Below are 57,309 nucleotides of genomic sequence, written 5' to 3'. Positions count from 1 at the left end.
GATGCGATCCGCCATGGCCAGAGCCTCTTCCTGATCGTGCGTCACCATCACAGTGGTTACGCCAAGCTTTCTTTGCAGCTCCTTGATTTCATGCCGCAAATGAACTCTCACTTTCGCATCCAACGCAGACAAGGGCTCGTCCAGCAGCAAAAGACCAGGGTTGGTCGCGATGGCCCGCGCCAGAGCAATGCGCTGCTGCTGGCCGCCTGAAAGCTGCGCAGGGTATTTCTTGCCCTGATCCGGCAGTCCGACAAGCGACAACAACTCTTCGACCCTGCTAACGATCTCGGGCTTGCTGCGCCCCGTGTTCTCCAAACCAAATGCGATGTTCTTTTCGATCGTCAGGTTTGGAAACAGCGCATAGGACTGGAAAACAATGCCGAAGTCCCGTTCGGACGGCGGCAGTTGGGATATGTCTTTCCCTGCCTGCTCAACAGTCCCTTTTGTCTGCAAGTCCAACCCGGCGATTGCCCGCAACAGCGTAGTTTTTCCGCATCCCGATGGGCCAAGAAAACAGATGAATTCACCTTCGAAGATTTCCAGAGAAATATCCTTGAGCGCCAAAAACTCACCGAAGGCTTTCCACAAATTCCGGATGCTTAGATACACCTGTCCTGACGGGGCGGAAGATTGGTCTTTGGGCACGAATTTGGTCCTTACAGCATTGAACCGAGTGCCGCAGTCCCCGAACAGCGGGTGGCACCGGTCATCATTATCACGTTTTGGCGGATGTAGCTGAGTGGAGGGGCGGCATCGCCCCTCCTTGTAAGCGCCTTATTTCGGCTCGGACTTACCGTCATAGCGGGCTTGCCATTCTTTCAGAATTTCGGCTCTGTTGTTCGCGGCAAACTCGAAATCGTTGTCGATCATCGCATCCAGCAGACCTTCCGGGAAGAACTCGACCGGCTTTGCAATGCCTGGATAGGCAACCACGGCATAGCCGGTGTTGTACATGACGTTGGCTTCTTTTGTGACAGTGAAATCGACAAGTTTTTGTGCGGCTTCCAAATCGTCGGTTCCTGCTACGATTGCAGTTGCTTCCATGTCCCAACCGACACCTTCAGAAGGCACTATGATTTCCAACGGTGCGCCGTCAGCCTTGGACTTGGCGCCACGGAAGGCAAAGGAAATCCCGATCGGCACCTCACCAGCGGCAGCAAGCTTGCACGGTTTCGAACCCGAATGCGTGTAGCGCGCGATGTTTTCGTGCAGCGCGTCCATATATTCCCATCCGCCTTCTTCCCCAAACATCTGCAACCAACTCGAGACGTCAAGGAATCCTGTACCCGATGAATTCGGGTTCGGCATGATCACGTGGCCTTTGTATTGCGGGTCCGTCAGATCCTTCCACGAAGTCGGTGGTGTAAGGCCTGCCTTCTCGGCTTCAACCGTGTTGTAGCAAACAGAAGCGACCCACGCGTCCATACCTACCCACGCCGGAGGATTGTCACCATCAACGAATTTTGGATCCAGGTTTTCGACGCCAACCGGGGAATAGGACTCCAGCATCCCCTCGGATTTCAGCAACAACAAAGAGGTAGCAGCCAGTCCCCAGATCACATCGGCTTGGGGATTGTCCCGTTCGGCGAGAAGCTTCGCGGTAATTATTCCGGTCGAGTCCCGCACCCAATTGACTTTTATGTCTGGGTGAACCTTGTTGAACTCCTCAGCATATCTGGCAAGATCTTCTGCCTCGACTGCCGTATAAACAGTCAATTCCGTCTCTGCCACCGCAGCAGTTGCGGTCACCAGACCAGCCGCCAATGCGGCAAAAGCATGTGATTTCAGCTTCATTAATTCTCTCCTCCGTTGGGCTGTTTTTGAACCGTTTTTTTGTGCCTTCTTCGAGGCCGGCTAATCTTTAGAGCTATCCACAGTTTCCCGAGTTTTCTCTCTAGGAAAAATCGATAATACCTACCATGTCATAAGCTCAACCTATGAAATAGGAATTCCTTTTACGGCCTCAGCATGGAAATGATACCTCGCAAAAATTTGTGACGCTTGGATGAAGCCAGGTGGGTAACGACATTGAACAAAAGCAAACCTTCCGGGCATGTGTTTTTTTCGGGCGCGAAAATCGGCCGGGCAAGGCTCGGTTGAGGGCTGACGGCTCAAGCTTTCGGCAGGTTCGGTTCCAGCTTTGCCGCGATTTCCTTGACCGCTATCTGCATCTTGACGTGAAGATTGTTTTCCTTGTCCATCGGAGAATAAGCCAACATCGACTGATGCAGTGCCTGCGCCAATGGTTCGATCTTGGTTTGATCCTCACCGTCATTGATGGCCTGTTCATACTTCACCAACTTGCTTTCGATGTAATCCGTCTTGCAGGATTTGTCGCTGAGCGCCGGGTCAAGTCCACGAGCGGCGGCTTTGATAATGTACCAGTTTTTTAACTTAGGCTCCGCCTCGCACGTCATCCAGTTGGCGGAGGTGGAGTGATCTCCAATAATCTCGAATTCAGAATCCATGATTCGAGCACGCAGATAGTCAATCGCGGACTGACACACGTCATCGTCGTTTTGCAGAACCTCAGGCGTCAGCCCGCAGGCTTGCATCGCGCTTCGGGCCTGAGGGTCGCCGTCGATGCAGGCGCCGTAAGCCAGCACGCACTTGCCCAGGGTCGTATTGGATCGGATTGCCTGTCGCGCCGCCCTTCGATTTTTCGGGTCTTTTTCAGCTTTCTTGAACGCATGCCACCCGTCGTGAACCACCTTTCTTTTATGGATCATGAACCAGGCATTGTTCAGGGCATGAATGGATTTTTCCACAGTTGCCGCTGAAGCAGTCGTGATCTGAGACTGGTCAACCAACTTGGCAGTCTCTGACACAACACCGGCAACATCGCCTGCGACTTTGGTCCAGTCATACCCCGTCGCTGCGCCCAATTTGTCGACCTCACCCTGCGACGCATATTCGTAGACCGAATAGTTTCCGCTCATCTTCTCGACCTGGCTAAGCCACAACCTCAGATCCTGCGTCCGTTTGGACGCCTTGCAGATATCGGCAATCAGATTGCGAACTTTGACCATCAATCCGCCACCAGGCGCAGCAGCCAAAGCAATTCCAAATACGCCTTTGGTCGATTGGTCAGCAATCTTGAGATACATCTCGGCCTGCCTGAGTTTTTGTGTCAACTCGCCAATGGCCTGAATCGCCTTCTCTCTCTCCTTCGGGCGATCTTGTTCCGGCACTGAATCCAAACGCGACAGGTCTGCTTTTTCCTTCAGCAACTCGATCTCGATGTCTGATTCACGCTGTTCCGCCTGAATGCTGGCAAGCATCCTGGAATCCTTCAGCATCTCGTCGCGGATTTTCTTGAATTCCCGCTGCACTTTCTTCGGATCGGGCGGGTTGTTGTCGTCGGCGTTGTCCAGCAGGGCGTCGAGTTTCGTGACTGACGCCTTCAAGCTGTCCTTGTCGACCACCGGGCTGAGGCGATCAATGATCTCGTTGTCGGTCTTCTTGGCGTTCTGCCGCGCAGTCTCAAGCGCATCCTTGAGCATCTGGTCCAGCTTCTTCAGAGCTTTTTCCAATTGGTCCTTGTCGATCTTTCCCCTGTCATCGACGCTAAGCCACTTCAAGAAATCCGGATCTTTGTCTTTGTTCAGACTCCGCGCGGTTTGGCGCGCTTGGGCGAGTTTCTCTTCCAACTCCTTTCTATGCGCATGCTTGGCGGACAGATCATCAATGCCTTCCACCAGATCCTGAATATCCTCTATCACGCCACGCTGATCGTTGATTGTGGCCCGGTCGCTGTTCATCCCCATATCGGTCTGGCCACCCGCGCCGCGAACTTCTTCATCCGGAGCCACCCATTGTCCGTTCTCGGCACCGTTTTCCCAGCGCTTCTCGAATTCCGAAAGCTCCATTTCAGGCCTGGTCTTGTCGCCGATGTCGCCAATGTAATACCCGAACGGAGCAGCCGAGACGGTCAGGGATATCTCGGCGACCAATGCCTTCATGTCACCTCGCTTGGCCGCGTCCACCATCTTGTCGATATTGCGGGTCGCAACTGCCGAAGATTTGAAGATCGCCCCTAAAGCGGCATAGTCATCTCGTAGGTCGCCATCGTCATCAAAGATTTTCTTGCCGCCCTCCTTGCGGCCATCTCCGTCTAGATCCGTCTGACCACCTTCAATATGGCCCGAGGCTGCGATAGCCTCGCCCGATGCATCGATCATGTCAGCAATGGCATCCAGCAGGTATTCCTTGCGGCTCTTGTTCTCTCCTTGCGGGGGTTTGATCGCCTTTGACAGTTGCACGGCACCACGGGCGAACAACTTGGCCCCCAGCGCACCGAAATGTCCCTCGTGCTGTTGCTGAAGGTTTTTCGATTCCAGCGTCAAATCATCGCCGGTTTTAAGACCTAAGCTGGGACCATCCCCATCGGAAGGGTTGAGCTCGCTGAAATCGGTTACCACCACCATCTTGCTGATCGCATCCGTCAGACCCTCGGACAAATTGACCAGTACGTCCCTTTTGGCAGCGCGTTGGCGACGTTTCTCAACCGCTTCAAGCCCACTTGTGACGAGAGCGGAAGTCGCGTCCACAATCGCGTTTTTCTTGAGGTATTCGCCGTATTCGCTGACCAGAGCCGCGCCTTCATAGCCATTGATTTGCTGGGTGATTTCATCCCGGTCGGCCTGCAACTCAAGAAGCGTGGGATCCTTGGCAATCTCTTCCTCGGACAGCCCCTGTTCTTCAAGCAGTTTTATCTGATCCTCGATCTGGCCATCTATTTCATCCCTGTCTTCGGTCAGTGTCTCGATCTCGCCATCTATCCATTCGGACTTTGAAAGATTCCCACCGTTCTGCTCCCATTCTTCGTGAACAAGTTCGGCAACGCTCGTTTTGCCGACTTCATCGGATTCGGCTTCCAGAATGTCGGCGCCATCGCCGTCTTGATCCAGCGCATTCGCCATGCCTTCAAGTTTGGCAACATCCTTAAGGTAGTTCTCATGGTCGGCCATGAGCGCCTTGGCCTCATCCGGGGATTTGATGCCAAGTTCGTTAAGCTCATCTTTCTTGAGTTCGTAGAACTCTTCGCTGGTCAACTTTCCGTCGCCGTCGGCCTTATCCGCCTCCTTCGCGCTTTCGATGAGTGCGCCCACCTCCGTCATTTTTTCCTGGTTTTCAGTGCTGATATCCACCCCATTGCGAGCTGAGATGAATTTCGCAAAATCCATTCTACTGGGCGTCGACACCTCGATATGCATGTGCCGAAAAACCTCCTTGGTGGCGGTCTTGCCAATATTCACTGCGGTTTTTGCAATAGCCGCCGCCGCACCGAGTTTGTCGGATGCCATCGACGTCCCTTCTTCGCGCTCGGCAAGCTGGCGATAGGCGGCAACGCCATTGTGAAAAATGATTGCAGTTTCAGAGAACTTATCTGGAACTAAGTTGGACGGGATGATCCCCTGCCGAACCAGAGGGGTCCAAAGCTCTTTTTCAATGTCCCGGTCCGTAAACACGCGCCCGGTTCCGTCCGAACGTTGCTCATCCGCCATTTTTTGGGACATTTCGATGATCGGCTTCAGCGCTTCTCCAAGTCCCAGTACCAGATTGCGGCCTTCTTCCGTGTTGAACTTGATCTTTTTCTTTTTCCCGTCTTCGCCCTTGATCACAATCCGTTTTAGCGCCCCGGCGCGATCAGCCTGGGTGTCGTATTCATCGTCCATCGTTCCGAAGTCCACCGGCTTACCTTCGGCGATGGTCGTAAGAATCGTGTTGTTGATCCCTTCCTTTCCCGACAGTTTCAGCCCTTGCAAAGCTTTTTGAACGGCAGTTTTCGCCTTTTCGAAATTCTTGTCAAAATTGGTGTCGAAAAAATCCTTCTTGTCCTGCAATGTCTGAACTTCGCCGGAAAAATCCTGCGCTGATTTCCCTGCGACCTTGACCAGCCAGTCATGGCATTCCTCGATTTGCATCACGCTCTCCTCAACGCCACTTAACCAGTTCCATCAAATCACTTTCGGCCTTGGCCAGCGCCGCGACCATCACCTTGACAGGCGTGCCCTGGTCAAACGGGTTGGCGACATATGTCGCCGTAAGCGGAGACGACTCCAGAAACGTGCGGTATCGTTTCAAAGCTCTGACCGTCTCTTCGCGAATAGCGACTTCGGCCGCGGCACCTTGAGCCGCAATGAGGTCGGCGCGCAGCTTTTCGATTTCCGATTTGTCCAAAGCGCCGCCAATCTGCTCGGCAAAACCCGAGATGTTCTTTCCCTTCTTTTCGATCAGGCTGACAACCTCACGGGCCTTCTTGATCAACTCATCATCTCCGGGAAACTTCTTTTCCTTGTCCTTCCTTCGCTTTGAGATGGAGTCTCTTTGCTGCTTGAACTCGTCGAGGTGTTTCTTGACCCTGTTGTCAAAGAAGTTGGCCATGTCCTGTGTGAAGCCCTCGATGCTCTTGATGCATTGCTTCAACGAAGTGGCCGCACGCAGCACGTCTTTGTTTTTCCCGTCCGGCGCATCAGCCGGAACTTCGAGCTTTTTGTAGGTTTTCACAAAGGCTTCGACAGTTTTTTTCAAATCCTTGGCTTCATCTATCAGGTGTCGCCATTCAGTGGATTTTGCGATGGTTTTGGTGCGTTTTTTCAGCACGTCCCGCATCACTTTGTAGTTGCCCAAGGTCGGTTTGTAGTCCGGATCAATGGTCTTTTTTCCATCATCGATGGACGTAGTGATTTTCTCGATCAAGTCGTCGAATTCGTCATTCAAGGATTTCCGATCATGGATTTCCTTACCCGACGCGTTGTAGTCATCGATGAATGTGTTGACTTTCCTTTTGATCCTTCTTTCAGAAAGCGCGTCCTCGGCTTTTGACGGATCGTCCTTCTTTTTTGCCTTCAGGTGCGCTTTGATGTCGGTTAACAAACCACGGATCGTGGTACTTTTCTTGTCCAGGTCCTTTTCAAGGCGGTCAAGTCGCTTGCCAGTGTCTTTTCGCGACGCCGGATCGCCTGACACCAGTGAGGACCGGATCATGTCCAGATCATCCACATAACGCCCTTCATATGCTCTGAGGCCGCGGATGCGGTCGCGGAACCGTCGTGAGACTTCGGCATTGGGATCGACGGGGCTCTCTGTATCCAGATCGGTGTAGTGTTTGATCAGGTCATGCAACAGCTTGGAATACCCGTTGATCTTTCCCGTGCGCAGACCGTCCATCCGTTTTTCAAGCGCCTTGAACTCATCCTCTGCTGCCTCGAAAGTCTTGGTTTTGGCCTTGAGGTCCTTTTCTATTTCACCCAGATCATTCAGTGCATCATTTAGCTTGTTGGCGCCCGGCTTGCCAGGAGCAGGTAAATCGGAAAGCTTGGTGGACAGCAGACCTTCAGCATCGTCGATCCTCTGAAGAAAGTCGTCAAGCTCGTCATCAAGGTATTGAAATTTCGACTTCGTCAGCGTGTCACGCAAATCACCAACTTTTTCCGAAATCTTCTGGTACGTCTTCAGGTTCGCAGTGACCTTTTTGATTTCTTGCCGTGCTTCGTTGTCGATTTCCGCCATGGCGTCGTAAGTATCACCAAGCAAGCCGCCAATTTCATAGAAAGATTTTAGGGCATCCACTCGCCCGCCAATCTGGTTCAAGATCTCCTTTGGAACTCCGCGCGCCCTGCGTTTGCTCGCCACATCCCCGCCACCATCAAAGTCGCCGCCTTTGTGTTTCAGATCATGTTTGCTGTGTTTGGCCAAATGGCCGAAATCCTCGATACGTTGTGCGTGAACCTTTTCCAGAAAATCCTTCAGTGGTTTTTCCGCCTCATCCACCAACGCCAACAACTTACCGGTGCGGTCTTGAACGCCCCGCAATGCGGCTCTGTTTTCCTTCGTCGGAAGCAGTTCACTGTGATCCTTGGCGTCTTTTTCCGGCATGGTCAGTGAAAACGCAGCCAGCGAGGCCGACTGGTAAAGATCATCGAAGCTTTTCTTTTGGGCATCAGTCATGCCCTTGTTCTGCTTCAAGGAGTTCGCAAACTGATCAAGAGAAGTAACCCGCGCTTTGGCCGCAAGCAAACGGTCGCGCGTATCCTTCCACTCCTGTGATAAATCCTGTTCTGCCGACTTTTGGGAAGTTTTATTGTCTTCAACCGTTCGCTGCCTCGTATCCTCGCGCGCAAGTTTGACATCATCAAGTTTCTGGGCCGCCTTGGCGATCCCTCCCAACGCTTGGGCAGATTCCAGAAACTCAAACCCCAACTGGTGGTTTCCTTCGCCCATAAGCTTGCGAGCCAATTTGGCATATGCCAGCCTTTCGTCGGCAAACTTCTCATTGTCGCCCTGAGCTTTCTTGCAAGCAGTCAGTTCCGTATCAATCTGCTCACTGATGTCATTTACGACCTGATCCTTGAGCGTTTCCCCCGGGCGCAGGATATGTAACGCGCGCCCCAGCCGCTTTAGACGGGAGGACGGCTTTGCCTGGCTTTCATCGATATCTGACAGCAAAATTGTGGCGGTCTCGAACAGCAGACCTCGCAAATCGTCATTAGACGCGTTGTCAAACGCATCCTCGTCTCCAAGCAAGGTCTCGACGGCTTGTCCCCGTTGATTGACAGCGGCAGAGAATTTCGGTGAAACCGCCTTACCCTGAAGCGCAAAGAACAGTTTCTCGCAATAGTCAGGGTGACTTGCATCTTTCTTGGCAGCACCGGGAGGTGCATTTTGCGGAGCCTGATCGTTGTGATCACCGGGCGGGTGGTTCTTTCGGGATTTGTGGCGTTTGCTGGGTGCCTCTTTGCGATTGTCGCGAGACTTCGAGGGCTTCTTTGCTACGTTGACCGGGCCATCGCCCTGCCCGTCGTCCGCAACGTCATCGACGCCATTGACCATCCACTTCACCTTTCACTCTTTTCACGCCTGAAGAACCGTTTTCTCCATCTTCTTCAGAGCCCCAGCCAGAACCGAACTTAGTTCAACAGTTTCGTTCCACGGATTGTTTTCGATTGCTTCGACGGCCGGATGGAACTCCAAGAAATCGGCATAGGCACGAATTGCTTTTGCCGTTTCTTTCCGAATACCATCAGTCAATCCGTCGGGAGGCGTCCTTTCCAAGTTTAGGATCGCTACCATGAGCTTTGTTTTGGCCCCTTTCGACCATGCCGAAAGCCCCAAGCCGGTCACGCGTTGGGCCTGTTCCGAACCGTCTGCCCCGATACGCCGCAACAGGGCGTCCAATTGCCTGTCGGTTCGCTGCGCCGCCTCATCCCAGATGTCTCGCAACGAAACGGCTATTTGTTTGGGGCTTTCGCCTTCCTGATCCATACCGGCCAAGACCGACGCGGCCTTGTCCAAAGCTTCAAGCGCATCGACCGCCTGCTTGGCGCTAAGTGCCGCTTGCGCCTGCTTCAACAAGGGAAGCAGGCTGGATTGCAGTTCCGGTTTCTTCGGCAAAGTCTCTCTGGCGTCCGCTACCATGTCGCTGTAGCGCTGTCTGGCCTGTTCTAACTCGTCTATTTCCGCGCTTGCGGGCGGGGTGCGCAGCGACTCAATCAGCTTCGCTATTTTCGGAATCGGCCCCAAAGCCTCAGCATACCGTCCTGCCTGAGCCATGGTTTCGAGTTTTTCCCAAACAGCACAAATCTTCACTGCATCAGGCCGTGTGTCAGCCCGCAACTCCGCCACCATAGGGGCAATCTTGGCTGCAACCTTTTCCCATTTCGTTTTATCCGGTGAAGCTTCTTTCACTGGCGACGACGGGGGGACGACCGCTGCCGCCTCATTGGCTTTCATCAATCCCAGAAGCGACTTGGCCGCCTGAAAAGCCGACGGATAGTCCTCCGCTTCTGCCTTGTTTTTTGCCAGTTCCCATACGGATCGAACTTTGTGGCCTGCCTCTCCTCTGCCATCCGCGAATTGTAACACAACCGGATCAAGACGCGCACTGAGCGCCTGCCATTTTGCCAGATTAGGATCGTCCGCACTCTGCGGCGGCTCGGTGGGTCGTTGACCTTCGTCCGGCTCTGTCTCGTCTTCCAGTTCACTTTCCAGAATGTTTCCATCGGGATCCAAAATCTGGACACTCAGGCTGACGCTTTCCAATTTCAGGTATCGTCGGACTTTTTTGGCAAGGCCCGGCAACAACTTGTCGCACGTCAGGGACATGAGCCGACCATCAACCTTCGCAGTACCAAAAGCAACCTTTGGTCCGGGGCCTTCCTTCTTGGCAGATTTGCGCAAAACTTCGACCGGGCGCTTGCGGTCCATGGCAAGATAATGGTCGGTGTCTGTATTGCCAGGGTTGAATGCGAAGGCGACAGGCTGATTGCGGGCGACCTTGATCATCATTCTCAGATCCGATCCACCTACCTGATATGTCCCCATGTCGCCCCCTTTGTGTACAACCAGACTGTTTACCTGACGTCACGAAAGCTTAACGACCGGATGGTTAGGCTGTAAAGTTTGAAGGTGCAAAAGGATTTGCCCACACTAGATTTCCGGATTCTTGTAGCCACAGTCCTCAAAGCCTGATTGCGAGGCTTACTCAGAGAAGAATCGAGAAACCGATGCAGTCCCGGATTGCCTCAGACAACCTTCGCAAAGTGACCCCGAAAGTGGGAAATCTTGCCGAGACTTGAGAGGCAGGCTTTCAAAGGCGCAGAGCGCAGGTTAATATCCCGAACATCGAAAAAGGGGCCGTTGGGTAACGACCGGAAAACCGGCAAACAGGGAGCAAAAATGCGACCTGAGATCAGGCAAGGGGCGAGAGAATGAATCGAGCAAACGCGAGACGAAACACCTCAGTTCGACTGGTGGTGCTGGCCTTGGTATTCGGAGCGCTGGCCGGCTGCGAAGAAGGAGCTGAGTTTTCACTTTTCAAACCGAGTGATGGGTCTGCTTCTGAAACAGAAACGACCAGACGCAAAGGCGAAACCGTAGAACGGGATGTCGAAGCACCGGAAGTATTTCAAACAGTCGAAAAAGGGCTTTGGGATGGACGTCCTTCCTTGGGAGGAGCGTGGGTTGCGCATCCAAACGTAGAAAAGGCCCAAAGGGTAAGGATTACAAATACCAAGAACAACAAGACGATCGAAGGCGCGTTATTCCGGCGGGAACGCGACTTGCCGGGGCCGCGTCTGCAAGTATCATCGGACGCGGCGGCAGAGCTTGGTATGTTGGCGGGCTCGCCGGTAGAATTGAATGTGGTAGCTCTCAAACGCGAGGTGATTGAACCTGAGCCCGAGCCGGAAATTGAGGAAGTTGCCAATGCTGAAGAGACCGACGATGCAGGCTCGGAAATTACTGCGACCAAGCTTGATCCGGTCGCCGGAGCAGCGGCGGCTATCGAGGCAGCTGACGTAGCGACGGATACAGCCTCGGCAGAGGCTCCCAAAACCGAACCCGCCTCACCCCCATTGTCGCGCGGATACATTCAAGTCGGAATATTCACTGTCGAGACAAATGCCAATCAGTCCGCGGAAAAGCTGCGCAAAGCAGGGCTGAACGCGGAAATCAAGGAAGGCTCCAAAGACGACAAACCTTTCTGGCGGGTTCTTGCCGGACCGGCGGCGACAAAGGCCGAGCGCAAGGATCTGATGAAACAGGTTCGCGATTTGGGGTATTCCGACGCTTATATCGTGAAGAACTAAGGAGGAACCCGGATGCTGACAGTGCTGCGCTCGACCGTTCTTTCGCTGGGATTTGCTATGCTGGCACTTCCCGCGATGGCATTCGATACATCGGCAAAAGCGGCCTATGTGCTGGACCAGACCACCGGTACGGTCCTTCTGTCAAAAGAGGCGGATCAACCCCTGCCTCCTGCTTCGATGTCTAAACTGATGACACTCTATGTCGCGTTCGAGGCCTTGCGTGACGGTCGTCTGACACTGGATGAAGAATTGCCGGTATCAGAGCACGCCATGAGTTACGGCGGCTCAACCATGTTCCTTAACACGCAGGATCGCGTTCGCGTCGAAGACCTGTTGCGCGGGATCATTGTTTTGTCCGGTAACGACGCCTGCGTCGTAATCGCCGAAGCGCTTAGCCCGGATGGGACCGAAGCAGGATTTGCACGATACATGACCCAGCGCGCCAAACAGATGGGGATGGATAATTCTACTTTCGCAAATTCGAATGGCTGGCCAGCTGCCGGGCACATGATGTCGGTAAAGGATCTTGCTATACTGGCGGATCATCTGATTTCGGATTTCCCGGAGTATTACCCGCTATTTGCCGAGGAAGTGTACGAGTTCGATGGGCGCGCACCGTCCAATACGCGTAACCGCAACCCGTTGCTCAAACTCGATATCGGCGCCGATGGCCTAAAGACCGGCCACACCTCCGAAGCCGGATATGGCCTGGTCGGATCAGCCAAGCAGGGTGATCGTCGCGTGATTTTCGTTCTGACGGGTCTCGACAGCCAAGCCAAACGCGCCGAAGAATCTGAGGCCATCGTGAACTGGTCCTTTCGTCATTTTGTCGAAAAAACCATCGCCAGAGCCGACACTCCGATCGCAGACGCAAAAATCTGGATGGGAGCTAAACAATCGGTAGGTTTGGTTCCGCAGGGCGACCTAAACTTGCTTTTGCCCATTCTCGGGGACAAAAAGGTCGAAGCAGAGGTGGTTTACCAAGGTCCGATCAATGCCCCGGTAGCTCAAGGACAGCAACTAGCTGAACTCGTGATCAACCCCGACGGTTTGCCGGAAATCCGCCGCCCTCTTTTAGCAGCCGAAGCGGTACCGCTGGGTGGTTTCGTTGTCCGGATCAAGACTGTGGCAGGTATCTTGATGAAAGAGTTCATCAGTGGCCCGTTGGAGGTAATGTGACGGGCCGGGGTCTGTTTCTGACCTTCGAAGGAATCGACGGATCAGGCAAGTCAACACAGGCACGAATGCTGGCCGAGTTCTTGCGGTCTCAGGGACACGAAGTCGTCCTGACACGCGAACCGGGAGGTTCGCCCGGGGCCGAGGAAATCCGGCGCCTCGTGCTTGAAGGCGATCCGGATCGCTGGTCGGCGGAAACAGAGATTTTGTTGTTCACAGCGGCCCGCCGGGATCATTTGGAACGTACTATTGCCCCGGCTCTGACTGCGGGAAAGATCGTGATATGCGACCGCTTTGCCGACAGTACCCGTATGTACCAGGGGCTGTCTCGAGGCAAATTGCGCTGTGTGGTCGACACCTTGCACAGCCTGATGATCCGGCAAGAGCCTGACTTGACTGTCTTAATTGACATGGACCCGAACACCGGTCTGTCCCGCGCCAAGGGCAGGCAAGGCACCGAAGAACGGTTCGAGGATTTCGGACTTGAACTACAACAGCGGATGCGAGCTGGGTTTCTGTCTTTGGCCGAGGAGTTTGCCGAACGTTTTCGTGTCGTCGACGGCAATCGGGACATAGACACGGTTGCAAGGGATGTGTCAAACATCGCGATGCAGGCATTGCGATAGGCACGAATGACCGACGAAACTCCCACTCCAGACAAGGCGCCCGGCGCCCCTCATCCGCGTGACACGATGTGTGTGTTCGGGCAATCCGAAGCGGAGCTGACATTTCTGTCCGCGTTCAACTCGGAAAGGCTGCATCATGGATGGCTTCTCACTGGCCCCCGGGGCATTGGCAAAGCCACTTTGGCCTGGCGGATCGCGCTTTTTCTGCTGGTAACTCCTCCAGCAGATGACGGCTTGTTTGGCGGTCCGCCAAAGCCGACGTCATTGGGGATCGATCCGGAACATCCGGTTTCTCGCCGAATGCGAGCCGGGGCTGAGCCGGGATTGGTATCGGTCACCCGTTCGCTCAACGATCAAGGCAAGCTGCGCAACGAAATCGTTGTCGACGATATCCGTAAGCTTGGCCGGTTCTTTGGTTTGACTTCGGCAGATGGCAGGCGAAGGGTTGTGATCGTCGATAGTGCCGATGAATTGAATGTCAGCGCGGCAAATGCCTTGCTGAAAATGCTGGAGGAACCTCCGGCACGCACGACGCTCTTGCTTGTCTCACACCAGCCGTCGCGCTTGTTGCCAACTATCCGGTCGCGCTGCCGTACACTAAGGTTGAGACCACTGAGTTCAGACGACATGCAGGCTGCCCTCGCGCAGTGCGGCGCAAATATTTCATCACTGCCCGACAACCTGATAGCACTTTCTGGCGGTTCGGTTGGTGAAGCGGTTCGGCTTTTGAACCTGGGCGGGCTGGACATATACTCAGATCTGATCGCAATCTTGGGTAGCCTTCCCCGGTTGGACCGCCAGCGCGCCCTGGCTTTGGCCGAAGCCAGCGCGCAACGAGGTGCGTCGGAGCGGTTTGATCTGCTTCTATCCCTGATCGACATTTTACTGGCCCGGCTTTCCCGAACAGGTGCGACCGGCACACCGCCTTTACCCGAAGCCATCCCTGGCGAGGCCGAAATACTGAAACGATTGGCATCTACACCGCAATCGGGACGATCATGGGCCGAGGCCGTCGCCATGATAACCGCCCGAACCCGGCAAGGGCGGGCGGTGAACCTTGACCCTGCTGCTCTGGTCCTAGATACGGTGTTCAAAATACAGGAAACCGCCGGTAAGAGCAGATGAGCGACAGCACGCCCCCCCCTGTCATAACCGACAGCCATTGTCATTTGGATTTTCCCGATTTCGAAGGGCAATTGGCCGAAATCATAAACCGCGCCGTCGAGGCAGGCGTGACGCGCATGGTGTCGATTTGCACCCGATTGTGCAATGAACCGACGGTACGTGCCATTGCCGAGGCACATACGCCGGTTTTCTATGCAGCTGGAACTCATCCTATGAGCGCGGTTCAAGAGCCGATGGCGACGGTGGAAGAACTGGTAGCGCTGTCACAACATCCGAAATTCGTCGGGATCGGTGAGACCGGGCTGGATTATCACTACACCGCTGAAAGTGCCCAGGTTCAAAAAGTCTCGCTGCGTATTCATATCGAAGCTGCGCAACAGACAGGACTGCCCCTGATCATACATGCCCGGGCGGCGGATGAAGACATGGCCCGTATTCTCGCCGCAGAATACCGCAACGCACCTTACAGCTGTGTCATGCACTGTTTTTCGTCGTCGGCCAAGTTGGCCCGTGCTGCACTGGACCTGGGTTTTTATCTGTCCATGTCCGGCATTGCAGCCTTCCCCAAAAACCAGGAATTGCGGGATATCTTCGCCGCAGCACCCTTAGACCGCATCCTTGTTGAAACAGACGCCCCCTATCTCGCGCCGCCTCCCCACCGCGGCAAGCGAAACGAACCGGCTTATACCGCCCATACCGCTCGAAAAGGAGCCGAGATATTCGGCATCCAGTATTCCGAATTCGCGGCGAAAACGCAGGCTAATTTCGACCGGCTTTTCACAAAAGCCGCCACCTACAAGGCAATTGCATGAGGGGCGAGTTGCGCTTTACCATTCTCGGATGCGGCTCATCTGGAGGCGTGCCACGTCTTGGTGGGCACTGGGGTGATTGCGATCCATCCAATCCCAAAAACGTGCGGCGGCGCTGTTCCTTGCTGATAGAACGTGTCGGTTTTGAGGGTACCACGACGGTTTTGATCGACACGTCGCCGGACATGCGCAACCAGTTGCTGGATACCGGCACCGGTCGGCTGGATGGCGTTATCTATACCCATTCTCACGCCGATCACGTGCACGGCATCGACGACCTGCGCATGATCGTATTCAACATGCAGTCGCGTGTACCGGTCTGGGCCGACGGTGACACGCAAAACGCCCTGCTCAGCCGCTTTGGTTACGCCTTCATTCAGCCCGAAGGCTCTCCCTATCCGCCGATTTTGGATCTCAAAACAATCAGCGGCCCATTCGAAGTCGACGGCCCTGGCGGACCGATCCCGTTCCGACCGTTCACCGTTGGACATGGCTCCATCGATTCTCTGGGTTTCCGCATCGAAGGTGTCGCCTATCTGCCGGATGTCGAAAAAATCTATGACGAGGCATGGAACGAGCTAAAAGACCTCGACTGCTGGATTCTGGATGCCCTGCGCCGCAAGCCACACCCTACGCATGCGCATCTGGAGCGTTCACTGGAATGGATTGAATTGGCAAAGCCCAAACGCGCTGTTCTCACCAACATGCATATCGATCTTGATTATGAGACGGTGGATGCAGAAACTCCAGGCTATGTGTCACCCGCCTATGACGGCATGGTGATCCGGTATCCATTTTAGGCGGTATCGCTGACTCTCTGGCACCCAATAGCCATGACAAGGGCAGCCACGGCCAACCAGACAAGAGATTGGCCATGTTTCAAAGCCTGATTGACGTTATCCTGCCTGTTTTTCTGGTAATCGGCGCGGGCTATGTCGCCACTAGATCAGGATATTTCCGACCCGAGCATGTCGATGGTCTGATGCGTTTCACACAGGGTTTTGCAATTCCGTGCCTGCTGTTCAAGGCTGTTGCTACCCTGGACTTGCAGACCAGTTTCGATCCGAGACTGCTGGCCAGTTTCTTCAGTGGGGCCGGTTTGTGCTTTGCCGTTGGAATGGTTGGCGCGCATTACATCTTCAAACGCGATTGGGAAGATAGCGTCGCCATTGGGTTCTGCTGCCTTTTTTCGAACTCGGTATTGTTAGGTCTGCCGATCACTGAACGCGCCTATGGTCCGGAAAACCTGACCGGCAACTACGCGATCATCGCGTTCCATTCACCGTTTTGCTATGGCGTCGGTATCACCGTTATGGAGATCGTTCGAAACCGCGGTGGCGGTGGCCGCCGGATGATCGGTGCCGCCCTGAACGCCATGTTCCGCAACGTTCTGATCCTGGGCATCGCCCTTGGCTTTGTTGTAAACTTGACCGGCGTTCCAATTCCCGCAGTCGCCAACAACGCATTGGACCTTATCACTCTTGCCGCCTTGCCGGGCGGCCTCTTTGCGCTTGGCGGTGTACTGGTTCAATACCGCCCTGAAGGCGACCTGCGCACTATTTTCTTCGTGTGTTGCGTCTCGCTGATGCTGCATCCCTCCCTCGTGTGGCTGTTTGGAAAAACGCTGTCTTTGCCACAAGATTTGTTCCGGTCCGCGGTGCTGAACGCTTCGATGGCCCCGGGCTTCAACGCATATATCTTTGCAAACATGTACGGGCGCGCCAAGCGGGTTGCAGCATCCTCGGTGCTGATAGCGACCGGGGCTTCAATTATGACTGTGTGGGTCTGGCTGACCGTTCTGGGATAGACAGCAATCCGGCACGATTGACATTTTTGGAGCGGACAACACATTTGCCGGAGTGAAAAAGGAGCCAACATTGCAACATGCCCTGATTGTCGCCCACGGCCAGCCATCTGACCCATTCCCAGCGGAAGAGGCCTTGCGCAGCCTTGCCGCGCGTGTTGACGCTACGATTCCGGATATAACTGTCCACTCGGCCACTCTGGCCACGCCTGACCGATTGGAGAAAATGCTTGCTCAGCTTCCGGATAGCACTGCGATCTATCCTCTCTTCATGGCGCGGGGCTGGTTTGTAAACAAAGCCCTGCCCGAAAGACTGGGGAGCAGACCACTGCACATTCTTGAACCGTTGGGTACAGATGCTGACTTACCCGGATTGGTGGCAACGGCCCTGTTACAAGAACTGGAACGTTTGAAATGGGAGCCGGAAGCGACTGATCTGGTTCTGGCAGCGCACGGCTCGGGGCGGAGCCGCAATCCTGCGCGCGTTGCGACAGAATTTGCGGACAAGTTGACAAAGACCATCAGATTCAAGTCCACCCGCATAGGATTTGTGGAAGAAGAGCCAAGTATCGCTCAGGCCGCAGCGGGGATGTCTGCGCAATCGCTATGCCTGCCTTTTTTCGCCTGTGCCGGAGGACATGCCCTAGAAGATGTCCCCCAAGCCCTGAGCGAGGCTGAGTTCAAAGGAAATACCATGCCGGTGATAGGAGAACTTCCTCCAATTCCCGCGCATATCGGGCGTCGGCTGAAGGCGTATTTCTCCGTCTGAAACGGTTTCCAAAAGTGCACCGGGCGGGACCCTCCGACCCCGACCGGTATTCATTGCGCCAGTATCAATCGCTCGACGTCGTCGAGAAGATCGGCAAGGTCGAAGACGCTGCGCCGCCGCCCGTTGCTTCGGAAAGAACCGCCACACGTTGCGGGGTTTGTCCAAGTACCGGAGAACCGGAGTCTGCTGCGCTTAGCGCCATTTGCATCCACTCCTGCGGTTGCGATCCCGCAGCCTTGGCAACTCCGATGCCCTCACGCAGTTGATGGCTGACTATTTCGGCATAGCCCTTTTGCCCCGCCGCCACGAGCAACACCGCCGACGCCAACGCCATTTCAGCATCGTCCGTACGATATCCGACACCCAGACATACCTTTCCGCCGGATGCGAGTTGATCGACCGAGTTTCCCGATTGAGTCAAAACTGCCGAAGCGTCCGCAATGACTTGATCAGGGGATTGCGAATCTATTCCGACAATTTTCGGCGCTATCGCATCGGTTAGCTGCTGGCATTGCGCCTCAATCTGGGGTGCCGTCATATTGGGGATGGCCTCTTCCAGCTTTGACGCATCGGCAATGGCCTGAATCCGCGCTTGGCAAAACTGCTCGTTCAAAGCAAGTTCCGTATTGCTGACCGCTCCGGGCTGCGTTGCACCGCCATTTGACGCTGTCTGAATACTTGTGTCATTGCACAGCTCGTTCGCTGATTTTCCGCCTGGTGCAAAGCCGAAAGTTGGCAGTTGGCCGCCCGTATCGGCGCGTGCGGCCACTGTTTCACCGCCCAGAACAGGTGCTGCGATCGGCTGCGGAGCCTGTGCTTGCGGTACTGCGGCCAATTGCGGTTGGGTGGCTGTCTGTGGCGTTGCTATGCCAAGCTGTTCGTTGCGATAGCTGCGCAACAGACCTGCAGTTCCTTGGCTGGCCACAATCTGGTTGTAGGGTGCGACATGCGCGCTGGAAAGCGCCCTATTGTATGACGACAGCAGAAAATTCTGCTCGTAGTCGTCCAGATAGCCGTCGATATTGTAGCCCATGTCGGCCTGATATTGGGAAATCCCGGCACGGCTGCGTCGGCCAAGTTGGCCGTCAACAACGCCGACATTGTAACCGAAATAGTTCAGCGCGGTCTGAACTTCTCGATTTTGCTGGCGCTGTGCAGAGGAAACGCCCGAAGACGAATAGGTCGAGCGACTTGCCTGCTGTTGTTTTCGTTGCTTGCTCTTGTGCACTTCGTTGACCACCAAGCCACCGAGCAGCGCTCCGCCCAAGAATGCGGCCGCTTCATCAGATTGGGCCTGGCGTGCCGGAACCAAAGCGACACTGGCAACCATCGCCGTGGCGCATAGATACTTTGAAAACATGACTATAACCTCGCTTTTCGCCGGGCCACCAAAGGGGTTTCGCGCCCGGTTTCGCTGAATACGCTTCATTATAGCACAAGCCGAGCATTCCCCATATTATTTGTCAAGAAAGCCTCAACCCATCATATAAAGTTGGGCGAAAAGGCGCACAGTGGTCTGGCCGGTTTATCACCGGAGAACTAGCTCATCAACGCTCCGACAGCCTCGCCAGCGGCTCCGCCAAATCAGCAGAAAAAAACCGATGATGTGCCCGCCCTCCGCGTTTGGCGGCGTATAGCGCCAAATCGGCGGCGTGTAGCAACAGATCGGGGTCAGGCCTTTCGAATTGCAGGGAAATCACCGTACCGATGCTTGCTGATATCCTGCAAATACGCTCGCCGAAAGGTAGCGGTTTTTCCAGTTGTGCAATCAGTCTCTTGGCTATGGCTTCAAGCCGGACCCGATCCACCAGCTCCCTAAAGATCAGAACAAACTCGTCACCTCCAATTCGAGCAACCGTGTCTTCCGCCCGTGTTTCTTCGACCATAATCCTCGCAACATTTTGAAGAACGTGGTCGCCGGCAGCGTGTCCCAATGTGTCGTTGATTGCCTTGAAGAAATCCAGATCAAGATGCATTAGTGAAAACGGTGTCGCCGAACTTTGGTATCGTTTCAGGATATGATCCATCGCTCTTCGGTTCTTCAGACCGGTCAAAGTGTCGGTATACGCCTGTTCCTCTGCCGCGATTCGGGCGCCCTGAAGGCGAAGGTTGAGCGTTCTGGATGCCTCCATCGCTGCCGATTTCGCTTCGACGAGATACAGCAACTCAATAGCCATGTCCGTGCTGGAAAAATCTGAACTGGTAAGATCATAGTCGCGAACGGCATCCGGAATCGAGATTCCAAAGGACAGGTTGACAACTGCCAACCCTGACTCCGGCAAGGGCACGATCAAACCCTTGAATACGGTCCTCGGAGCATCGTCGAACCGGAGATGCAGTTTTCCCCCGGCGACACCCAGCAATCCAGACATTGATTTCACGGATCGTGGCCTGACCAAAACGAACCGTTCAAGAAACGACTTTCCTTCAAATTTCTCGCTTGGCCGCAGCTTTTGCAGTGTCAAACCGGTGCGTAAGATTCGGCTGTCTTGATCCAAAAGAACGTACATCGGGCACAGCTTGTCCAGCAGAGCAATCAGATCTTTTTGACACATCACGACGCCCGCGCTCCCAAGACAAACTGCCGACCTTTGGAAAAAGCGGTTTCGATCAACCTTATGGAGATGATTTCACCTTTTTCGTGCTCGCCCATGTGTTGAAACACCGCCAGGACACCATAGTCATCTGCCATAGCGCGTAGCACACCGATCATTACATAGGCATATCCCGGAAGGCCGCGGTGGCAAGTCAGACGATAATCCGCCGGATCGTTTTCCCACAATTCCAAAGCCGGGAGCTCCAGATCAGAAACGGCCAACCGGACCCGATCCTCCAAATCGTCCAGAGAATGTAGAAACTCGACATAGTTGACTCCGCCAAATCGCAACAGACGCCTTAGCGCTTCGGTATTTGGGTCCGACACCAGAAATGTACCTAAATCCTCGAGGATTTCGTTCTGAGGCCGCCCAAGTTCCCGGCACATCGCCGTCAACACTCGATTTGTTAATTCATCGGGGTACACCAGCATGGCTTCGAATTCGACAAAACCCAGATTTGCCGCTTCGGCCACGTTGATCCAACGCGTTGTCCCGTAGCTATGGGTGACGAACGATTGAATCGCCTTGTTGATTAACCCGTGCATTTGTTACCTCAACTCACTGTCGAGACAACTTGAGTTGGAAAAGGTTAAGGAATCGCCAAGAACCCTACCAACCCAACGCATTGGCACTTGATCTATTGTAGGCAACCCTGCGGCAGATCAGAAATCGGTCGGGGCGCCCCCTTCAGCCTTCCTGCGGGCGACGAACTCTGCCAGTTCCTCGCGAATCGAGGCATCCATAGGCGGTGCTTCGAAACTGCCAATGATTTCCTTGAACAGGTGATGGGCACGCTCGGGCGTCCACAAACCACCCGCAGCTTCCCAGCCTTCGAAATTCTTCCAGTCGCTCAGGAACGGCTGGTAGAAAGCGGTCGCATACCGATCCTGAGTGTGCTGGATGCCAAAGAAATGCCCGTCATTTCCAACAGCTTTGATTGCATCCAAGGCAATTTCATCTGGCCCCGTCGCCATGATTTCGGGCTGCATGTAACGTTGGATTTGCTGCAGTATCTCGCAATCCATAATGAATTTTTCTGGCGATGCGATAAGGCCGCCTTCTAGCCAGCCTGCCGCATGGTAGACCATGTTCGTACCGGATTGCACCGCCGCCCATAGCGAGTTTGAGGTTTCCCACATCGCCTGTCCGTCCGGCACGTTGGCCGCACAAACGCCCGAAGACCGCATTGGTAGCTTGTAGAAGCGGGCCATTTGGCCGGTCATCTGGGTTGATCGCATGTATTCCGGCGTGCCAAAGGCAGGTGCGCCCGACTTCATGTCGACATTCGACGTGAATGTGCCAATGACACAGGGTATTCCCGGGCGAACATATTGGAACAATGCAATTGCGCACAAGGCTTCGGCCAGGGATTGTGCAACAGCGCCTGCCATTGTGACTGGGGCCATAGCTCCCGCCAAGGTGAACGGTGTGACTACGATAGCCTGACCGCGACGCGCAAGCCGCAAGCACCCGTCGATCATCGGATGGTCGTGCTTGAGCGGCGACGTGGAATTGATGTTGGTATACAAACGGGGAGATGCTTCGAATTCCTCATGGGACAGGCCGCCAGCGATACGGACCATTTCCATCACATCTTCGACCCGCTCCTTACCCAGTGAATAGGCGTGCATTACCTTGTCGCTGATCGTCAGTTTGTCATAGACCACATCGAGGTGCCGAACACTTGCATGAATGTCAACTGGTTCGACCGGATATCCTCCGGCGAAATGGATGCAGTTGAAATACTGTGTCAGTTTCAAGAGGTTTCGGCACATCTCGCGATTGCCGGGAACCTTCCGGCCAATTTCCATGTCCCAGTAATTCGGGGGGGATGAGACATTGCCAAACAGCATCGTCTTGCCACCAACCTCAATAGTTCGATCTGGATTTCGAGGTGTAATGGTGAAACGTTCCGGCGCCTTTGCGACCATTTCCATGACGAAGTCGCGTCCCATGCGCACGATATCACCGTCGACGGCACAACCGGCCTCGCGCAGGATCCCCTTAGCTTCTTCATTGTAGAACGCGATTCCAATTTCTTCGAGTATGCGCATCGCGCCTTCGTGAATCGCCTCAATTCCGTCCTGATCAAGAGGCTCGGTCGGCCGATCGATGTTGACCGGCGGGTTCCACGGCATTTGCTCGATAACAGTACCACCACGACGCGCCGCGGCACCAGAACGACCGCCACCTCGGCGTTTACGGGTTGATGTATCGGACATGGGTTTCTCTTTCGCTTGTTTCACCTCTAGCAAGGCATCAAGCAAAGGTGAAAAGCCGCTCCGTCCGCGACAACAGATGTCGCTTTCGACAGTCCAATTTCGATAAGTGAGTACGCCAGCGTCAATGTCCCAACCAAGCCGGAATGTATCCGACATTCGGAAAAATGACATCCGCGAGGTCGGCCAGATCTTCAGAACGAGCCATCCCGGTCAATACACCAACGGTTGTCATCCCCGCGGCGCGTCCGGCTTCGAGATCGTGCCGACTGTCTCCGACCATAGCGATCTTAGACGGTTCCATACCGATATGCCCGGAAAATGCCAGCAACTGCCCTGGGCCGGGTTTGCAGCCATGACCACTGTCGAAGCCGGCGATGAAATCAAATAGTCGCTGCACCCCGACCGAACCCAAATGCGCCATCGCCGGTGCGTGAGCGTCGTTCGTCGCAACCCCCAGCTTCAGTCCCTTTGCCCTCAGCCCTTCCAGGAAAGGAGCCAGCGGAACGGCTTCGTGTTGCGGTGCCTTGGATGCCTCTTCATTGATGATGGTTACCAGTTCCAAGTGGGACATGCCGGGCATTTCCGGCAGCAGAGCCTCTGCAATCTCGCCAGGGGTTCCTGCAATTACGACGCTGTCCATGCTGAATGTCTTGCTTTCATAATCGAACCCGATCACCTGCCCAAGGTAGGACGCCCTAACGTCATTGTTCGCGCCGATACGTGACAAGAATGTGTGCGCAAATGTCCCCCAGGTTGCGGCAAAATCGAACAGCGTCCCATCTTTGTCGAACAAAAGAGCTTCAATAGTCATTCGCCTACTCCGAAAACGGGCAATCAGGTTTCACGTCCAGTGCGTATTTGTCTCTCCAGTCAGCACCATGTGGGCCATGGCCGGGCGATCATATGACACCGAATGCGCGTCACAAAACGCCACAATCCAGGCGTCGTCAAGCATCAGAAAACCGAGGACAGACGTCAGAAAGTCGACATCTGTTGCCAAAGCGCGCAGATCCGCAGCCGAAGCCCCGGTTGAGCCCAGAAAAACTGACAACAACTCCTCGTTCCCGACCAACCAGGTCAAGGCATTCAAGGCCAGAGTTTCGGCCGCTTCGGCAGGAATTGGCTTCATTCGCTCTCACCAAAAACTATTGAAAGGTTTTGTTAACCAGAATTACCGAGACTTTTTTATCGCTAGACGGAAACAGAGGAAAGGCCATGTCTGTACAGAGAACAATTCTGGTACTGGACGGCGTATCGACCAACCGGATCATGTTGAACGTTCAGCTTTCGTCAGCCTGCTATCAAGTGATCCAGCGAGCCCGAGTGGAAGGCCTGGAGACTATTCTTCAGCACAATCACCCGGACATCATCCTCATGGCCGAGACTCTTCCCGACGGAAACGTGTCTTCCGTCAGGAGATTGTTAAATGGACGCGCAAGACATTCCGATACGCCGATCGTCGCAATCACTCCGCAAAACGATACAGACGCCAGAAAACGTGCCCTCAGATCCGGCGCTGATGACGTTTTGGAACAACCTTATAGTGACAGCCTTTTGCTTGCTCGGGTCCGTAGCTTCATGCGGGTGCGATCGGAAATCGACGACCTCAACTGGAACAAGGAAGCCAGTGAACTTGGCTTTGGGGATGAGGGGCAGCCGTTTCAGCCCAAAGCACCGCTCGCTTCCGTTGCCATCGTCACAAAAAACAAGGAGTGTCGCCGCAACTGGCTTCGCCGTTTGCAGCCGCTGACATCCCATTCGTTGGGAAGCTTCACACTCTGTCAGGCATTCACGCTTTTCAGAAATCCTGCGCCTGACATCTTTATTGTTGAGATACAGGAGGATGGCGAGGGCTTGAGCTTGCTTACAGACGTTCGTGCCCGGCTCGCAACACGCCGATCGGCTTTGATCGCGGTGATACAGGGTGACAACACCAATCGCACGGTGGAAGCTTTGGATCGGGGCGCGGACGTTGCAATGATCGGCCCATTTTGCGCTGAAGAACTTGCCCTTCACTTGGAAATACAAGCCAAGCGCAAAGCCCGGCACGATAGGCGCCACACGTCCGTTCAGGAAGGATTGAAAGCCGCTTACTTTGACCACTTGACCGGATTGCGCAATTCTCGGTACGCACATTCCGCACTAAAAAACATGGTCCGCAATGCGTGCAGGTCACAAAAAGATTTGTCGGTCATCATAGTCGATCTGGATCACTTCAAGGCCGTCAATGATCGATTCGGACATTTGGCTGGAGATTGCGTTCTTACCGAAACGGCGCGTCGCATCCGGCGAGAGTTGAGCGCCAGGGATTTGGTGGCCCGCCTGGGTGGCGAAGAATTCCTTGTTGCGCTGCCCGATGCCGGACCAGACAAGGCCATGCAGGTCGCAAAACGATTGCGACGAGGCATCAGTGATGCACCCTATGATCTGCCCATGTGCGGCGAAAGGGTGACCGTTACCGCCAGCTTTGGATTGCACACATCCATTCCTTTGGCCGGCAACACAGACGATGAATTCGAAGGTATGTCCGCATTTATTGACACGGCGGATCGCGCGCTTTATGCGGCCAAAAACTCGGGACGAAACCAAGTGATCATGCTGTGAACATCTTTGCGATCGGACCTCAGTCGTGCCTTCGTTTCTTCCACTTACCGCGTTTGACATAGGTATCCAGACGATCAGCATAGCTTGAGCGCTGTGCGTCCGTCATTTTTTCGACCACGACCAACCAAGCCTCGCCAAGGGATTGTTGAGTATGCACGCGTAAAGCTGTCTGCTGCTCTACTATGCCGGCCAAGGCATCGGGGTCAAAGGGAACTGCCCGCAATGCCAAAGTCAGATCCTTGAAACCTTCTTGGCGTGTTTGACGGTCGCCTCGGTCTGCCTGATGCATCCGTTCCCGCAATGCTTTGCGGTCCGCGTCGGGCAAAGCCCGGTACAAGGCCGGTCCGAAACTCGGCGGCGACCGATCGCTCTTACCGTGAAATCGCAAGGCCATTCCGGCAATCAGACCGACAACCAAAAGATTGAGGGTCAGGGATGCCCCTAGAAGAATCGCTAGCCATCTGCGCTTGGTTTTTTGATGTTCTTCTTGCATCTATTCCTCCTCGATAGGCAGGTCCAAAAGGCCCAACTCGGCCATCAGATCGCCCTCAGAATTTTGCACAAACAAATCCACCGGGTCCGGCAAGAATGCCGGCGGTGCCAGACCAATCAAGACACCTGCCGCACAGGCGGTCGCCAGGCCTCCGACACCGCGCCAACCACCCAGTATGCCCACGATCACAGATAGAATCGGTCGCTTTGGATAGAATTCGGACGCGAACCGATTACCCTGAACCTTCGAAGCATCCGAAATCATCCGCGCCATCAGGTCTTTGGGCACTACGCCTCGTCTTTGTCGAGCAGCCTGAAACAGATTTTCGAGCTTTTTTTCGTTCTCATCCATCCAGATACCCCAATTCTTCTCGTCTCCCGGACAACACCTTGACCAAAGCCCGCTTTCCCCTTGCGGTCAGGCTCTCCACTGCCTCGACAGAGATTTCCATGACTTGCGCGATTTCGGGATTGGTCAGTTCCTCTATATGGCGCAGTATGACGGCTTCTCTTTGGCGATCCGGCAGTATCATCAAAGCCGCCTGCAAAGCATCGGCCCGGGCCGTGTCCTGCAATTGGTCAGGCGCAGTAGGCCGACCATCTTCGGGTTCGGGTACTGCACTTAGCGGTTCGGCCGAATTCTTCCGTCTCAAGTCGAGACACAGGTTTAGAGTAACGCGATAGAGCCAGGTTGACACTTTTGCCTGCCCTCGCTTCCAGTCCGGTGCCATCTGCCACAGCCGGAGCATTGCCTCTTGCGCGACATCTTCGGCTTCCGCCCTGTCCCCCAGAACCCGCAATGCCAAAGAAAAAGTACGCGGACCTAGCCGTGCCGTCAGTTCCCGGGCAGCTTGCCTATCGCCATTAGCGAACAACATCAACAACGCGTCATCGCTGATATCGCCCGCGGCCGTATTTTCGCCGCGGGACGACTTGGACATGGGTCTCATGTCCTCAATCCTGGCTCAGTCTTGAATTTTGCAACCTTGGCGGTGTTTCTTTCCATGACTACCCATGCGGCTTCCCATGTCGGCAAACTCCTGCTCTGAAATCGAGCCGCTGTCATCCGAGTCAACCCGGTCAAAAAACCTGCTTTCTTTGCGCGGCTTCGGCATTTCGTCGCTTGTCAGGAAACCATCTTTATTGGTGTCCTGACGTTCGAACATCAACTTAGACCGTTCCTTTGCCCGCTCTACCGCAACGACCTGCATTTCTTCCAAGCTCAGCTTTTCGTCACCGTCGGAATCGGCTTTATTAAATCGCGTGGTTCGATAAGCCCCCATTTCGGTTTTGCTTAATTCTCCGTTGCCGTCTGCATCCAGCTCTTGAAATGTCACCGGCGATACGCCCTGAGGCCCCATTGCCAGACCAGCGGACCCCACCACGGCAAATGTAGCAAGTACGATCCCCGAGAGAATGCCTGTGTGTTTCATATCGGTTTTCCTTGTTTTGCAGCAACCCCATGTTGCTGCCCATACTTCTGAAACGTGATGCAAAGCGTTTTCCGTCGCAGCGTAGAAAAGAAACTTACTGCGGGTGCACTTTTAATCTGACTCCCAAAGCCCTATTTTCGCGGCATCCCGACGCAATGAAGTTATCCGCAATTCCAATTTGGACATAACTGGTCCAAAAACTGCGAACCATAGTATGAGCGACCAGATGACAGACCAGACCATTGAGACCACCGTTCAGCAGGAACGTCCAACATGGCCCGCTGTGCGAAAAGGGTTTCTTGGAAAATGCCCAAATTGCGGCAAGGGGAAACTTCTGCATAGTTACCTTAAGGTCAACGATACATGCTCACATTGCAGTCAGGAGCTGTTTCACCATCGTGCTGATGACGGACCAGCTTATCTGACCATTCTCATCGTCGGGCACCTGATGGCTCCTGCTTTGCATGTTTCCTATGTGCAATGGCGTCCAGAACCATTGACCTTGTTTCTGATCTTTGCGCTTGGTTGTCTGGCTTTGTCACTCTACCTTCTGCCCAGATTAAAGGGATTAGTCATCGCCTATCAGTGGGCGCGCCGGATGCATGGTTTTGACAAGGCCGACTGACGCCTTCGAAACGAGTCGGAGAGGCAATGAGCAACGATAAGACTGCGATCAGAAACGCTGCGACTGTGATCGTCCTGCGCGATCGGGTGGAATCCCCATCCATCCTGATGGGTCAACGCGGCGCCAAAGCGGCGTTCATGCCCAACAAGTTCGTTTTTCCAGGCGGCGCTGTTGATCCTGCAGATTCTGATGTTGCACTGGCCTCACCCCTGCCAGCGGTTTGCGCAGAGCGGTTGACAGAAAAGGCCCCCGCAGACCTGCAGCACGCGCTTGCCGTCGCGGCGATCCGTGAGCTTTGGGAAGAAACCGGCCTGATCCTGGGCAAACCCGGAAACTGGGCCGGATCAATTCCTGATGACTGGCAGAGTTTCGCGGCCACCGGTTACATCCCCGCTGCCGAGGCACTGCAGTTCGTGTTCCGCGCCTTGACTCCTCCAGGACGCCCTCGTCGGTTCGATGCACGGTTCTTTCTTGTCGATGCCTGCGAAATTCAGGGAAACCTGGACGACTTCACCCATGCATCGGATGAACTGTCTCATTTGCAATGGATTCCGCTGAGCGAAGTCCGCAAGTTCGACCTGCCATTCATTACCGAAGTCGTTCTGGCCGAGGTTGCGGCCCGCGCCGCCGACCCCACCCCGCCAGTTTCAGTGCCCTATTTCCACAACAATGACGAAGCGAGCCTTTTCCTGCGCCTGCGCGGCTATCCGATGCCCGATACGCATTGAAGCACCAAACTAGCGCATGCGGCTCACGACCACGGTAACTTCCGGCTTTTTGCCGATCTCACTCTGCGCGGTCTGACGAACGATACGTCGGAGCGCTTCTTCGAGCTTGTCATCGTCTCCCAGTGTCTTGGCTTCGGCTCGCATCAGGAATTGGTTGAGGTCTTCCTCAAGAATCTCGATCAGCCCTGCTTTTGAGCTTCCTATCTCAGGCAGACCGATCACGTCACACCACGGCTCCCCTAAAGGCTCGTCCTCTTCATCCAGAATTGTTGTCACCGTGACATGGCCATTCAGCGCCATGCGGATACGGTCGCGTACTACACCATCAAGCGCGCCGATCTTAACCGTGCCATCAAGATAAGTACGACCGGTCTCGATATATTCGGCAACCACTGGGGTATCACCGGTCAAGTCAATCTTCATCCCGTTGACCGCAACAATGCTGGTTCGCCCGCCTTCCTCTGCCAGTTTGGCGTGCTCGCGCAAGTGCCGGTGTTCGCCATGCATCGGGATAACCATCTGCGGATCAATCAGGGCGTGAATCCGCTCCAGATCTGGTCGGTTCGCATGACCCGAAACGTGATACAAACCCGTGCTGTCATCAACAACATCCACGCCTTTTTCACTGAATTGGTTGATGACACGGATTACTCCGCGCTCATTCCCCGGAATGGTTTTGGAAGAAAACAGAAACAGGTCACCTTCGGCCATCTCCAGACCACGGTACTTGCCACGCGCCAGTTGCGCACTGGCGGCGCGGCGCTCACCCTGGCTGCCGGTGACGATCAGCATCAGGTTCTGGCGCGGCATGTCCGCTGCTTCCTCTGGGCTGACCACACGCGGGAAATTTCCAAGAATACCAGTTTCCGTCGCCGCCTCAATCATGCGGCGCATCGCGCGCCCCAACAGAACCACCGAGCGTCCTGCGCGCTCACCGGCTTCGGCAAGAGTTTTGACCCGAGCTACGTTCGAGGCAAAAGTCGTCGCGACCACCATACCAGTTGCGTTCGCCACAAGCTTTGTGATTTCGGGTCCCAATTCGGATTCTGATCGCCCCGGATGCGTAGAAAACACGTTGGTACTGTCGCAGATCAGCGCCTTGACGCCGCCGCCGGCCACGCTGGCCCAGAGATCTGGATCAAATGGCTCTCCGACAACCGGTTCTGGGTCGAGTTTGAAATCTCCCGAATGCACGACGCGCCCTGCGGGTGTATCGATTACCAATCCGGCGCTTTCCGGAATCGAATGAGATACCGGCAGAAACCCGACTGAAAACGGCCCGGCGTTAACCTGCTCTGGCCAGGCGGACACCGTTCGGACGACGTCCGGAGAATGCCCCAGATCCTCCATCTTGTGGCGGGCGATATTGGCCGTAAAAGCCCGCGCATAAATCGGTACGCCCAACGTCTCATAGCAATGCGCGACAGCGCCAACGTGATCTTCGTGCGCGTGGGTGACAAATATTGCCTCAAGCCGATCCGCCCGCTCTTTCAACCACGAGATATCCGCAAAGATCAAATCGACACCGGGCGAGCTGTCCATGTCAGGGAAAGCCACCCCCAGATCGACCAGGATCAAACGCTCCTGCCCCGGTTTGCCATACCCGTAGACATAGGCATTCATTCCAATCTCACCCGCCCCACCGAGAGGCAGGTAAATCAATCTGTCACTGCTCATGCCGAAATATTTTCCTTGTTGTATTGATGGATGACCGTCAAGCCGTGCATCGTCAGGTCGTCTTCGATCACGTCAAACCCCACATCCGCCTGATCGAACAATGGTGCCAGCCCACCAGTGGCGACAACTTGCATCGGCATTCCGTATTCCGCCTTGATCCGGCTTATAAGACCTTCGATCAGACCCGAATACCCCCAATACACCCCCGACTGAATGCAACCAACGGTATTCGTTCCGATCACTTTCTCGGGGCGGCTGATATCGATATGAGGCAGCGCCGCGGCCCCCATGTGCAAGGCTTCAAGGCTCAGGTTAACGCCCGGCGCGATAATCCCGCCGACATAGGCCCCGTCAGCCGCCACCACATCGAAATTCGTGGCCGTTCCGAAATCTACAACAACGACATTGCCGCCATGCCGGTCAAACGCGCCTGCAGCATTGGCAAGCCTGTCAGGGCCCGGGTAAGTCCCTTCATCGACACGCGGGTTCACCGGCAAAAGGCAGTCAGGCTTCCCGACGACAAGCGGTCGGCAACCAAAAAACCGGTCGGCAAAAACCCTTAGATTGAACACAACACGCGGGACCGTGGATGCAATGATGACGTCCGAGATTTCCGCTTCGATCCCGTAGTGCTTCACCAGCGTCGAGTACCAGGTGAAATATGCATCCGCCGTGCGTGCGTGGTGCGTCGAGGTGCGAAGGGTGCACAGGAACTTCTCACCGTCCCAGATCGAAAAGACGGTATTGGTATTGCCGCAGTCAATCGCCAAAAGCATTGGAAAACCCTTCAGAAATACACGTCCGCCGCCGCGATCCTTGCGCGGCCCTTGGCGGTGTTTAGGACAAGGTTACCTTCGCCGTCCACCGTTTCAAACGTTCCTACGGTCTCGGACGTCGCGGTGCGGGCGGTGATAGCCTCTCCCAGCCGAGCGGCCCGAGCAAGCCACGCCGTTCGGATCGGCTCAAAGCCGTAGGTCAGGAATTGAGTCTCGTAGTGCGCAAAGGCAGCCGCCAACTCGGTCAGAAAATCCTCTGCCCCCACTTGCGAGCCGGTTTCCGACAAAAGCGAAACCGGGCGCACCGCGCCGGGTTCGATCAGGTTGCGCGGAGGCGCTTCGACGAGGTTGACACCAATGCCGATCGCCAGATGCGAAACCCCGCGGCCTTGTCCGGTACTCTCTAGCAATATACCCGCAAGCTTGCCGCCATTCAGCAGCACGTCATTTGGCCACTTCAAAGCCAGACCATCCGTTCGACCGGTGACGGCATGGCAGGCATCGAAAAGCGCCAATGCCGCAACAAAACTGCGCAGCGCAACCCGTTCTGGTGGTCCTTCGGGGCGCATGACCAAAGTTGCTGCGAGATTGCCGCGTGGGTGAGTCCAGACACGGCCCCGACGCCCGCGCGCCGCGGTCTGGCGGTGCGCCATGATCCAGACCGGCCCACGTAGAGATGACGCAATTCTGGCGGCTTCGTTCAGCGTGCTATCCACTTCGTCCAGAATGTGGAGCCCGTAACCGTGTGGCCAGTCACTCACGACAAAAAGGCCCGGTCCAAAAACCGAGCCTCCTTTTTCGGATTTGCCACCCTATCAGTTGACAAGTGTTGCTGCCGCTGCCGCAGCGGCTCCCTCGACACCGAATTGATAGAACACACCAACCAGCATCAGCGCGGCCGATCCCATCAGGGCAACCCAAAGAACCGGCGACGAATGTGTATCGATCGGATCTTCGTTTTCTGCACCGAAGTACATGTAGAAAACGATCCGCAGATAGTAGAACGCCCCGATCACTGATGCTATGGCCGAAGCGATGACCAAGCCGGTCAGACTTGCATCGATACCCGCCTGCCAAACGCCAAATTTTGCAAAGAATCCAAGCATTGGCGGCACGCCGGCCAAGCTGAACATCAGGATCAGGACTGCCAACGCCTTACCCGGATCGCGGCGCGCAAACTGGCGCAACGCGTCGATATCGGTCACGGGTTTGCCGTCCCGCTCCATCATCAGGATAAAGGCGAAAGTGCCAACGTTCATGGTGACATAAATCGCCAAGTACATCAGCATCGCCTTGATGCCCAACTGAGTGCCCGCAGCCAGACCGATCAGGGCATAGCCCATATGGGCAATCGACGAATAAGCCATCAGCCGCTTGATGTCGCGCTGCCCAATGGCAGCAAAGGCACCTAGGAACATCGAAAGGACGGAAAGCAGAACAATCACTTGCTGCCAGTCTGCCACAGCGCCGCCAAACGCGTCATGCATGACACGGGCGAACAGTGCCATCGCCGCAACTTTCGGAGCTGTCGCAAAAAAAGCGGTGATCGGGGTCGGAGAACCTTCGTAGACATCCGGTGTCCACATGTGAAACGGAACTGCTGACACCTTGAAGGCCAGACCCGAGATCAGCAGGATCAGACCTATCAGCAATCCAATCGACACATCACCGTGTTGCGCCGTCTTGATGATACCGGAAAACAGCGTCGTTCCAGAATAGCCATAGACCAATGATGCGCCATAGAGCAGAAGACCCGAGCTCAGCGCGCCAAGCACGAAATATTTCAATCCTGCTTCGGTCGATTTGGCGCTGTCCCGGCGCAGGGCCGCGACAACGTAGAGCGACAGGGACTGCAATTCGAGCCCCATATAGAGAGACATCAAATCGCCCGCGCTGACCATCATCATCATGCCGACAGCCGAAAGCGCCACCAAAAGCGGGTATTCAAAGCGCAGCAGACCACGGCGCGACATGTACTCCTGGCTCATCACCAGAACTGAGGCTGCAGCCAATAGGATCGCAACCTTGGCAAACCGGGCGAAACTGTCATCCACGAACATGCCATTGAACGCAACACGCGTCGTGCCGCCATTGGTGGCAATCCAGAACGAAAGCGCTGCCATCAGGCCCGCGGTCACCCAGACCAAAATTGGAGCCAGAGCGTCTTTGCTGGTATAGACAGCCCCGATGAGAGCCGCCATCGCGTAGACAGCCAGAACGATTTCCGGCAAAATTACAGTCAGATCAGCCTGGATCATGTCTCCACAGCTCCCTTAATGCGATGCAGCGACCTGGGTCGCGGCCTCAGCCGCGGCCAGAGCCGTGTCATAGTTCGAAATCAGTGAAGCCGTCGAGTTGCCGATCACGTCTGTGACCAGCGACGGGTAGACGCCCAGCAGAATGGTCATGACGATCAGCGGCGCAAAGACCAGTCGCTCGCGGGCACTCATGTCGGTGATCGATTTCAGGCTTTCCTTGATCAAATCACCAAAGACCACACGGCGATAAAGCCACAGTGCGTAGCCAGCCGAGAATATCACACCCGATGCCGCAACGGCTGTTACCCAAGTGTTGACGGGGAATGTTCCCATCAGGGTCAGGAACTCTCCGATGAAGCCTGAGGTACCCGGCAATCCGACATTGGCCATGGTGAACAGCATGAATACCAGCGCATAAGCCGGCATGCGGATAACCAGACCGCCATAGGCCTCGATATCGCGTGTGTGCATCCGGTCATAGATCACGCCAACGCAAAGAAAGAGTGCGGCAGAGATGAAACCGTGGCTGAGCATCTGAAAAATCGCCCCATCAATCCCTTGTTGGGTGGCAGCAAAGATGCCCATGGTGACAAAACCCATGTGCGCAACCGACGAATAGGCGATCAGCTTCTTCATGTCCTCCTGCACCAGCGCGACCAAGGACGTGTAAACAACCGCAATTGCAGACATCCACAGCACGACGTCGGTCATGACCGCCGCTCCCACCGGGAACATCGGCAGGCTGAAGCGCAGGAAACCGTAGCCGCCCATTTTCAAGAGGATCGCCGCAAGAACGACCGAACCTGCAGTGGGCGCCTGAACATGTGCGTCAGGAAGCCAGGTATGAACCGGCCACATGGGCATCTTCACTGCAAATGAGGCAAAGAAAGCCAGGAACATCAGCGTCTGCACGCCGCCCACGACATAAATCCCCATCACGTTGAAGCCTTCGGACGAGAACTGATGGCTCATCAACGCTTCGATGTCGGTGGTACCGGCATCTGCATACATATAAACCATCGCAACCAGCATCAGAACCGAGCCGAGGAAGGTGTAAAGGAAGAACTTGAAGCTGGCATAGATGCGGTCCTTGCCGCCCCAAATGCCGATGATCAGGAACATCGGGATCAGACCTGCCTCGAAGAACAGGTAGAACAGCACAAGATCCAGCGCCATGAACACGCCCAGCATCAGCGTTTCCAGCAGCAGGAAAGCAATCATGTATTCCTTGACGCGGTCTGTCACATTCCAGCTGGCCAGAATGGTCAGCGGCATGATGAAAGTGGTCAGCAGCACGAACAGAACGCTGATGCCATCCACGCCCATCTTGTATTTCAGGCCCATCAGCCATTCACCCTCTTCCACCATCTGGAAGCCGGTGTTCGAAGGATCAAAGCCTGTGTAGATGCCGATTGAGACTAGAAAGGTTACCGTGGTTGCAAACAATGCCGTCATCTTGGCATTGCGCTGCGCCGCCGCGTCATCGCCCCGTAGGAACAGGCCAAGAATCAGTGCAGCAACGGCCGGAATAAAGGTTACAATGGAGAGGATATTGTCCATCAGTGCGCCCCTCCGCCGATCGACATCCAGGTGACCAGGGCAGCAAGCCCCAGAACCATCCAGAAGGCATAAGTGAAGATGTACCCCGACTGCGCCTTGCCTGCGAGGCGGGTGAAATAGGGAACAATGCCCATTGCTACTCCGTTCAGGAAGCCGTCGATTGTGTTTCCATCACCGCGTTTCCACAGGAACCGCCCAAGAGCCATTGCAGGTTTGACAAAAATCGCGTCATAAATTTCGTCAAAGTACCACTTGTTCTTCAGAAACAGGTACAGTGGACGTTGGTTCTGAGCCAGTCGCACCGGCAGTGTCGGATTCACGATATAGAAGAGATACGCCAAGCCAAAGCCAAGCACCATTGCGACAAAGGGGGAAACCTTTACCCATTTCGGTGCGGCATGAGCGTCATCAAGAACATGGTTGTTCTCACCGATATAGATACCGCCTTCGCCCGGTTTGCCGGCAAACACATAGTGATGTTCACCCGAGATCGCTGCTTCGTCATGACCGGTATCCGTCTCGCCATGCCCCTCGTCGGTGGTTGCCGCATGAACTGCTTCTTGGCCGTGGCTGTCGCTGGCCGCGTCAGCAGTTTCCTCCCCATGATCCGTGGTGGCGGCTTGGCTGTCGGCTTCGACATGAGCTGAAGCTTCGACAACGGAAATGCCATAGAACTTGCCAACTTTATCGGCATGACCGAAGAAGTTTCCGTACCAGATCATGCCCGCAAAGATTGCTCCCAGCGATAGAATACCCAACGGAACCAGCATGACCATCGGGCTTTCATGCGCATGTTCATGCGTGTGCTTGTCGCCGCGCGGCTCGCCATAGAAGGTCAGGAAGATCAGACGCCAGCTGTAGAACGAGGTGAACGCGGCAGCAACTACCAACAACCAGAAGCCATAGCTTGACCCGCCCGCGTAGGCGCTTTCGATAATCGCGTCTTTTGACAGGAAACCGGCAAAACCAAAGGTGGTCAGCGGGATACCGACACCGGTAATCGCCAGGGTACCGATCATCATCGCCCAGAAGGTATAGGGGATCTTTTTGCGCAGACCGCCATATTCGGTCATCTCTTGTTCGTGATGCATGGCGTGGATCACGGAACCGGCCCCAAGGAACAACAGCGCCTTGAAGAAGGCATGTGTGAACAGGTGGAACATCGCAGCCGAATACATGCCCACGCCCGCCGCCACAAACATGTAGCCCAGCTGAGAACAGGTCGAATAGGCAATGACACGTTTGATGTCGGTTTGCACCAAACCCACTGTCGCGGCAAAGAATGCAGTTGAGGCGCCCAGCACGGTCACGAATCCGGCAGCCCCCGGGGCGAATTCAAATAGCGGAGACATGCGGCAGACCAGAAACACGCCTGCGGTCACCATGGTCGCGGCGTGGATCAGCGCCGACACAGGCGTCGGGCCTTCCATCGCGTCCGGCAGCCAGGTGTGCAGGATCAGTTGCGCCGACTTGCCCATCGCTCCGATGAACAGCAGTACGCAGATGACCTCGATCGAGGTCCACTCACCCCATAGGAAGGTTAGCTTGCTTTCCGCCAGCGACGGCGCCGATGCAAACACGTCGGAAAAGTTGATGCTGTCGGTCAGGAAGAACAGTCCGAATATCCCCAGCGCAAACCCAAAGTCGCCCACACGGTTGACCACGAAAGCCTTGATGGCGGCCGCGTTGGCTGTGGGCTTGCGATAGTAGAACCCGATCAGCAGGTAAGATGCGACGCCTACGCCTTCCCAGCCAAAGAACATCTGTACCAGATTGTCCGAGGTCACCAGAGCCAGCATCGCAAAGGTAAAGAAGCTGAGATAGGCAAAGAAACGCGGCTTGTAGCTTTCGCCTTCGCGCCATTGCGGGTCGTGATCCATATAGCCAAAGCTATAGAGATGCACCAGCGCCGAAACGGTCGTCACCACGATCAGCATGATCGCGGTCAGCCGGTCCAGACGGATCGCCCATTCGGTAGACAACGTTCCGCTTTCAATGAATCGAAGAACAGGAACCGAATAGGACCCGCCTGAATGGGCGGACGGGTCGAAAGTAAAGAAAACGATCCAGCTGAGAATACAGGCAAGAAACAGCAGGCCCGTAGCGGTCCAGAGCGCCGCTTTTTCACCAATGAATTTCCAGCCGAACCCGCAAAGGATGGCGCCCACCAGCGGGGCAAAGAGGATGGTTGTTTCCATGATCTCTTACCCCTTCATCATGTTGACGTCTTCGACTGCAATCGTGCCGCGGTTGCGGAAGAAGCAGACCAGAATTGCAAGACCAATCGCGGCCTCGGCGGCGGCGACGGTCAGCACGAACAGCGTGAATACCTGCCCCACCAGATCGCCAAGAAAGTACGAGAAAGCCACAAGGTTGATATTCACCGCCAGCAGCATCAGCTCGATACTCATCAGCAGGATGATGACGTTCTTGCGGTTCAGAAAGAGACCAAAGATGCCGATGACGAACAGCGTCGCCGCGACCGTAAGATAGTGTTCAAGTCCGATCATCGTCTCAAAGTCCCTGCCCCGGTTTCACGTCCTTCAGTTCCATCGCCTTGGCCGGGTCGCGCATCATCTGGCCGATGATGTCCTGACGCTTGATGTCCTGACGGTGGCGCAGCGTCAGCACGATGGCGCCGATCATCGCCACCAGCAAGATCAGGCCCGCCAGCTGGAACAGAAGGAAATATTGATCATAGATGATGAGGCCCAGAGCCTCGGTATTGTGACGGTCGTTAGGCACAGGCTGCGCGAGTTGCTCAGCTGCACCATGCGCACTTTCCCAGGCACCGAATGCCATGACGAACTGCATCAGGATCACCAGCCCGATCAGCAGCGCCAGCGGCATGTATCGCGCCATCTCAGCCTTTAGTTCGGCAAAATCCACATCCAGCATCATCACCACGAAAAGGAATAGAACCGCCACCGCGCCGACATAGACGATGATCAGCAGCATGGCGACAAATTCCGCCCCTAGCAGAACGAACAGCCCCGCCGAGGAGAGAAAGGCCAGGATCAACCACAGGACCGAGTGCACCGGCTGGCGGCTGATCACCGTGAACAGCCCGCCGGTAATGGCGCTGATGGCAAACAGATAGAAGGCAAAGACGGTCATTGATCCTCATCCTCGTTGTCGCCCATGACCTCTTGCGCCAGATCCAGCGCGCGGGTCATGGCCGGGATGCCGGCAAAAACCGACATCTGACCGATCGTTTCCACGATCTCTTGTTTCTTGGCACCCGCTTCCAGCGCATGACGCACGGTCTGGCGCACGGCTGAATCCGCCTGAGCGCCCTGACAGGTCAGCCCGGCCAACGTCAACAGCAGTCGGGTCTTGGCATCCAGCCCGTCCTTGTTGACGGTGTTGCCGAACATCATCTCCATGACCTCTTTTGGCATGGTCGGCCACAGCGCTTCGAACCCTTTGGGCGAGAAGCTTTCCATCGCCGGGTTCATAGCCTTGGCCATGTCCTGAGCCTGCTTCATCATCAGCTCGAACGGATTTGTCGGCGTATCACTCATCTGTAAGGCGCGTCCATTTCCAGATTGCGGGCAATCTCGGCTTCCCAGCGTTCGCCGTTGTCGAGCAGCTTCTCCTTGTCGTAGAACAGCTCCTCGCGGGTCTCAGTTGCGAATTCAAAGTTCGGGCCTTCGACGATTGCATCCACCGGGCAGGCCTCTTGGCAGAAACCGCAGTAGATGCACTTGGTCATGTCAATATCATAACGCGTGGTACGGCGGCTGCCGTCTTCGCGTGGTTCCGCGTCGATGGTGATGGCTTGCGCCGGGCAGATCGCCTCGCATAGTTTGCAGGCGATGCAGCGTTCTTCACCGTTCGGATAACGGCGAAGGGCGTGCTCACCCCGGAAACGCGGAGACAGGGGGCCTTTTTCGTGCGGGTAATTCACCGTGGCCTTGGGGGCGAAGAAGTACTTCATTCCCAGTTTGAAGCCGACCCAGAAATCCTGCAGCAGGAAGTATTTGGCAGCGCGGGTGTAATCGATTTGCGTCATCAGTCAGCCTCCTACGCTCCAACGGGCGAACGCGCCCCAGAACCAGTCGAATTTCGCCGCAAAAGACACGAAGACCACCCAGACCAGCGAGAACGGCAGGAACACTTTCCAGCCCAAGCGCATCAGCTGGTCGTAGCGGTAGCGCGGGGTGATCGCCTTGACCATCGCGAAGAGGAAGAAGAAGAATGCCATCTTGGCGACCATCCACAGCACGCCGTCCGGCAGGCCCGGGATCGGTGACAGCCAGCCGCCGAAGAACAGCAGCGACGTCAGCGCGCACATCAGGAAGATGGCGATGTATTCGCCTGCCATGAACAGCAGGAAGGGCGTGGCGGAGTATTCGACCTGATAACCCGCCACCAGTTCCGATTCCGCTTCTGGCAGGTCAAACGGTGGTCGGTTCGTTTCAGCCAGTGCCGAGATGAAGAACAGGAAGACCATCGGGAAATGTGGCAGCCAGTACCAGTTGAACAGGCCCAGATTGCCGTCCTGCGCTCGCACGATCTCGCCAAAATTCATCGATCCGGTCGAGATGATCACGCCGATGATGATCAGGCCGATCGAAACTTCATAAGAGATCATCTGTGCAGCAGAGCGCAGCGAGCCCAGGAACGGGTACTTTGAGTTTGACGCCCACCCGCCCATGATCACGCCATAAACCTCCAGCGAGGACACAGCAAAGACATAGAGGATCGCGACGTTGATATCCGACAGTACCCAACCATCGTTGAACGGGATCACCGCCCAGGCGATCATCGCCAACACGAACGAGGTCAACGGTGCGAGGATAAAGACGGCGCGGTCTGCTCCGGCAGGAATGACCACTTCCTTGACCACGTATTTCAACGCGTCGGCCACCGATTGCAGCAGGCCATAGATCCCCACCACGTTGGGCCCGCGCCGCATCTGAACAGCAGCCCAAATCTTGCGGTCGCCATAGACCAGAAACAGAAGCGAAATCATCACAAAGGCAACAACAGCAAGCACCTGCGCCAGAATGATGATGGCTATTCCGCCTGGGGTGTTAAAGAAATCAGCCATTTGTCCTCACACCGTAGGTATTCCGTTTCCCGCGCTTCATGCTTTGGCCAAAGACCAGCAAGTCCTGCGGTTGGGTCGGCGCGTTGGTGTAAACAGCATCCGCCGCCGCAACGCCACCCTTATTGTTCGGTTCCATGCGCATTTGACGCACGACGACACCGCCCAAGACGGTATGCGCCATTATCGGAGATATGAAACAGATCTGGTTCATTCTGCCGCGATCTTCTCTGCCATGCGTGCTTTTGCCTGAGCTGACAGTTCAGCCATCAGTTGTGAACCACGCGCAATCGGGTTGGTCAGATAGAAGTCCTTTACCGCATTCCGGAAGCTAGCCTTACCCAAAGCCCCGGCATCAAGCAGCTGCACCTCGTTCTTGATCACTTCGTCGATACGGGCCAGATGCGGAATGGCCTCAACAATAGCCATTCGCAGTTGCGCCAGAGTGTCGTAAGGCAGGGCCGTCCCCAATTCGGCGCTGAGTGCGCGCAGGATCGCCCAGTTTTCCTTTGCCTCGCCCGGCGCAAAACCGGCCCGCATTGCTAGCTGCGGGCGACCCTCGGTGTTCACGAACAGGCCGTTTTCCTCGGTATACGCTGCCCCCGGCAGAATTACATCTGCGCGATGTGCACCGCGGTCGCCATGACTGCCCTGGTAAATGACAAATGCGCCCTCACCGATTTCGACCTCGTCTGCCCCGAGATTATAGATTACATCCGCAGCGCTGACCGCTTCCATGCCGCCCTCGTTGGTGGCATCCACATCCAACGCGCCCACGCGCGAGGCTGCCGTGTGCAGAATTATCAGACCACTTTCCGTGTTGGCGGCAATGGTCTGCGCCGCGGCAAGAACGGCAGCGCCATCCGCCTCTTGCAGCGCGCCCTGCCCAACTATGACCAGCGAGGGCTTGCTCTTGATTTCATCGTCACCCCCCATGTCCAAGACTTTTTGCAGTGCCGCGCGGTCGTCGCCCATATGATGATAGTGGTAGGTCAGATCGACCGCCGGACCCACCAGAGCCACCTCGGCCCCGTGCGCCCAGGCCTTTCGGATGCGGGCGTTCAGAACGGGCGCCTCGTCGCGCGGGTTGGTGCCGATCAGAAGAATTCGTTCGGCGGAGTCAATGTTTTCGATGGCGGCAGTACCGGCATACGCCCCACGGTTTCCGGCAGGCAATCGCGCGCCGTCGGTGCGGCATTCGACAACACCGCCCAGCCCTTCTATCATTTGTTTCAGCGCAAAGGCGGCTTCGACCGGGGCAAGATCGCCCACGATTCCCGCTGCTCTTTCCGCTCCTTTCAGGGCGTCAGCGGCTCTGCCCAATGCCTCCGCCCAACTTGCCGGGCGCAGCTTTCCGTTCTCTCGAACATAAGGCTTATCCAGACGCTGACGGCGCAGACCGTCCCATACAAACCGGGTCTTGTCGGAGATCCATTCCTCGTTCACGCCGTCATGATTGCGCGGCAGAATGCGCATTACTTCGCGCCCCTTGGTGTCGACGCGGATGTTTGAGCCAAGCGCATCCATCACGTCAATGCTTTCGGTTTTCGTCAATTCCCACGGGCGTGCTGTAAACGCATAAGGTTTCGAGGTCAGCGCCCCAACCGGGCACAGGTCGATAATGTTGCCCTGCAGGTTCGAGTCCAGCGTCTGGTTTAAATACGAGGTGATCTCGGCATCCTCACCGCGCCCTGTCTGACCCATCTGAGTGATCCCGGCGACTTCGGTGGTGAAGCGCACGCAGCGTGTGCAACTGATGCAGCGGGTCATTGCAGTCGAAACCAGCGGCCCAAGGTCCAAATCGTCAACCGCTCGCTTTGCTTCCTTGAAGCGGGTACCCGACAGGCCATAGGCCATCGCCTGATCTTGGAGATCACATTCGCCGCCTTGATCGCAAATCGGGCAATCCAGCGGGTGATTGATGAGCATGAACTCCATCACACCTTCTCGGGCTTTCTTGACCATAGGCGAATTGGTTTTGACGACCGGCGGCTGACCTTCCGGACCAGGGCGCAAATCGCGCACCTGCATGGCGCACGAGGCTGCGGGCTTCGGTGGGCCGCCGACGACCTCAACCAGGCACATACGGCAATTTCCGGCGATCGACAGACGCTCGTGATAGCAGAAACGCGGCACTTCAACTCCGGCCTCTTCACAGGCCTGGATCAGGGTCATCGAGCCATCGACTTCGATTTCCTGCCCGTCAATATTGATCTTGCGGAGGTCAGACATGATCTAATTCGCCCTCAGTAGCGCGCCAATTGCGCTTTTGTTCTTGATTTCCAGCTGGCCGAGCCGACACAGGTCGCCCGGTTTGTCATAGTTCAAGCCCAACCCAGCCATGTATTTCCGACCACGCGCCTTCATACGTTCCTTTTCCGCGTCGGAATCCAGAACCGCGCGGATTTCGGAATCGGAATACCCCAAGGCGTTCGCTTCGGCCCGCAAACGCCGGATTTCGCCGATCCCCTTGAAAATGCGCCCGTTGATATCGTCACACGTCTTGCGAATTTCATTGGCAACCACGATGGTGAAGATGCCGTCGGCGATCTGTGGAACTTCGCGCAAAGGGGGCTTGGCTCCGGCCAATGCCGGCACTGAGAAAGACAAGGCAGCGAACGCGACTGTTAGCTTCGACACAACAGATCCTTTCGATTGGGATTTCCCCAAGCGAAACCATGTCCTGACGCTATTCGATAACGTCAGCTCCCGATGACTAGGATATGCTGAACAGTCGTTCATGGCCTCCGGCATGTCCCCGCGAAAGTCAGCTTGTTGTCCACAATGCGCAGGTTTTGTGGGTCGGTGTCAGGCCCGACTTTCCAGACGATGTCGGACGACCCATAGTTTTCGATGCAATACCGTGTTCCTGCATACCGACCGGCTTCGCGCGCACCGTCTGTAGACTGCGACGCATCAGATACGGTCACTGTGAAATCGGCAAGAGACACCTTTTTGTCCACAGCTTGCGCCTTGGTTGGAAAAAAGTGCCCATCGAACAAAACTCGGTTCGCCTTTTGCTCTCGCGCGCACCCAGCAGTGACAGCAGCAATGACCAAAACGCCAGCAACAGCAAGATGCGCCCGGGACCGCGCGCAGACGGGCAACACAGAGTGATCCGGCCGATCAAAGGCTTCTGCTACGTGATATCGGAAAAATCGGTTCAAAACAGTGCCACCAATGCCATAACGGCCAACACCGCCATGCAAGCCCAGCCAGCCACATAGAAAACCGAACGTACACCGCTGTGCGGTTTGCCGATGCCACGCAGGTGAACCACCAGCATGGCAACTCGGGCCACCAGAACCAGCGCGGCAAACAGGTTCACCCAGAACGGGCTTGCCCCGGCAAGAACGGCCGCGACCGTCACGGCCAGAAAGGCGGGCAGCGTTTCGGTCCCGTTGAGGTATGCCCGGTTCAGACGATAGGCCTTGTCCGCATAATCCTGCTCAGGCGTGGCGCCTGGAGCCAACCCCTTTCCAGCCTTAGCCAACGCCGAGAACGGCGACAATGCCAGAACAATCAGGGTGAAGATCACCAGCGAGGCAATCGCGTGCGAATATGCTTCAAAGACTTCCATCTGCCTTACTCCGCCGCCATGGCGCCCATACGACCTGTTTTCTGGGCCTTGATGCGTTCTTCAACCTCTTCGCGGAAATTCTTGATCAGGCCCTGGATTGGCCAAGCGGCCGCATCGCCAAGCGCGCAAATGGTGTGCCCTTCGACCTGTTTGGTCACATCCCACAGCATGTCGATTTCTTCCAGCTCGGCCTCACCCTTCACCAGACGATCCATGACGCGCATCATCCAGCCAGTGCCTTCACGACAAGGCGTGCACTGGCCACAGCTTTCGTGCTTGTAGAATTTCGACAGCCGCCAGATCGCTTTGATGATGTCCGTGGATTTGTCCATCACGATCACCGCAGCCGTGCCCAGACCAGAGCCCAACTCACCCCGCAGATAGTCGAAATCCATGATGGCGTCGCGCATGTTTTCTCCGCGCACGCAAGGAACCGAGGACCCGCCCGGAATCACGGCCAGCAGATTGTCCCAGCCGCCGCGAATGCCGCCGCAATGGGTTTCGATCAGTTCCTCGAAAGAAATCGACATCGCCTCTTCTACGACGCAGGGGTTGTTTACATGGCCCGAGATCGCAAACAATTTGGTGCCTGCGTTGTTCTGGCGACCAAAGCCTGCGAACCAGTCCGCGCCCCGACGCAGAATGGTCGGGACCACGGCGATGGATTCCACGTTGTTCACGGTGGTCGGGCAGCCGTACAGTCCCGCACCCGCCGGAAACGGAGGCTTCATGCGCGGCATGCCCTTCTTGCCCTCAAGGCTTTCGATCAGGGCAGTTTCCTCTCCGCAGATATAGGCGCCTGCCCCATGGTGAAGGAACAAGTCGAAATCCCACCCCGATCCAGCAGCGTTTTTGCCCAAAAGACCGGCGTCGTAAGCTTCGTCAATCGCGGCCTGAAGCGCCTCGCGCTCACGGATGTACTCGCCCCGAATGTAAATATAACACGTGTGCGCATTCATCGCGAAAGATGCGATCAGGCAACCCTCGATCAGTGTGTGGGGATCATGGCGCATAATCTCGCGGTCTTTGCAGGTGCCCGGCTCGGATTCATCCGCGTTCACTACCAGATAGGCGGGGCGACCGTCGCTTTCCTTGGGCATGAATGACCATTTCAAACCGGTCGGAAACCCCGCACCACCGCGACCACGCAACCCCGAGTCTTTCATCGTCTGAATGATCCAGTCACGCCCCTTGTCGATCAGGCCAGCGGTGCCGTCCCAATGCCCCCGGGCCTGCGCACCTTTGAGCGTGCGGTCGTGCATCCCGTAGATGTTGGTAAAGATCCGGTCCTGATCCTTCAGCATCGCTAGTTTACCCTTGGCTGTCCTGGCGCATGCGCCAGAGTTGAAAAATGTTGATCACCGCATAGATGAGACCGGCAAGCGCCGCGAAATCGAAAAGCAACGCATAGCGAGCTTCCAATTTCAATGCGGGACCGATGAACAGTGACAGAGCAAGCCATGCCAGCATGGTCACCGCAATGACCAGTCCGATGTGGCGACCCTTTCGGGCAATGGCGAGTTCCTTGTCCGTGTCCATCTCGTCCGGCTCATCCCGACGCCCCCTGGCGGGAACGCCACTCATTCTCGTTTTTTCGGGCTACTCCTCGTAGATCCCGTTTTTCTTGGCGCGCTTGGCGAAATCGGTTTCCTCACCCGCTGCCAGCTTGGCTGCCTGTTCGATCCAACCATCGCGCTCGATCCGGCCCTTGAACTTGAGCCGAGCATCGACCCAGGCCATTTGTTCCGGTGTCCAAGCCGCAATCTGGTCATAGTGATAGAAGCCCAGTTCGTTGAGCGTCTGCTCCAGTTTCGGCCCCACGCCTTTCAGCAGCTTCAAGTCATCAGCCTTGCCATCCCGAGCCTCTTTCAGGATTTCAGGTTCGTCTTCCTTGACTTCGGTTACTTTGGCTTCAGCCGCCTGTTTGACTGCCGGTTTCGGTGCGGCTGGGGTCTTGGGCGGCTTGGGCGCGGCCTTGGCTCCGGCAGCTTTGCCATCTTTGCCCAGCCACGATGTCAGCAGCGGTACTTCAGTGCCGTCGATACGTTTGACGGTGTCCCCGATATCGCTCGCCAACTGAACGCTCGCGTTGTACTGGGTTTTGCCGCTGTCATAATCGGTCAGACTGGTCAGACCTTTGAGCGGTTCAGCCGCATATCGACCATTCTGCGGGCCCGGTGTCGGAACTTTTCCCGCCACCAGATCATCAAGGATCCTGCCAAAGCTTTCGGCGGTCAGATCCTCATAATAATCCTTGCCGATCTGCGCCATCGGCGCGTTGGTGCACGAGCCGAGGCATTCCACCTCTTCCCAGCTCAGCTTGCCATCGGCGGACAGCATGTGTGGCTTGGCCGCGATCTTCTCCTTGCAGACAGCGATCAGATCCTCGGCCCCGCAGATCATGCAGGAGGTCGTGCCGCAAACCTGAATATGCGCAGCCGACCCAACGGGTTGCAGTTGGAACATGAAGTAAAACGAAGCAACCTCAAGCACACGGATATAGGCCATACCCAGCATGTCGGCGACGGATTCAATCGCCGGACGGCTCAGCCATCCCTCTTGTTCCTGTGCGCGCCACAGCAGCGGAATGACCGCGCTGGCCTGACGGCCATCGGGGTATTTGGTGATCTGCGCTTCGGCCCATTGCTGGTTGGCAGCGGTGAAGGCAAAGCTTTCGGGTTGTTCGGGATGAAGACGGCGGAGCATGTTCTAGACCTTACCTATTTCCCATTTGCCGCCATCGTTTCGATGAGCGACACCACGGCCTTGCACGTCGGCCATGGCGATCCAAAACTCGGCATCAGAAAACGTTGTCGTAGACTGGCTCCGCGTTTCGTCCAGGAGTGTTACATCGTCAAAGTGGTTCGGGTATTTGGAAATCAATCCGACGGCTACTTTGGCTGCCATATGGGTCCTAAGCTGCTCTTCAACTGCAACGGCACCAATGTCAAACTTATCTTGGGCGACACCATATTGATCTCCATGCCTTTGGATCAAAACCCCTGCAGAAATCATATCCATTAGTAGTAGGCGAACTTTCGGCTCCGAAAGTTCCGCCTTCCTAACATCCATACCAGTCTCATATGAGGATGCTCGAAGCTCATTCAGTATTTGCGAAACCGTTAAAAAATTTGGGTCGTTGTGGAGAAGGTGATGAACACTAACTTTCCTACACTCATCGACCGCTGCAACGCGTACTGCTTCTTTTTCATTAATCTTCGTTTTGACGTAGGCCGCTGTAGAAATAGCCAAGCCCGCCAACGCGGCTAGCGTCAGCATCTGCTCAACAAACTCTACGACGGAAGTAAGCGTCAACGATCAATCTCCCCGAACACCACATCCATCGTCCCGATGATGGCGGCGACGTCGGCCAGTTGGTGGCCTTTGGCTACGTGGTCCATGGCTTGCAGGTGCAGGAAGCCCGGCGCGCGAAGTTTGGCGCGGTAGGGTTTGTTGGTTCCGTCGGCGACCAGATAGACACCGAACTCACCCTTGGGGGCCTCAACGGCGGCATAGACCTCACCGGAAGGCACGTGGAAGCCTTCGGTGTACAGTTTGAAGTGATGAATCAGACTTTCCATCGAGGTCTTCATGTCCGAGCGCTTCGGCGGGGTGATTTTGCCACGCGCCAAAACGTCACCGGGGCAGTCGCGGATTTTGGCAATGGCCTGACGGATGATCAGCAGCGATTGGCGCATCTCTTCCATGCGGACGAGATAGCGGTCATAGCAGTCGCCGTTTTTGCCAACGGGGATCTGGAATTCGAACTCGTCATAGCATTCATAAGGTTGCGCGCGGCGCAGGTCCCATGCCAGACCCGATCCACGCACCATCACGCCCGAGAAGCCGTATTTCTGGATATCATCCTCGGTCACCACGCCGATATCGGCGTTGCGCTGTTTGAAGATGCGGTTTTCGGTCAGCAGCCCGTCAATGTCATCTAGGACATTGGGGAATTCGTGGCTCCACGCCTCGATATCGTCCAACAGTTCCGGCGGCAGGTCCTGATGCACGCCACCGGGGCGGAAATACGCGGCGTGCAGGCGGGCGCCGCAGGCACGCTCATAAAACACCATCAGCTTTTCGCGCTCTTCAAAGCCCCAGAGCGGCGGCGTCAGCGCACCCACGTCCATCGCTTGCGTTGTCACGTTCAGCAGGTGGTTCAAGATGCGCCCGATCTCGGAATACAGAACCCGGATCAGAGAGCCACGACGCGGCACCTCTACCCCGGTCAGCTTTTCGATGGCCAAACACCAGGCATGTTCCTGGTTCATTGGTGCCACGTAATCCAGACGGTCAAAATACGGCAGGTTCTGCAGATAGGTCCGGCTTTCCATCAGCTTTTCGGTGCCACGGTGCAGCAGGCCGATATGCGGATCACAGCGCTCGACGATCTCGCCGTCCAGCTCAAGAACCAGACGCAAAACTCCGTGCGCAGCAGGGTGTTGCGGGCCGAAGTTGATGTTGAAGTTGCGGATCTTCTGTTCTCCGCTCAGCGCGTCCGTGCTGCCGTCATCGTATCTTGAGCCGTCCATCAACGCCCTCGTCTGTTCTTTTTCGCATCAGCCCGTACGCGGACTTTTTTCGTCTCGACAGCCTTAGCCGCAGCGCCCGCCAGCAGGACCCCAAGCACACCCAGTGCGATCAGTTCCCCCAACATCATCAGCATCTCAACGGCGCTCCAGTTCTTGCAACTTCAGGCCCATCCACCACAAAAGTGCAATCGTACCGAAGGGGATCAGGCAAGCCAGGCACCAATATTTGTTGATCCCGAAGAACGGTAACAACTTGACCATCGGAATGATCGTCAGCGCGGAAAGGATCAGCCACCAGATGCCACCCATCACTTGCTCTCCTGTTTCTCGTCCCCCGGCAGAACATAATTGGCACCCTCCCAGGGGCTCATGAAATCGAACTGCCGGTATTCCTGCACAAGGTCCACAGGTTCATAGACGACGCGTTTTTGCGCCTCATCATAGCGGACCTCTGTGTAACCTGTGGTCGGGAAGTCTTTGCGCAGAGGGTAGCCGCGGAATCCATAGTCGGTGAGAATGCGACGCAGATCGGGATGGCCGGAAAACAGGATTCCGAACATGTCGAAGACTTCCCGTTCGAACCAGTTGGCTGAAGGGTGCACATCCACGATCGAAGGCACCATGTCATCCTCGCGGACCGACACCTTCAAACGGATGCGCTGATTCTGGTACATCGACAGAAAGTGATAGACCACGTCGAACCGCTTGCCGCGTTCGGGGTAATCAACGCCTGCGATGTCCACCAGGCTGGAAAACCTGCAATTGGGGTCGGACTTCAGGAAATCGATAAAATCGACCAGATTGGAAGGGGCAACATCCACATTGAGTTCGCCAAAGCTCACATCCCAGCCCAGAACACAATCAGGGCGTTTGAGTTCGATATGGGTCCCGAGTTCGTTCAATGTTTCGCTCATCGTACAATCGTCCCCGTGCGGCGAATCTTGCGTTGCAGTTGGAGCAGACCGTAAAGCAGCGCCTCGGCAGTCGGCGGGCAACCGGGAACGTAGATGTCAACCGGAACAACCCGATCACAACCGCGCACCACCGAATAGGAATAGTGGTAATAGCCGCCGCCATTGGCACAGGACCCCATCGAGACCACATAGCGTGGCTCGGGCATCTGGTCATAAACTTTGCGCAACGCCGGGGCCATCTTGTTGGTCAGAGTTCCGGCCACGATCATCACATCCGACTGGCGTGGGGACGCGCGTGGCGCGATGCCGAACCGCTCGGCATCGTAACGCGGCATCGACGTATGCATCATTTCCACAGCACAGCAGGCCAGGCCAAAGGTCATCCAATGCAGACTACCCGTACGCGCCCAGTTGATAATATCCTCGGTCGAGGTCAGCAAGAAGCCCTTGTCCTGCAATTCCGCGTTCAGGGCCCGGGTCGCGACTTCCTTGTCGACATCAGCTGTGTTCGCCCCTGTCATTATTCCCATTCCAGGGCCCCCTTCTTCCATTCATAGGCAAAGCCGATGGTCAGTACCGCCAAAAACACCATCATCGACCAGAACCCGACGTCGCTGATGTCTTTAAAGCTCACAGCCCACGGAAACAGCATTGCGATTTCAAGATCGAAGATGATGAAAAGGATCGACACCAGATAAAAGCGGACGTCGAATTTCATCCTCGCATCGTCGAATGCGTTGAAACCGCATTCATAGGCACTTACCTTTTCGGGGTCGGGGTTGCGGACAGCCAGAACGACAGCCGCGAGAATCAAGACGATTCCAAGGCCGACAGCGACGGCCAGAAAAACCAGGATCGGGAGGTATTCCCGCAACAGCTCTTCCACGAATGGCTCCTTTCCTGCACGTCCACCTTTGAACGTGCCGTCAATTTGCGAGTTGACTGGACATTCTCTACCCCTGCCGGGTCAGAGGGTCAACCAAGCGCGAACGCGACAGGCAGGTTAAATCGCCGCGTTAGGCACCGGGTTTATCGAATGTTTTCGCAAATACCGGTTTGCACGCAATAGAAGTGAAACCTACGTGATCCATGCAGGTTTTCTTTTGTCGAAGAACGCCGCGATTCCCTCCTTCGCTTCTTCGGTTTCCCACCTGTCCACCAAAGCCTGAATCGTCCGGTTGATCACATCTTCGTCGATCCGTGGTCCCAGTTGTCGAGCGAGCCGCTTGGCAGATGCAACGGCGCCAGGTGCACAGGCAAGATATGGGGTCACTTCTCCTTCAACCGCTTCGGACAGTTTATCTCCCCGTACTGCCTTTGCCAGCAGCCCCAATTCAACAGCTTCATTGGCATCGAAAAGACGAGCCGACATGAACACCCGTCTCGCCCTCGCCTCTCCCATTCGGGCGATAACATAGGGACCGATGGTTGCCGGGATCAGCCCCAAACGCGTCTCGGTCAGGCCCATTTTCAGACTATCAACACCAATCGCGATATCACAAACCGCAGCCATTCCCACGCCGCCACCAAAGGCGTTTCCCTGCAAGGCTCCGATCACCGGCTTGGGCAATGTATTTATCGCCTGCAGCATTTCGGCCAGCTTCCGCGCCTCGACAAAGCGGGTTTTTGGGTCAGCCGCCATCTGGTCCTGCATCCAGCCCAGATCGCCACCGGCGCAGAATGTCTTGCCGGCCCCGGTCAGGATCACGACCCGAACAGCCTCGTCCGCCGACAATTGCCTTGCGGCAGCCGTCAACTCGGCCAGCATCTTCGCAGACATCGCGTTATGCTTTTCTGCCCGATCCAGTGTCAGCGTCGCAACACCACGCGCATCCGTTTCCAGCGAGATCGTTTCAAACATGCTGTTTCCTCACCCTGCTCTCATCGCGCGAGCTATGCCTGCAGCCCGCTCCAATACCGAGGCATCCAGACCCGTTTCGTATCCCAGCCGTGTAAGGTGCGCGTCAACCGCTTCGGTCGCCACGTTCCCGGCGGCGCCGGGCGCATAGGGACAGCCGCCCAACCCTCCGACGGCGGCATCAAAAACCCTTACGCCTAAAGACAAGGACGCATCAATATTGTCGATCGCCCGACCTGCGGTGTCATGATAGTGTCCGGCAAGGCGCGTAACCGGTACCCTTTCCCGCACGGCCAGCAGCATCCTGGCGATTTTGTCCGGAGTGGCCCGGCCAATCGTATCGCCCAGTGAAATCTCGTAGCAGCCTCGCGAAAACAATATATCAGCCACTTCGGCGACCTTCTCCGGCGCCGTCGGCCCGTCATAAGGGCAATCGGTCACACAAGACACATAACCGCGCACCGGCATGTCAATGTGGCGTGCAGCATCCAGAATGGGTACGAACCGCTCGATGCTTTCCTCGATCGTAGCGTTGATATTGGCCCTGGAGAACCCTTCCGACGCCGACGCGAACACGGCGACTTCGTCGGCTCCCGCCGCCAGAGCATCTTCATAGCCCCGCATATTTGGTGTCAGCGCGGCATACCGAATGCCGTTCCGCCTTGTGATGCCCGCGAGAACCTCGGCCGAACCCGCCATCTGCGGCACCCATTTGGGCGACACGAAGCTTGCAACTTCAATGCGGTTGAACCCGGCCTGGCTCAGGCAATCAACCAGCGCTACCTTATCTGTTACCGGAATTTCACGCTTCTCGTTCTGAAGCCCATCCCTCGGACCGACTTCGAATATTTCCACACGCTCCGCCACGGGCGAGCCTCCTGCTTCTTTCTGGTCACAAATTCCCAGTCCAACTGCCAAACAGGCGCGGGAACTCAGTCGGCATCGTCCTTGAGCCGAACAAGCGCCGCACCAGCTTCCACCTGATCGCCTGCGCTGGCAAGCACTTCAGCGACCACTCCATCCCGGGCGGCCAAAAGCGAATGCTCCATCTTCATCGCCTCCAGAATGGCCAGACGATCCCCTTCATTCACAGCTTGACCGGCCTTGGCAAACACGGCCTTTACCAGCCCCGGCATCGGAGCTTCTATAACATTGGTATCGCCGCTGGCAGAGGCATCCCGATCCAGCGGATCAATTATTTCGAAAGCCAAACCGTAGCAGTCAAACACGGTGACAACTTGTCCCGCGGTCGAGGTGTCGGGCATCGCACGCCCTCCAATTTGCCAGCGCCCATTGCGACGCTCTGCCAGCACCTGATCTTCCCCGACCTGCCATAGCTGCCGAACCGGCCCCAGAACCTGTACATCCAACGCGCGCGGCTCGTTCTGCCAGGATATCTCGACTGCGCGGTGCAAAGGTGCCCAAATCGAAAACCCAGTATGCGCCTCAGTTTCAACCAACCCCAATGCAGTCATCGCCGCCGCCACCTTGTGCCGAGGTTCGGCAATAGGCTCTTGAACTAACGCCTCCAGATCGCGACCGATCAGGCCAGTATCCACATCACCCGCTGCAAACCCCGCATGCCGGGTCAGAGCTCCGAGAAACGCCAGATTGGTTACGGTCCCGCCCACCTGCGTGCCGCTCAACGCCCGGTCCAACTTTGCCAAAGCCACTTCTCGGGTCGGACCGTGAACGATAACCTTCGAAATCATCGGATCGTACCAGGGGCTGATCGTGTCACCCGCCCGCACGCCACTGTCGGCGCGGCATTCGTCGGGGAAACGCAAGTGGGTCAATGTTCCCGTTGCGGGAAGAAAGCCCTTTGGCACATCTTCGGCATAGAGCCTTGCCTCGAAAGCATGGCCGGTAATGATCAGTTCGTCCTGTCGTTTCGGCAGGTTCTCTCCGGCGGCCACGCGCAATTGCCATTCCACCAGATCGACGCCGGTAATGGCTTCGGTCACCGGGTGCTCCACCTGCAGACGTGTGTTCATCTCCATGAACCAGAACCGGTCAGGCCGCAGACCGTCCGAGGCATCAACGATGAATTCGACCGTCCCCGCGCCTTTGTAACCGATCGCCTCAGCCGCGCGCACACCCGCCTGCCCCATCGCTTCACGCATTTCGGAGGTCATTCCGGGTGCCGGGGCCTCTTCGATCACCTTCTGGTGTCGCCGCTGCAGCGAGCAGTCACGTTCGAACAGATGCACCGCATGGGTACCGTCGCCAAACACCTGCACTTCGATATGGCGGGGCTTGGCGACGAATTTCTCGACTAACACGGCGTCATTGCCAAAGGCGGTCTTGGCCTCACCCCGCGCGCTGTCGAGCGCCGCTGCGAAATCCTGCGGGCGCTCGACCAGGCGCATCCCCTTGCCGCCGCCGCCCGCGACCGCCTTGATCAGCACCGGGTAGCCGATGGTATCGGCGGCGCCCGCCAGATGTTCGGGATCCTGGTTGTCGCCGTGATAGCCGGGTACCACGGGCACGCCCGCCTCGTGCATCAGCGCCTTGGCGGCATCCTTGAGGCCCATCGCACGGATCGCGCTGGCCGAGGGACCGATAAAGGTCAGCCCCGCCGCCTCGACCGCATCCACGAATCCGGGGTTCTCGGACAGGAACCCATAACCGGGATGGATCGCCTGCGCGCCGGTTTCTAAAGCGGCAGCGATGATCACGTCGCCCTTGAGGTAACTGTCGGCGGGCGCCGGGCCGCCGATATGCACCGCCTCGTCCGCCATCGCCACATGTTTGGCGCCGGCATCGGCATCGGAATAGACCGCAACACAGGCGACGCCCATGCGCTGCGCGGTTTCCATCACACGGCAGGCGATCTCGCCGCGATTGGCAATCAGGATCTTGTCAAACATCAGTTCACAGCCTCTTCCGCTACCCAAAGCAAATGAAGATCTTTCAGGGCAACTGCCTCTTCATTCCATTCAATCAAAATACTACCGTAAGGAGCGCAAGGTCTGCCAGTTAAACAGCTCCTGGAAGAAACCGACTGGCCATCAGTTGAATTGCGCCCGAGTTCTTTGATCTCAGCGAGCTTGCCCGAAACTGAAATTTGCATGCCGACTTCCGGCATCCCTTCGATGTGCTTCAACATCAGAACGGTTCCAGTCAGCTTAGGCAAGAACAGAGCATCTTCAATCAAACCTCGAAATTTGGTCATGTTTCACATCCTGAACACGCCGAAACGTGTCTCTTCAATCGGGGCGTTCAGCGCGGCGCTCAGCGACAAGGCCAGCACATCGCGGCTTTTGCGCGGGTCGATGATGCCGTCATCCCACAGACGGGCCGAAGCATAGAGCGGGTGCGATTGCTCTTCGAACATCTCCAGCGTCGGGCGCTTGAACTCGGCCTCTTCCTCGGCCGACCAGGTGCCCCCCGAACGTTCAATGCCATCCCGCTTGACGGTCGCTAGAACACCCGCCGCCTGTTCGCCACCCATCACCGATATTCGGGAACTGGGCCATGTCCACAGGAACCGCGGCTGATAGGCCCGGCCCGCCATGCCATAGTTGCCCGCCCCGAAGGAACCGCCGACAAGCATGGTGATCTTGGGCACGTTCGTCGTCGCCACAGCCGTCACCATTTTGGCTCCGTGACGGGCAATGCCCTCGTTTTCGTATTTGCGACCCACCATGAAGCCGGTAATGTTCTGCAGGAAGACCAGCGGGATCTTGCGCTGGCTGCAGAGTTCCACGAAGTGCGCGGCCTTTTGCGCCGCCTCGCTGAAGATCACGCCGTTGTTGGCGATAATTCCGATTGGGCAGCCCTTGAGATGGGCAAATCCACACACGATGGTCTCGCCAAAGCGCGGCTTGAACTCGTCGAAACGTGAGCCGTCGACCAACCGCGCAATTACCTCGCGGATGTCATATGGCGTCTTCAGGTCCGCGGGAACCACGCCAAGGATTTCCTCGGGGTCATAGGCAGGCTCTTCGGGGCTGGCCCAATCCACCGTCAGCGGCTTGCGACGGTTCAGTGATTGCACCGCGCGCCGCGCCAAAGCCAGAGCATGTGCGTCATCCTCTGCCAGGTAATCGGCCACGCCCGAAAGGCGCGTATGCACGTCTCCGCCACCGAGGTCTTCGGCGCTCACCACCTCACCCGTCGCCGCCTTGACCAGCGGTGGGCCGGCAAGAAAGATGGTGCCCTGTTCCTTGACGATGATCGTCACGTCCGACATCGCTGGCACATAAGCGCCGCCAGCCGTACATGACCCCATCACCACGGCGATCTGAGGGATACCCTTCGCGCTCATCCGGGCCTGATTGTAGAAGATACGGCCAAAGTGGTCGCGGTCGGGGAACACCTCATCCTGATTGGGCAGGTTCGCGCCGCCACTGTCGACCAGATAGATGCAGGGCAGATGGTTTTCCGCGGCAATCTCCTGCGCCCGCAGGTGTTTTTTGACAGTCATCGGATAATATGTGCCGCCCTTCACGGTGGCGTCGTTGCAGACCACCATGACCTCTTGCCCGTGCACGCGACCAATACCTGCAACAACACCAGCACTCGGGGCCGCGCCATCATACATCCCATGCGCCGCCGTCGCCCCGATTTCCAGAAACGGAGACCCCGGATCAAGCAGGTTCGCCACCCGCCTGCGCGGCAACATCTTGCCCCGGGATTCATGCCGCGCGCGGGACTTCTCTCCTCCGCCCATGCGGGCCGCTTCGGCAGCGGCTGAGATTTGGGCGAGCGCGTCGAGATGGGCCGCGCGGTTTATCTTGAAGCCTTCAGAGGCGGGCATGGCGTTAGATTTGAGTTTCATAAATCCTCCTGAAGCTCTGCCGTCGTATCGGACTTAGACCTCAGTTTGCGGCTGAGTATTTCGGCGGAAGGCGTAAGATATTTTAAAGGCCAAGAGTTGAGATTTTTCATTCGACAACCTCAACCTTGATTAATTTGGAGGTCATCGCCGCCGCTGGATAAACGAACAGGACAATAGTCAGGAGGAAACCGAGAAAGTTTGGCTCGACTCCTCCTCTCGCCTCGTGAAAATAGCTGGTCGCGTCAAACTGTGAAAACACGGCTGAACCGATGACTGCGCTGATTAGAAATACCAAGATACGCAGTGCGAATACAAAATTGTAACGACGACCTCTCTCAAACTGCAATGCAGTTTTGCACGATGAACAAACCGCCGATTCCTTTTTCCCTGAGCGTTTGCTTCGTCGAAGAGCCTTGGACAACTTGTTCAGGGAAATGGTCGCAGCGCATACAGGACACTTTGTTGTGTAAGGGAACAGAGCCGCTCGCCAGATTCTTTGATTTAGACGGTTCGGTAAAGTATCAACGGTCACTTTGGCTCTCCTCCGACGCCCGCGCCTTAAGTTCTTTGCGGATCACTTTCCCCGTCACCGTCATCGGCAATTCCTCCAGAAACGCCACCTCACGTGGATAGGAATACTGCGCCAGTCGATCCTTGACCCAGTCCTGCAACTCCGGCCCCGAAGCCTCGGCCCCCGGTTTCAACACGACATAGGCCTTCACGATCTCGGTCCGCAGCGGGTCCGGCTTGCCGACCACGCCCACCGTCGCCACCGCCGGGTGGGTCAGCAGGCAATCTTCGATCTCAGCCGGGCCGATGCGATATCCGGCGGACGTGATCACGTCATCCTCCCGACCGACAAAGCGCAGGTAGTCGCCTTCCCAAACACCCCGGTCTCCGGTAATCAGCCAATCCCCGCGGAACTTCTCAGCGGTCGCGTCGGGCCGGTTCCAGTATTCCAGCAGCATCGAGGCCGAGCCGCGCCGGATGGCCACGTCGCCCTCTTCGCCGGTCGGGTTGCCGTCCTCATCGATTACTGCAATCTCATGCCCCGGCACCTGTTTACCGATACAGCCCGGGCGCACAGGGAAATCTTCGGCGCAGGATGATACGACCATGTTGCATTCAGTCTGGCCGTAAAATTCGTTGATCGTCAGGCCGAACGCCTTCTGACCCCATGCCAGCATTTCGGCCCCCAGCGGTTCCCCGCCGGACGCAACCGAGCGCAGACCGGGGATTGCCTGATCCGCCGCCTTGAGCATTCGCAGCGCCGTTGGAGGGAAAAAGACGTTCCGCACTCCGCCGCGCGCGATGATGTCAGCGCAGGCATCGGGGGTGAATTTCTCAAGCCGCGCGGCAACGACGGGAATGCCCAGCGCAAGACCCGGCATCAGCACATCGAAGAGCCCCCCGATCCACGCCCAATCGGCGGGGGTCCACAGGCAGTCGCCGTAGCGCAGATGATTGTGACTGATCGAGACACCTGGCAAATGCCCGGTCAGAACCCGATGGCCATGCAGCGCGCCCTTGGGGCTGCCGGTGGTGCCCGAGGTATAGATCAGCACCGCCGGATCCTCGGGGCCGGTATCGGCAAAGGGCACTGGCCCGCCATCCTCGCCGGTTTCATCGACCATAAACGGGGTGGCCAGATCGCCGAGCAACGCTGCCCCTTCGGCGTCGGTCAGCACGATCCTCGCCCCGGCATCCCGCACGC

The 57,309-nt window shown here is 56.2% G+C and carries 57 protein-coding genes (2 of these 57 cut by a window edge); 11 read left to right on the top strand and 46 right to left on the bottom strand.

Features of this window, described 5'->3' with window-relative positions; translation table 11 throughout:
• From ACR0LZ_RS08350 to ACR0LZ_RS08330, 5 genes are all read right to left on the bottom strand, one after another.
• On the bottom strand, positions 1-645 hold the 5' portion of the coding sequence (locus tag ACR0LZ_RS08350; RefSeq protein WP_480749330.1) for a putative 2-aminoethylphosphonate ABC transporter ATP-binding protein. The gene continues 477 nt to the left of window position 1, outside the view; only the first 645 of its 1,122 coding nucleotides appear in the window; the start codon lies at positions 643-645; the stop codon falls past the left edge of the window.
• A 129-nt stretch (positions 646-774) separates the two neighbouring features.
• Positions 775-1,794 (bottom strand): putative 2-aminoethylphosphonate ABC transporter substrate-binding protein, encoded by a 1,020-nt coding sequence (locus ACR0LZ_RS08345; RefSeq protein WP_480749329.1) that lies wholly within the window; start codon positions 1,792-1,794, stop codon positions 775-777.
• A 317-nt stretch (positions 1,795-2,111) separates the two neighbouring features.
• The gene (locus ACR0LZ_RS08340; RefSeq protein ID WP_480749328.1) at positions 2,112-5,927 is read right to left on the bottom strand and encodes a hypothetical protein; all 3,816 of its coding nucleotides are present in this window, start codon (positions 5,925-5,927) and stop codon (positions 2,112-2,114) included.
• Positions 5,928-5,937: 10 nt separating this feature from the next.
• Positions 5,938-8,844, bottom strand: a complete 2,907-nt coding sequence (locus tag ACR0LZ_RS08335) for a hypothetical protein (RefSeq protein ID WP_480749327.1) — start codon at positions 8,842-8,844, stop codon at positions 5,938-5,940.
• Between the two features lie 12 nt (positions 8,845-8,856).
• Complete coding sequence (locus ACR0LZ_RS08330; RefSeq protein ID WP_480749326.1) at positions 8,857-10,326, bottom strand: hypothetical protein; 1,470 nt, start codon at positions 10,324-10,326, stop codon at positions 8,857-8,859.
• 386 nt (positions 10,327-10,712) lie between these two features.
• Here ACR0LZ_RS08330 and ACR0LZ_RS08325 point away from each other — a divergent pair, with 386 nt between their 5' ends.
• The 8 genes from ACR0LZ_RS08325 (at position 10,713) to ACR0LZ_RS08290 (ending at position 17,900) form a co-directional block, all read left to right on the top strand.
• The gene (locus tag ACR0LZ_RS08325; protein WP_480749325.1) at positions 10,713-11,591 is read left to right on the top strand and encodes an SPOR domain-containing protein; all 879 of its coding nucleotides are present in this window, start codon (positions 10,713-10,715) and stop codon (positions 11,589-11,591) included.
• A gap of 12 nt (positions 11,592-11,603) precedes the next feature.
• On the top strand, positions 11,604-12,770 hold the full coding sequence (locus tag ACR0LZ_RS08320; protein ID WP_480749324.1) for a D-alanyl-D-alanine carboxypeptidase family protein: 1,167 nt from the start codon (positions 11,604-11,606) through the stop codon (positions 12,768-12,770).
• Positions 12,767-13,393: a dTMP kinase gene (gene tmk / locus ACR0LZ_RS08315; protein ID WP_480749323.1), complete on the top strand. Its 627-nt coding sequence runs from the start codon at positions 12,767-12,769 to the stop codon at positions 13,391-13,393. The genes ACR0LZ_RS08320 and tmk overlap by 4 nt, the downstream gene beginning before the upstream one ends.
• Before the next feature lie 6 nt (positions 13,394-13,399).
• Positions 13,400-14,518 (top strand): DNA polymerase III subunit delta', encoded by a 1,119-nt coding sequence (locus ACR0LZ_RS08310; protein WP_480749322.1) that lies wholly within the window; start codon positions 13,400-13,402, stop codon positions 14,516-14,518.
• The gene (locus ACR0LZ_RS08305; protein ID WP_480749321.1) at positions 14,515-15,330 is read left to right on the top strand and encodes a TatD family hydrolase; all 816 of its coding nucleotides are present in this window, start codon (positions 14,515-14,517) and stop codon (positions 15,328-15,330) included. The genes ACR0LZ_RS08310 and ACR0LZ_RS08305 overlap by 4 nt, the downstream gene beginning before the upstream one ends.
• On the top strand, positions 15,327-16,127 hold the full coding sequence (locus ACR0LZ_RS08300; protein ID WP_480749320.1) for an MBL fold metallo-hydrolase: 801 nt from the start codon (positions 15,327-15,329) through the stop codon (positions 16,125-16,127). The genes ACR0LZ_RS08305 and ACR0LZ_RS08300 overlap by 4 nt, the downstream gene beginning before the upstream one ends.
• Positions 16,128-16,201: 74 nt before the next feature.
• Positions 16,202-17,134 carry an AEC family transporter gene (locus ACR0LZ_RS08295; protein ID WP_480749319.1) on the top strand — a complete coding sequence of 311 codons (933 nt, stop codon included), beginning with the start codon at positions 16,202-16,204 and terminating at the stop codon, positions 17,132-17,134.
• A gap of 70 nt (positions 17,135-17,204) precedes the next feature.
• Entirely contained in the window at positions 17,205-17,900 is a 696-nt protein-coding gene (locus ACR0LZ_RS08290; protein WP_480749318.1) for a CbiX/SirB N-terminal domain-containing protein, read from the top strand.
• Between the two features lie 64 nt (positions 17,901-17,964).
• On the opposite strand, the gene ACR0LZ_RS08285 is transcribed toward ACR0LZ_RS08290, so the two are convergent.
• From ACR0LZ_RS08285 to ACR0LZ_RS08260, 6 genes are all read right to left on the bottom strand, one after another.
• Positions 17,965-19,260 (bottom strand): peptidoglycan-binding domain-containing protein, encoded by a 1,296-nt coding sequence (locus ACR0LZ_RS08285; RefSeq protein WP_480749317.1) that lies wholly within the window; start codon positions 19,258-19,260, stop codon positions 17,965-17,967.
• 187 nt (positions 19,261-19,447) lie between these two features.
• Positions 19,448-20,458 carry a GGDEF domain-containing protein gene (locus ACR0LZ_RS08280; protein ID WP_480749316.1) on the bottom strand — a complete coding sequence of 337 codons (1,011 nt, stop codon included), beginning with the start codon at positions 20,456-20,458 and terminating at the stop codon, positions 19,448-19,450.
• Entirely contained in the window at positions 20,455-21,042 is a 588-nt protein-coding gene (locus ACR0LZ_RS08275; protein ID WP_480749315.1) for a heme NO-binding domain-containing protein, read from the bottom strand. Before ACR0LZ_RS08275 ends, ACR0LZ_RS08280 begins: the two co-directional genes overlap by 4 nt.
• Positions 21,043-21,159: 117 nt before the next feature.
• The gene (locus tag ACR0LZ_RS08270; protein ID WP_480749314.1) at positions 21,160-22,719 is read right to left on the bottom strand and encodes a trimethylamine methyltransferase family protein; all 1,560 of its coding nucleotides are present in this window, start codon (positions 22,717-22,719) and stop codon (positions 21,160-21,162) included.
• Between the two features lie 121 nt (positions 22,720-22,840).
• On the bottom strand, positions 22,841-23,530 hold the full coding sequence (locus tag ACR0LZ_RS08265) for an HAD family hydrolase (protein ID WP_480749313.1): 690 nt from the start codon (positions 23,528-23,530) through the stop codon (positions 22,841-22,843).
• Between the two features lie 30 nt (positions 23,531-23,560).
• The gene (locus tag ACR0LZ_RS08260; RefSeq protein ID WP_480749312.1) at positions 23,561-23,848 is read right to left on the bottom strand and encodes a DUF3572 domain-containing protein; all 288 of its coding nucleotides are present in this window, start codon (positions 23,846-23,848) and stop codon (positions 23,561-23,563) included.
• A gap of 86 nt (positions 23,849-23,934) precedes the next feature.
• Here ACR0LZ_RS08260 and ACR0LZ_RS08255 point away from each other — a divergent pair, with 86 nt between their 5' ends.
• On the top strand, positions 23,935-25,323 hold the full coding sequence (locus ACR0LZ_RS08255; RefSeq protein ID WP_480749311.1) for a diguanylate cyclase: 1,389 nt from the start codon (positions 23,935-23,937) through the stop codon (positions 25,321-25,323).
• Positions 25,324-25,342: 19 nt separating this feature from the next.
• On the opposite strand, the gene ACR0LZ_RS08250 is transcribed toward ACR0LZ_RS08255, so the two are convergent.
• The 4 genes from ACR0LZ_RS08250 to ACR0LZ_RS08235 are packed head-to-tail and all read right to left on the bottom strand — an operon-like array spanning position 25,343 to position 27,248.
• On the bottom strand, positions 25,343-25,816 hold the full coding sequence (locus ACR0LZ_RS08250; RefSeq protein ID WP_480749310.1) for a periplasmic heavy metal sensor: 474 nt from the start codon (positions 25,814-25,816) through the stop codon (positions 25,343-25,345).
• Positions 25,817-26,167: a hypothetical protein gene (locus tag ACR0LZ_RS08245; RefSeq protein WP_480749309.1), complete on the bottom strand. Its 351-nt coding sequence runs from the start codon at positions 26,165-26,167 to the stop codon at positions 25,817-25,819. It abuts the gene before it with no gap.
• Positions 26,160-26,756: an RNA polymerase sigma factor gene (locus ACR0LZ_RS08240; RefSeq protein ID WP_480749308.1), complete on the bottom strand. Its 597-nt coding sequence runs from the start codon at positions 26,754-26,756 to the stop codon at positions 26,160-26,162. The genes ACR0LZ_RS08245 and ACR0LZ_RS08240 overlap by 8 nt, the downstream gene beginning before the upstream one ends.
• Before the next feature lie 24 nt (positions 26,757-26,780).
• The gene (locus ACR0LZ_RS08235; protein ID WP_480749307.1) at positions 26,781-27,248 is read right to left on the bottom strand and encodes an EF-hand domain-containing protein; all 468 of its coding nucleotides are present in this window, start codon (positions 27,246-27,248) and stop codon (positions 26,781-26,783) included.
• Positions 27,249-27,474: 226 nt separating this feature from the next.
• Here ACR0LZ_RS08235 and ACR0LZ_RS08230 point away from each other — a divergent pair, with 226 nt between their 5' ends.
• Positions 27,475-27,873, top strand: a complete 399-nt coding sequence (locus tag ACR0LZ_RS08230) for a DUF983 domain-containing protein (protein WP_480749306.1) — start codon at positions 27,475-27,477, stop codon at positions 27,871-27,873.
• Between the two features lie 26 nt (positions 27,874-27,899).
• Entirely contained in the window at positions 27,900-28,601 is a 702-nt protein-coding gene (locus ACR0LZ_RS08225) for an NUDIX hydrolase (protein ID WP_480749305.1), read from the top strand.
• Positions 28,602-28,610: 9 nt separating this feature from the next.
• Here the strand turns inward: ACR0LZ_RS08225 and ACR0LZ_RS08220 are convergent, their stop codons facing one another.
• The 31 genes from ACR0LZ_RS08220 to ACR0LZ_RS08070 all read right to left on the bottom strand — a co-directional run.
• Positions 28,611-30,278, bottom strand: a complete 1,668-nt coding sequence (locus tag ACR0LZ_RS08220) for a ribonuclease J (RefSeq protein ID WP_480749304.1) — start codon at positions 30,276-30,278, stop codon at positions 28,611-28,613.
• Positions 30,275-31,054 (bottom strand): type III pantothenate kinase, encoded by a 780-nt coding sequence (locus ACR0LZ_RS08215; RefSeq protein WP_480749303.1) that lies wholly within the window; start codon positions 31,052-31,054, stop codon positions 30,275-30,277. The genes ACR0LZ_RS08220 and ACR0LZ_RS08215 overlap by 4 nt, the downstream gene beginning before the upstream one ends.
• A gap of 11 nt (positions 31,055-31,065) precedes the next feature.
• Entirely contained in the window at positions 31,066-31,815 is a 750-nt protein-coding gene (locus ACR0LZ_RS08210) for a biotin--[acetyl-CoA-carboxylase] ligase (RefSeq protein WP_480749302.1), read from the bottom strand.
• A 54-nt stretch (positions 31,816-31,869) separates the two neighbouring features.
• Positions 31,870-33,312: an NADH-quinone oxidoreductase subunit NuoN gene (gene nuoN / locus ACR0LZ_RS08205; protein ID WP_480749301.1), complete on the bottom strand. Its 1,443-nt coding sequence runs from the start codon at positions 33,310-33,312 to the stop codon at positions 31,870-31,872.
• Between the two features lie 15 nt (positions 33,313-33,327).
• The gene (locus ACR0LZ_RS08200; RefSeq protein ID WP_480749300.1) at positions 33,328-34,872 is read right to left on the bottom strand and encodes an NADH-quinone oxidoreductase subunit M; all 1,545 of its coding nucleotides are present in this window, start codon (positions 34,870-34,872) and stop codon (positions 33,328-33,330) included.
• Positions 34,872-37,070 (bottom strand): NADH-quinone oxidoreductase subunit L, encoded by a 2,199-nt coding sequence (nuoL, locus tag ACR0LZ_RS08195; protein ID WP_480749299.1) that lies wholly within the window; start codon positions 37,068-37,070, stop codon positions 34,872-34,874. The genes ACR0LZ_RS08200 and nuoL overlap by 1 nt, the downstream gene beginning before the upstream one ends.
• Positions 37,071-37,076: 6 nt before the next feature.
• Positions 37,077-37,382 carry an NADH-quinone oxidoreductase subunit NuoK gene (gene nuoK / locus ACR0LZ_RS08190; RefSeq protein ID WP_480749298.1) on the bottom strand — a complete coding sequence of 102 codons (306 nt, stop codon included), beginning with the start codon at positions 37,380-37,382 and terminating at the stop codon, positions 37,077-37,079.
• A 4-nt stretch (positions 37,383-37,386) separates the two neighbouring features.
• Positions 37,387-37,989 (bottom strand): NADH-quinone oxidoreductase subunit J, encoded by a 603-nt coding sequence (locus ACR0LZ_RS08185; RefSeq protein ID WP_480749297.1) that lies wholly within the window; start codon positions 37,987-37,989, stop codon positions 37,387-37,389.
• Positions 37,986-38,396, bottom strand: a complete 411-nt coding sequence (locus ACR0LZ_RS08180) for a carboxymuconolactone decarboxylase family protein (RefSeq protein ID WP_170325667.1) — start codon at positions 38,394-38,396, stop codon at positions 37,986-37,988. The genes ACR0LZ_RS08185 and ACR0LZ_RS08180 overlap by 4 nt, the downstream gene beginning before the upstream one ends.
• On the bottom strand, positions 38,393-38,887 hold the full coding sequence (gene nuoI / locus ACR0LZ_RS08175; RefSeq protein ID WP_353008116.1) for an NADH-quinone oxidoreductase subunit NuoI: 495 nt from the start codon (positions 38,885-38,887) through the stop codon (positions 38,393-38,395). The genes ACR0LZ_RS08180 and nuoI overlap by 4 nt, the downstream gene beginning before the upstream one ends.
• 3 nt (positions 38,888-38,890) lie before the next feature.
• The gene (nuoH, locus tag ACR0LZ_RS08170) at positions 38,891-39,928 is read right to left on the bottom strand and encodes an NADH-quinone oxidoreductase subunit NuoH (protein WP_480749296.1); all 1,038 of its coding nucleotides are present in this window, start codon (positions 39,926-39,928) and stop codon (positions 38,891-38,893) included.
• Positions 39,921-40,139, bottom strand: a complete 219-nt coding sequence (locus ACR0LZ_RS08165) for a hypothetical protein (protein ID WP_480749295.1) — start codon at positions 40,137-40,139, stop codon at positions 39,921-39,923. Before ACR0LZ_RS08165 ends, nuoH begins: the two co-directional genes overlap by 8 nt.
• Entirely contained in the window at positions 40,136-42,157 is a 2,022-nt protein-coding gene (gene nuoG, locus ACR0LZ_RS08160) for an NADH-quinone oxidoreductase subunit NuoG (RefSeq protein WP_480749294.1), read from the bottom strand. Before nuoG ends, ACR0LZ_RS08165 begins: the two co-directional genes overlap by 4 nt.
• Positions 42,158-42,160: 3 nt before the next feature.
• Entirely contained in the window at positions 42,161-42,565 is a 405-nt protein-coding gene (locus ACR0LZ_RS08155; RefSeq protein WP_480749293.1) for a DUF5333 domain-containing protein, read from the bottom strand.
• A 523-nt stretch (positions 42,566-43,088) separates the two neighbouring features.
• The gene (locus ACR0LZ_RS08150; protein ID WP_480749292.1) at positions 43,089-43,505 is read right to left on the bottom strand and encodes an MAPEG family protein; all 417 of its coding nucleotides are present in this window, start codon (positions 43,503-43,505) and stop codon (positions 43,089-43,091) included.
• A gap of 5 nt (positions 43,506-43,510) precedes the next feature.
• Positions 43,511-44,809 (bottom strand): NADH-quinone oxidoreductase subunit NuoF, encoded by a 1,299-nt coding sequence (nuoF, locus tag ACR0LZ_RS08145; RefSeq protein WP_480749291.1) that lies wholly within the window; start codon positions 44,807-44,809, stop codon positions 43,511-43,513.
• Positions 44,810-44,816: 7 nt separating this feature from the next.
• Positions 44,817-45,044, bottom strand: a complete 228-nt coding sequence (locus tag ACR0LZ_RS08140; protein ID WP_480749340.1) for a DUF5337 domain-containing protein — start codon at positions 45,042-45,044, stop codon at positions 44,817-44,819.
• Between the two features lie 60 nt (positions 45,045-45,104).
• On the bottom strand, positions 45,105-46,211 hold the full coding sequence (nuoE, locus tag ACR0LZ_RS08135) for an NADH-quinone oxidoreductase subunit NuoE (protein WP_480749290.1): 1,107 nt from the start codon (positions 46,209-46,211) through the stop codon (positions 45,105-45,107).
• Between the two features lie 3 nt (positions 46,212-46,214).
• The gene (locus ACR0LZ_RS08130; RefSeq protein ID WP_480749289.1) at positions 46,215-46,820 is read right to left on the bottom strand and encodes a hypothetical protein; all 606 of its coding nucleotides are present in this window, start codon (positions 46,818-46,820) and stop codon (positions 46,215-46,217) included.
• Positions 46,817-48,040, bottom strand: a complete 1,224-nt coding sequence (locus ACR0LZ_RS08125; RefSeq protein WP_480749288.1) for an NADH-quinone oxidoreductase subunit D — start codon at positions 48,038-48,040, stop codon at positions 46,817-46,819. The genes ACR0LZ_RS08130 and ACR0LZ_RS08125 overlap by 4 nt, the downstream gene beginning before the upstream one ends.
• A 135-nt stretch (positions 48,041-48,175) precedes the next feature.
• On the bottom strand, positions 48,176-48,349 hold the full coding sequence (locus ACR0LZ_RS08120; RefSeq protein ID WP_480749287.1) for a hypothetical protein: 174 nt from the start codon (positions 48,347-48,349) through the stop codon (positions 48,176-48,178).
• Positions 48,349-48,954 carry an NADH-quinone oxidoreductase subunit C gene (locus ACR0LZ_RS08115; protein ID WP_480749286.1) on the bottom strand — a complete coding sequence of 202 codons (606 nt, stop codon included), beginning with the start codon at positions 48,952-48,954 and terminating at the stop codon, positions 48,349-48,351. The genes ACR0LZ_RS08120 and ACR0LZ_RS08115 overlap by 1 nt, the downstream gene beginning before the upstream one ends.
• Positions 48,951-49,484, bottom strand: coding sequence for a NuoB/complex I 20 kDa subunit family protein (locus tag ACR0LZ_RS08110; protein ID WP_480749285.1), 534 nt, complete (start codon positions 49,482-49,484; stop codon positions 48,951-48,953). The genes ACR0LZ_RS08115 and ACR0LZ_RS08110 overlap by 4 nt, the downstream gene beginning before the upstream one ends.
• On the bottom strand, positions 49,475-49,840 hold the full coding sequence (locus ACR0LZ_RS08105; protein ID WP_480749284.1) for an NADH-quinone oxidoreductase subunit A: 366 nt from the start codon (positions 49,838-49,840) through the stop codon (positions 49,475-49,477). The genes ACR0LZ_RS08110 and ACR0LZ_RS08105 overlap by 10 nt, the downstream gene beginning before the upstream one ends.
• A gap of 192 nt (positions 49,841-50,032) precedes the next feature.
• Positions 50,033-50,815: a crotonase/enoyl-CoA hydratase family protein gene (locus ACR0LZ_RS08100; RefSeq protein ID WP_480749283.1), complete on the bottom strand. Its 783-nt coding sequence runs from the start codon at positions 50,813-50,815 to the stop codon at positions 50,033-50,035.
• Between the two features lie 9 nt (positions 50,816-50,824).
• Positions 50,825-51,679, bottom strand: a complete 855-nt coding sequence (locus ACR0LZ_RS08095) for a hydroxymethylglutaryl-CoA lyase (RefSeq protein ID WP_480749282.1) — start codon at positions 51,677-51,679, stop codon at positions 50,825-50,827.
• Positions 51,680-51,744: 65 nt separating this feature from the next.
• Entirely contained in the window at positions 51,745-53,682 is a 1,938-nt protein-coding gene (locus ACR0LZ_RS08090; RefSeq protein ID WP_480749281.1) for an acetyl/propionyl/methylcrotonyl-CoA carboxylase subunit alpha, read from the bottom strand.
• Positions 53,682-53,987 (bottom strand): hypothetical protein, encoded by a 306-nt coding sequence (locus ACR0LZ_RS08085; protein ID WP_480749280.1) that lies wholly within the window; start codon positions 53,985-53,987, stop codon positions 53,682-53,684. Before ACR0LZ_RS08085 ends, ACR0LZ_RS08090 begins: the two co-directional genes overlap by 1 nt.
• 3 nt (positions 53,988-53,990) lie before the next feature.
• A complete protein-coding gene (locus tag ACR0LZ_RS08080; protein WP_480749279.1) occupies positions 53,991-55,595 on the bottom strand; it encodes a carboxyl transferase domain-containing protein in 1,605 nt (534 codons plus the stop codon).
• A 106-nt stretch (positions 55,596-55,701) separates the two neighbouring features.
• The gene (locus tag ACR0LZ_RS08075) at positions 55,702-56,127 is read right to left on the bottom strand and encodes a hypothetical protein (RefSeq protein ID WP_480749278.1); all 426 of its coding nucleotides are present in this window, start codon (positions 56,125-56,127) and stop codon (positions 55,702-55,704) included.
• Positions 56,117-57,309: the 3' portion of an AMP-binding protein gene (locus ACR0LZ_RS08070; protein WP_480749339.1), read on the bottom strand. The gene runs 328 nt beyond the window's last position; the window shows 1,193 of its 1,521 coding nt (coding positions 329-1,521); its start codon lies off the right edge, out of view; it ends in the stop codon at positions 56,117-56,119. Before ACR0LZ_RS08070 ends, ACR0LZ_RS08075 begins: the two co-directional genes overlap by 11 nt.

The sequence above is a fragment of the Ruegeria sp. CI1 genome (genome assembly GCF_056536925.1).
The sequence above is the reverse complement of the archived record's forward strand: the minus strand, read 5'-3'. Positions and strand labels throughout refer to the sequence as shown.

Bases quoted from the DNA above. Each gene is read 5' to 3' on its own strand.
- ACR0LZ_RS08345 (WP_480749329.1), bottom strand. From the start codon at position 1,794: ATGAAGCTGAAATCACATGCTTTTGCCGCATTGGCGGCTGGTCTGGTG.
- ACR0LZ_RS08340 (WP_480749328.1), bottom strand. From the start codon at position 5,927: ATGCAAATCGAGGAATGCCATGACTGGCTGGTCAAGGTCGCAGGGAAA.
- ACR0LZ_RS08330 (WP_480749326.1), bottom strand. From the start codon at position 10,326: ATGGGGACATATCAGGTAGGTGGATCGGATCTGAGAATGATGATCAAG.
- ACR0LZ_RS08325 (WP_480749325.1), top strand. From the start codon at position 10,713: ATGAATCGAGCAAACGCGAGACGAAACACCTCAGTTCGACTGGTGGTG.
- ACR0LZ_RS08320 (WP_480749324.1), top strand. From the start codon at position 11,604: ATGCTGACAGTGCTGCGCTCGACCGTTCTTTCGCTGGGATTTGCTATG.
- ACR0LZ_RS08310 (WP_480749322.1), top strand. From the start codon at position 13,400: ATGACCGACGAAACTCCCACTCCAGACAAGGCGCCCGGCGCCCCTCAT.
- ACR0LZ_RS08305 (WP_480749321.1), top strand. From the start codon at position 14,515: ATGAGCGACAGCACGCCCCCCCCTGTCATAACCGACAGCCATTGTCAT.
- ACR0LZ_RS08300 (WP_480749320.1), top strand. From the start codon at position 15,327: ATGAGGGGCGAGTTGCGCTTTACCATTCTCGGATGCGGCTCATCTGGA.
- ACR0LZ_RS08295 (WP_480749319.1), top strand. From the start codon at position 16,202: ATGTTTCAAAGCCTGATTGACGTTATCCTGCCTGTTTTTCTGGTAATC.
- ACR0LZ_RS08285 (WP_480749317.1), bottom strand. From the start codon at position 19,260: ATGTTTTCAAAGTATCTATGCGCCACGGCGATGGTTGCCAGTGTCGCT.
- ACR0LZ_RS08275 (WP_480749315.1), bottom strand. From the start codon at position 21,042: ATGCACGGGTTAATCAACAAGGCGATTCAATCGTTCGTCACCCATAGC.
- ACR0LZ_RS08270 (WP_480749314.1), bottom strand. From the start codon at position 22,719: ATGTCCGATACATCAACCCGTAAACGCCGAGGTGGCGGTCGTTCTGGT.
- ACR0LZ_RS08265 (WP_480749313.1), bottom strand. From the start codon at position 23,530: ATGACTATTGAAGCTCTTTTGTTCGACAAAGATGGGACGCTGTTCGAT.
- ACR0LZ_RS08260 (WP_480749312.1), bottom strand. From the start codon at position 23,848: ATGAAGCCAATTCCTGCCGAAGCGGCCGAAACTCTGGCCTTGAATGCC.
- ACR0LZ_RS08255 (WP_480749311.1), top strand. From the start codon at position 23,935: ATGTCTGTACAGAGAACAATTCTGGTACTGGACGGCGTATCGACCAAC.
- ACR0LZ_RS08250 (WP_480749310.1), bottom strand. From the start codon at position 25,816: ATGCAAGAAGAACATCAAAAAACCAAGCGCAGATGGCTAGCGATTCTT.
- ACR0LZ_RS08245 (WP_480749309.1), bottom strand. From the start codon at position 26,167: ATGGATGAGAACGAAAAAAAGCTCGAAAATCTGTTTCAGGCTGCTCGA.
- ACR0LZ_RS08240 (WP_480749308.1), bottom strand. From the start codon at position 26,756: ATGTCCAAGTCGTCCCGCGGCGAAAATACGGCCGCGGGCGATATCAGC.
- ACR0LZ_RS08235 (WP_480749307.1), bottom strand. From the start codon at position 27,248: ATGAAACACACAGGCATTCTCTCGGGGATCGTACTTGCTACATTTGCC.
- ACR0LZ_RS08230 (WP_480749306.1), top strand. From the start codon at position 27,475: ATGACAGACCAGACCATTGAGACCACCGTTCAGCAGGAACGTCCAACA.
- ACR0LZ_RS08225 (WP_480749305.1), top strand. From the start codon at position 27,900: ATGAGCAACGATAAGACTGCGATCAGAAACGCTGCGACTGTGATCGTC.
- ACR0LZ_RS08220 (WP_480749304.1), bottom strand. From the start codon at position 30,278: ATGAGCAGTGACAGATTGATTTACCTGCCTCTCGGTGGGGCGGGTGAG.
- ACR0LZ_RS08215 (WP_480749303.1), bottom strand. From the start codon at position 31,054: ATGCTTTTGGCGATTGACTGCGGCAATACCAATACCGTCTTTTCGATC.
- nuoN (WP_480749301.1), bottom strand. From the start codon at position 33,312: ATGATCCAGGCTGATCTGACTGTAATTTTGCCGGAAATCGTTCTGGCT.
- ACR0LZ_RS08200 (WP_480749300.1), bottom strand. From the start codon at position 34,872: ATGGACAATATCCTCTCCATTGTAACCTTTATTCCGGCCGTTGCTGCA.
- nuoL (WP_480749299.1), bottom strand. From the start codon at position 37,070: ATGGAAACAACCATCCTCTTTGCCCCGCTGGTGGGCGCCATCCTTTGC.
- nuoK (WP_480749298.1), bottom strand. From the start codon at position 37,382: ATGATCGGACTTGAACACTATCTTACGGTCGCGGCGACGCTGTTCGTC.
- ACR0LZ_RS08185 (WP_480749297.1), bottom strand. From the start codon at position 37,989: ATGACCGTCTTTGCCTTCTATCTGTTTGCCATCAGCGCCATTACCGGC.
- ACR0LZ_RS08180 (WP_170325667.1), bottom strand. From the start codon at position 38,396: ATGAGTGATACGCCGACAAATCCGTTCGAGCTGATGATGAAGCAGGCT.
- nuoI (WP_353008116.1), bottom strand. From the start codon at position 38,887: ATGACGCAAATCGATTACACCCGCGCTGCCAAATACTTCCTGCTGCAG.
- nuoH (WP_480749296.1), bottom strand. From the start codon at position 39,928: ATGGCTGATTTCTTTAACACCCCAGGCGGAATAGCCATCATCATTCTG.
- ACR0LZ_RS08165 (WP_480749295.1), bottom strand. From the start codon at position 40,139: ATGAACCAGATCTGTTTCATATCTCCGATAATGGCGCATACCGTCTTG.
- nuoG (WP_480749294.1), bottom strand. From the start codon at position 42,157: ATGTCTGACCTCCGCAAGATCAATATTGACGGGCAGGAAATCGAAGTC.
- ACR0LZ_RS08150 (WP_480749292.1), bottom strand. From the start codon at position 43,505: ATGGAAGTCTTTGAAGCATATTCGCACGCGATTGCCTCGCTGGTGATC.
- nuoF (WP_480749291.1), bottom strand. From the start codon at position 44,809: ATGCTGAAGGATCAGGACCGGATCTTTACCAACATCTACGGGATGCAC.
- ACR0LZ_RS08140 (WP_480749340.1), bottom strand. From the start codon at position 45,044: ATGGACACGGACAAGGAACTCGCCATTGCCCGAAAGGGTCGCCACATC.
- nuoE (WP_480749290.1), bottom strand. From the start codon at position 46,211: ATGCTCCGCCGTCTTCATCCCGAACAACCCGAAAGCTTTGCCTTCACC.
- ACR0LZ_RS08125 (WP_480749288.1), bottom strand. From the start codon at position 48,040: ATGGACGGCTCAAGATACGATGACGGCAGCACGGACGCGCTGAGCGGA.
- ACR0LZ_RS08120 (WP_480749287.1), bottom strand. From the start codon at position 48,349: ATGGGTGGCATCTGGTGGCTGATCCTTTCCGCGCTGACGATCATTCCG.
- ACR0LZ_RS08115 (WP_480749286.1), bottom strand. From the start codon at position 48,954: ATGAGCGAAACATTGAACGAACTCGGGACCCATATCGAACTCAAACGC.
- ACR0LZ_RS08110 (WP_480749285.1), bottom strand. From the start codon at position 49,484: ATGGGAATAATGACAGGGGCGAACACAGCTGATGTCGACAAGGAAGTC.
- ACR0LZ_RS08100 (WP_480749283.1), bottom strand. From the start codon at position 50,815: ATGTTTGAAACGATCTCGCTGGAAACGGATGCGCGTGGTGTTGCGACG.
- ACR0LZ_RS08090 (WP_480749281.1), bottom strand. From the start codon at position 53,682: ATGTTTGACAAGATCCTGATTGCCAATCGCGGCGAGATCGCCTGCCGT.
- ACR0LZ_RS08085 (WP_480749280.1), bottom strand. From the start codon at position 53,987: ATGACCAAATTTCGAGGTTTGATTGAAGATGCTCTGTTCTTGCCTAAG.
- ACR0LZ_RS08080 (WP_480749279.1), bottom strand. From the start codon at position 55,595: ATGAAACTCAAATCTAACGCCATGCCCGCCTCTGAAGGCTTCAAGATA.